The 57,671-nt window shown below is 32.6% G+C and carries 50 protein-coding genes and 1 pseudogene (1 of these 51 running past the window's edge); 13 read left to right on the top strand and 38 right to left on the bottom strand.

From position 1 onward, the window contains the following. The 5 genes from ESZ54_RS10695 to ESZ54_RS10675 form a co-directional block, all read right to left on the bottom strand. Positions 1 to 1,726: the 5' portion of a glycoside hydrolase family 13 protein gene (locus tag ESZ54_RS10695; RefSeq protein ID WP_136137649.1), read on the bottom strand. 29 nt of this gene lie to the left of the window's left edge; the window shows 1,726 of its 1,755 coding nt (coding positions 1-1,726); it begins with the start codon at positions 1,724 to 1,726; the stop codon falls past the left edge of the window. A 29-nt stretch (positions 1,727 to 1,755) separates the two neighbouring features. Further along, on the bottom strand, positions 1,756 to 3,420 hold the full coding sequence (locus tag ESZ54_RS10690; RefSeq protein ID WP_136137648.1) for a glycoside hydrolase family 13 protein: 1,665 nt from the start codon (positions 3,418 to 3,420) through the stop codon (positions 1,756 to 1,758). Between the two features lie 173 nt (positions 3,421 to 3,593). Further along, on the bottom strand, positions 3,594 to 4,550 hold the full coding sequence (locus ESZ54_RS10685; RefSeq protein ID WP_136137647.1) for a LacI family DNA-binding transcriptional regulator: 957 nt from the start codon (positions 4,548 to 4,550) through the stop codon (positions 3,594 to 3,596). Between the two features lie 92 nt (positions 4,551 to 4,642). Further along, positions 4,643 to 5,719 (bottom strand): site-2 protease family protein, encoded by a 1,077-nt coding sequence (locus tag ESZ54_RS10680; protein ID WP_136137646.1) that lies wholly within the window; start codon positions 5,717 to 5,719, stop codon positions 4,643 to 4,645. 74 nt (positions 5,720 to 5,793) lie between these two features. Continuing rightward, on the bottom strand, positions 5,794 to 6,447 hold the full coding sequence (locus tag ESZ54_RS10675; RefSeq protein WP_136137645.1) for a YfbR-like 5'-deoxynucleotidase: 654 nt from the start codon (positions 6,445 to 6,447) through the stop codon (positions 5,794 to 5,796). Positions 6,448 to 6,722: 275 nt separating this feature from the next. Between ESZ54_RS10675 and ESZ54_RS10670 the strand changes: the two genes are divergently transcribed. Further along, entirely contained in the window at positions 6,723 to 7,544 is an 822-nt protein-coding gene (locus ESZ54_RS10670; RefSeq protein WP_136137644.1) for a DUF6681 family protein, read from the top strand. Between the two features lie 55 nt (positions 7,545 to 7,599). On the opposite strand, the gene ESZ54_RS10665 is transcribed toward ESZ54_RS10670, so the two are convergent. The 3 genes from ESZ54_RS10665 to ESZ54_RS10655 form a co-directional block, all read right to left on the bottom strand. Then, the gene (locus tag ESZ54_RS10665; protein ID WP_204249547.1) at positions 7,600 to 8,148 is read right to left on the bottom strand and encodes a DNA-3-methyladenine glycosylase I; all 549 of its coding nucleotides are present in this window, start codon (positions 8,146 to 8,148) and stop codon (positions 7,600 to 7,602) included. Positions 8,149 to 8,338: 190 nt separating this feature from the next. Then, positions 8,339 to 9,124: a DUF3800 domain-containing protein gene (locus tag ESZ54_RS10660; protein ID WP_136137642.1), complete on the bottom strand. Its 786-nt coding sequence runs from the start codon at positions 9,122 to 9,124 to the stop codon at positions 8,339 to 8,341. 75 nt (positions 9,125 to 9,199) lie between these two features. Further along, positions 9,200 to 9,604 (bottom strand): YbaN family protein, encoded by a 405-nt coding sequence (locus ESZ54_RS10655; protein WP_136137641.1) that lies wholly within the window; start codon positions 9,602 to 9,604, stop codon positions 9,200 to 9,202. Positions 9,605 to 9,960: 356 nt separating this feature from the next. Between ESZ54_RS10655 and abc-f (ESZ54_RS10650) the strand changes: the two genes are divergently transcribed. After that, positions 9,961 to 11,433, top strand: coding sequence for a ribosomal protection-like ABC-F family protein (gene abc-f / locus ESZ54_RS10650; RefSeq protein WP_136137640.1), 1,473 nt, complete (start codon positions 9,961 to 9,963; stop codon positions 11,431 to 11,433). Positions 11,434 to 11,672: 239 nt separating this feature from the next. Here the strand turns inward: abc-f (ESZ54_RS10650) and ESZ54_RS10645 are convergent, their stop codons facing one another. Continuing rightward, positions 11,673 to 12,389 (bottom strand): YebC/PmpR family DNA-binding transcriptional regulator, encoded by a 717-nt coding sequence (locus ESZ54_RS10645; RefSeq protein ID WP_136137639.1) that lies wholly within the window; start codon positions 12,387 to 12,389, stop codon positions 11,673 to 11,675. 142 nt (positions 12,390 to 12,531) lie between these two features. Further along, positions 12,532 to 13,428, bottom strand: a complete 897-nt coding sequence (locus ESZ54_RS10640; RefSeq protein ID WP_162615171.1) for a LysR family transcriptional regulator — start codon at positions 13,426 to 13,428, stop codon at positions 12,532 to 12,534. A gap of 126 nt (positions 13,429 to 13,554) precedes the next feature. Between ESZ54_RS10640 and ESZ54_RS10635 the strand changes: the two genes are divergently transcribed. Then, entirely contained in the window at positions 13,555 to 14,943 is a 1,389-nt protein-coding gene (locus ESZ54_RS10635) for a pyridoxal phosphate-dependent decarboxylase family protein (RefSeq protein ID WP_136137637.1), read from the top strand. 65 nt (positions 14,944 to 15,008) lie between these two features. After that, entirely contained in the window at positions 15,009 to 15,452 is a 444-nt protein-coding gene (locus tag ESZ54_RS10630; RefSeq protein WP_136137636.1) for an NUDIX hydrolase, read from the top strand. Positions 15,453 to 15,543: 91 nt separating this feature from the next. On the opposite strand, the gene ESZ54_RS10625 is transcribed toward ESZ54_RS10630, so the two are convergent. Together ESZ54_RS10625 and ESZ54_RS10620 are read right to left on the bottom strand one after the other, a co-directional pair. Further along, positions 15,544 to 16,185: a TetR/AcrR family transcriptional regulator gene (locus tag ESZ54_RS10625; protein ID WP_136137635.1), complete on the bottom strand. Its 642-nt coding sequence runs from the start codon at positions 16,183 to 16,185 to the stop codon at positions 15,544 to 15,546. 476 nt (positions 16,186 to 16,661) lie between these two features. After that, positions 16,662 to 17,090, bottom strand: a complete 429-nt coding sequence (locus tag ESZ54_RS10620) for a MarR family winged helix-turn-helix transcriptional regulator (protein WP_136137634.1) — start codon at positions 17,088 to 17,090, stop codon at positions 16,662 to 16,664. Between the two features lie 94 nt (positions 17,091 to 17,184). Between ESZ54_RS10620 and ESZ54_RS10615 the strand changes: the two genes are divergently transcribed. The 4 genes from ESZ54_RS10615 (at position 17,185) to ESZ54_RS10600 (ending at position 22,094) form a co-directional block, all read left to right on the top strand. After that, complete coding sequence (locus ESZ54_RS10615; protein WP_136137633.1) at positions 17,185 to 17,667, top strand: GNAT family N-acetyltransferase; 483 nt, start codon at positions 17,185 to 17,187, stop codon at positions 17,665 to 17,667. Positions 17,668 to 18,035: 368 nt separating this feature from the next. After that, on the top strand, positions 18,036 to 19,670 hold the full coding sequence (locus ESZ54_RS10610; protein ID WP_136137632.1) for an ABC transporter substrate-binding protein/permease: 1,635 nt from the start codon (positions 18,036 to 18,038) through the stop codon (positions 19,668 to 19,670). A 12-nt stretch (positions 19,671 to 19,682) separates the two neighbouring features. Further along, entirely contained in the window at positions 19,683 to 20,414 is a 732-nt protein-coding gene (locus tag ESZ54_RS10605) for an amino acid ABC transporter ATP-binding protein (RefSeq protein WP_136137631.1), read from the top strand. 138 nt (positions 20,415 to 20,552) lie between these two features. After that, on the top strand, positions 20,553 to 22,094 hold the full coding sequence (locus tag ESZ54_RS10600) for a GIY-YIG nuclease family protein (RefSeq protein WP_136137630.1): 1,542 nt from the start codon (positions 20,553 to 20,555) through the stop codon (positions 22,092 to 22,094). 151 nt (positions 22,095 to 22,245) lie between these two features. On the opposite strand, the gene abc-f (ESZ54_RS10595) is transcribed toward ESZ54_RS10600, so the two are convergent. The 9 genes from abc-f (ESZ54_RS10595) to ESZ54_RS10555 all read right to left on the bottom strand — a co-directional run bounded on the left by abc-f (ESZ54_RS10595) (position 22,246) and on the right by ESZ54_RS10555 (position 31,845). Further along, positions 22,246 to 23,775 (bottom strand): ribosomal protection-like ABC-F family protein, encoded by a 1,530-nt coding sequence (gene abc-f / locus ESZ54_RS10595; RefSeq protein WP_162615170.1) that lies wholly within the window; start codon positions 23,773 to 23,775, stop codon positions 22,246 to 22,248. Positions 23,776 to 24,000: 225 nt separating this feature from the next. Further along, the gene (locus ESZ54_RS10590; protein WP_136137628.1) at positions 24,001 to 24,936 is read right to left on the bottom strand and encodes a nucleoside hydrolase; all 936 of its coding nucleotides are present in this window, start codon (positions 24,934 to 24,936) and stop codon (positions 24,001 to 24,003) included. Positions 24,937 to 24,941: 5 nt separating this feature from the next. Beyond that, positions 24,942 to 26,018, bottom strand: coding sequence for a BMP family lipoprotein (locus ESZ54_RS10585; RefSeq protein WP_239433798.1), 1,077 nt, complete (start codon positions 26,016 to 26,018; stop codon positions 24,942 to 24,944). 211 nt (positions 26,019 to 26,229) lie between these two features. Beyond that, positions 26,230 to 27,261: an NAD(P)/FAD-dependent oxidoreductase gene (locus ESZ54_RS10580; protein ID WP_204249546.1), complete on the bottom strand. Its 1,032-nt coding sequence runs from the start codon at positions 27,259 to 27,261 to the stop codon at positions 26,230 to 26,232. A 28-nt stretch (positions 27,262 to 27,289) separates the two neighbouring features. After that, a complete protein-coding gene (locus tag ESZ54_RS10575) occupies positions 27,290 to 28,075 on the bottom strand; it encodes an ABC transporter ATP-binding protein (protein ID WP_136137625.1) in 786 nt (261 codons plus the stop codon). Further along, a complete protein-coding gene (locus ESZ54_RS10570; RefSeq protein WP_136137624.1) occupies positions 28,075 to 28,836 on the bottom strand; it encodes an alpha/beta hydrolase in 762 nt (253 codons plus the stop codon). The genes ESZ54_RS10575 and ESZ54_RS10570 overlap by 1 nt, the downstream gene beginning before the upstream one ends. A 5-nt stretch (positions 28,837 to 28,841) precedes the next feature. Further along, positions 28,842 to 29,876: a FecCD family ABC transporter permease gene (locus ESZ54_RS10565; protein ID WP_204249545.1), complete on the bottom strand. Its 1,035-nt coding sequence runs from the start codon at positions 29,874 to 29,876 to the stop codon at positions 28,842 to 28,844. After that, positions 29,869 to 30,870 (bottom strand): FecCD family ABC transporter permease, encoded by a 1,002-nt coding sequence (locus ESZ54_RS10560; protein ID WP_136137622.1) that lies wholly within the window; start codon positions 30,868 to 30,870, stop codon positions 29,869 to 29,871. The genes ESZ54_RS10565 and ESZ54_RS10560 overlap by 8 nt, the downstream gene beginning before the upstream one ends. Positions 30,871 to 30,882: 12 nt before the next feature. Then, complete coding sequence (locus ESZ54_RS10555) at positions 30,883 to 31,845, bottom strand: ABC transporter substrate-binding protein (RefSeq protein ID WP_136137621.1); 963 nt, start codon at positions 31,843 to 31,845, stop codon at positions 30,883 to 30,885. Positions 31,846 to 32,598: 753 nt separating this feature from the next. On the opposite strand from ESZ54_RS10555, the gene ESZ54_RS10550 reads away from it, so the two are divergent. Further along, complete coding sequence (locus ESZ54_RS10550; protein WP_136137620.1) at positions 32,599 to 34,314, top strand: ABC transporter ATP-binding protein; 1,716 nt, start codon at positions 32,599 to 32,601, stop codon at positions 34,312 to 34,314. 286 nt (positions 34,315 to 34,600) lie between these two features. Here the strand turns inward: ESZ54_RS10550 and ESZ54_RS10545 are convergent, their stop codons facing one another. After that, entirely contained in the window at positions 34,601 to 35,560 is a 960-nt protein-coding gene (locus ESZ54_RS10545) for a VOC family protein (RefSeq protein ID WP_136137619.1), read from the bottom strand. A 41-nt stretch (positions 35,561 to 35,601) separates the two neighbouring features. Here ESZ54_RS10545 and ESZ54_RS10540 point away from each other — a divergent pair, with 41 nt between their 5' ends. After that, complete coding sequence (locus ESZ54_RS10540; protein ID WP_136137618.1) at positions 35,602 to 36,183, top strand: alpha/beta hydrolase; 582 nt, start codon at positions 35,602 to 35,604, stop codon at positions 36,181 to 36,183. Between the two features lie 120 nt (positions 36,184 to 36,303). On the opposite strand, the gene ESZ54_RS10535 is transcribed toward ESZ54_RS10540, so the two are convergent. Next, positions 36,304 to 37,524, bottom strand: a complete 1,221-nt coding sequence (locus ESZ54_RS10535) for a bacterial Ig-like domain-containing protein (protein ID WP_162615169.1) — start codon at positions 37,522 to 37,524, stop codon at positions 36,304 to 36,306. Between the two features lie 305 nt (positions 37,525 to 37,829). On the opposite strand from ESZ54_RS10535, the gene ESZ54_RS10530 reads away from it, so the two are divergent. Beyond that, a complete protein-coding gene (locus ESZ54_RS10530) occupies positions 37,830 to 38,510 on the top strand; it encodes a 3'-5' exonuclease (protein ID WP_162615168.1) in 681 nt (226 codons plus the stop codon). A 61-nt stretch (positions 38,511 to 38,571) separates the two neighbouring features. Here the strand turns inward: ESZ54_RS10530 and ESZ54_RS10525 are convergent, their stop codons facing one another. The 13 genes and pseudogenes from ESZ54_RS10525 to ESZ54_RS10465 all read right to left on the bottom strand — a co-directional run bounded on the left by ESZ54_RS10525 (position 38,572) and on the right by ESZ54_RS10465 (position 53,111). Then, entirely contained in the window at positions 38,572 to 42,069 is a 3,498-nt protein-coding gene (locus ESZ54_RS10525; protein WP_136137615.1) for a SpaA isopeptide-forming pilin-related protein, read from the bottom strand. 295 nt (positions 42,070 to 42,364) lie between these two features. Then, complete coding sequence (locus ESZ54_RS10520; protein WP_239433797.1) at positions 42,365 to 43,327, bottom strand: LacI family DNA-binding transcriptional regulator; 963 nt, start codon at positions 43,325 to 43,327, stop codon at positions 42,365 to 42,367. A 71-nt stretch (positions 43,328 to 43,398) separates the two neighbouring features. Next, a complete protein-coding gene (locus ESZ54_RS10515) occupies positions 43,399 to 44,214 on the bottom strand; it encodes an ABC transporter permease subunit (RefSeq protein WP_136137614.1) in 816 nt (271 codons plus the stop codon). 1 nt (position 44,215) lies between these two features. Continuing rightward, complete coding sequence (locus tag ESZ54_RS10510) at positions 44,216 to 45,103, bottom strand: ABC transporter ATP-binding protein (protein WP_136137613.1); 888 nt, start codon at positions 45,101 to 45,103, stop codon at positions 44,216 to 44,218. Between the two features lie 158 nt (positions 45,104 to 45,261). Further along, complete coding sequence (locus ESZ54_RS10505) at positions 45,262 to 45,558, bottom strand: PQ-loop domain-containing transporter (protein WP_136137612.1); 297 nt, start codon at positions 45,556 to 45,558, stop codon at positions 45,262 to 45,264. Positions 45,559 to 45,751: 193 nt separating this feature from the next. Continuing rightward, positions 45,752 to 47,017 (bottom strand): hypothetical protein, encoded by a 1,266-nt coding sequence (locus ESZ54_RS10500; RefSeq protein WP_136137611.1) that lies wholly within the window; start codon positions 47,015 to 47,017, stop codon positions 45,752 to 45,754. Next, complete coding sequence (locus ESZ54_RS10495) at positions 47,014 to 47,547, bottom strand: hypothetical protein (RefSeq protein ID WP_136137610.1); 534 nt, start codon at positions 47,545 to 47,547, stop codon at positions 47,014 to 47,016. The genes ESZ54_RS10500 and ESZ54_RS10495 overlap by 4 nt, the downstream gene beginning before the upstream one ends. Before the next feature lie 407 nt (positions 47,548 to 47,954). Beyond that, entirely contained in the window at positions 47,955 to 48,653 is a 699-nt protein-coding gene (locus ESZ54_RS10490; protein ID WP_239433796.1) for an AAA family ATPase, read from the bottom strand. A 152-nt stretch (positions 48,654 to 48,805) separates the two neighbouring features. Continuing rightward, complete coding sequence (locus tag ESZ54_RS10485; RefSeq protein WP_136137608.1) at positions 48,806 to 49,453, bottom strand: trimeric intracellular cation channel family protein; 648 nt, start codon at positions 49,451 to 49,453, stop codon at positions 48,806 to 48,808. A 195-nt stretch (positions 49,454 to 49,648) separates the two neighbouring features. Continuing rightward, positions 49,649 to 50,116 carry a glutathione peroxidase gene (locus ESZ54_RS10480; protein WP_136137607.1) on the bottom strand — a complete coding sequence of 156 codons (468 nt, stop codon included), beginning with the start codon at positions 50,114 to 50,116 and terminating at the stop codon, positions 49,649 to 49,651. Between the two features lie 130 nt (positions 50,117 to 50,246). Beyond that, a complete protein-coding gene (locus tag ESZ54_RS10475; RefSeq protein ID WP_162615167.1) occupies positions 50,247 to 51,161 on the bottom strand; it encodes a helix-turn-helix domain-containing protein in 915 nt (304 codons plus the stop codon). Positions 51,162 to 51,275: 114 nt separating this feature from the next. Then, a complete protein-coding gene (locus ESZ54_RS10470; protein ID WP_136137605.1) occupies positions 51,276 to 51,623 on the bottom strand; it encodes a hypothetical protein in 348 nt (115 codons plus the stop codon). 322 nt (positions 51,624 to 51,945) lie between these two features. Next, positions 51,946 to 53,111: pseudogene (locus ESZ54_RS10465) on the bottom strand (IS3 family transposase). A gap of 313 nt (positions 53,112 to 53,424) precedes the next feature. On the opposite strand from ESZ54_RS10465, the gene ESZ54_RS12715 reads away from it, so the two are divergent. After that, positions 53,425 to 53,634 (top strand): tyrosine-type recombinase/integrase, encoded by a 210-nt coding sequence (locus ESZ54_RS12715; protein ID WP_275426555.1) that lies wholly within the window; start codon positions 53,425 to 53,427, stop codon positions 53,632 to 53,634. A gap of 14 nt (positions 53,635 to 53,648) precedes the next feature. Then, the gene (locus tag ESZ54_RS10455; protein ID WP_136137604.1) at positions 53,649 to 54,326 is read left to right on the top strand and encodes a Fic family protein; all 678 of its coding nucleotides are present in this window, start codon (positions 53,649 to 53,651) and stop codon (positions 54,324 to 54,326) included. Positions 54,327 to 54,876: 550 nt separating this feature from the next. Here ESZ54_RS10455 and ESZ54_RS10450 read toward each other — a convergent pair. Then, a complete protein-coding gene (locus tag ESZ54_RS10450) occupies positions 54,877 to 55,815 on the bottom strand; it encodes a hypothetical protein (RefSeq protein WP_136137603.1) in 939 nt (312 codons plus the stop codon). A gap of 408 nt (positions 55,816 to 56,223) precedes the next feature. Then, positions 56,224 to 57,474, bottom strand: a complete 1,251-nt coding sequence (locus ESZ54_RS10445) for a hypothetical protein (RefSeq protein WP_136137602.1) — start codon at positions 57,472 to 57,474, stop codon at positions 56,224 to 56,226. Between the last annotated feature and the right edge of the window lie 197 nt (positions 57,475 to 57,671).

Below are 57,671 nucleotides of genomic sequence, written 5' to 3'. Positions count from 1 at the left end.
TTTTGATGACCGCTTTCTTTCCTACTATGTCAACATTTTGACTAAGTGCTACTTCACCAAAAAATTCACGTTCAACTTCATTATTCCCTGCGTTAAACAAACCAGCAATGGTCTGACCTTCAAATGAACGAGAACATTGAATAAATTGATTTTCGTTGTCTAATTCTTCAAAAGTCAAAGTGCCATATGACAGTACCTTTTGTTGTTCCTTACGAAACGCAATTAAATCTTTCATAAAATCTAAGAAGACCAAATCTTGTTTTTCTTCATCCCAAATCATACATTTACGGCAATCTGGATCCATTGCACCATCCATGCCGATTTCAGTTCCATAATAGATACATGGTGAACCTTGTTGAATGAAGGTAAAGGCAAGTGTTTGTTTCGCTAGCTCTTTATCACCACCACATGTTGTTAATAATCGTGGCGTGTCATGAGAGTCGAGACAATTGAACATGACTTGATTCGTTTGTTCGCGATAAAGCATCAACTGTTCATGTAAACCACTAGCTAACTTAGTTGCTTTAATCTCTTTTTTAACAAAGAAGTTTTCAATTGTTTCTGTAAAAGCATAATTCATGACCGCGTGGAATTCATGCCCATCTAACCAACTTTGAGATGAATGCCAAATTTCACCTAAAATATATAAATCTTCTTTAACACCTGTCGTTGCATCATAGAATTTTCTCCAAAAACGATGATCTACTTCGTTAGCAACATCTAAACGCCATGCATCAATATCAAATTCTTCAATCCAATAAGTTGCAATTGCTAATAAGTAATCAATAACTTCTGGATTAGCTGTGTTTAATTTTGGCATACGAGGTGTAAATGCAAATGTATCAAAATTTAAATCTAAACGACTATCCTCATCACTTGCTTGAACAGGAAACTCTTTAATTTGGAACCAATCTTTAAAACGTGATTTTTCTTCATTTTCAAGAACATCTTGCCATTGTGGTGATTTATTACCAAAGTGGTTAAAGACCGCATCAAGCATAATCTTAATACCACGTTCATGTGCTTTTTCTACTAATTCTTTAAATTTGGCTTTATCGCCAAATGCTGGATCAATTTCAAAATAGTCGATTGTATCATATTTATGATTAGATGTTGCTTTAAAAATTGGGCAGAAATATAATCCATTAATTCCTAATTCTTGGATATAGTCTAAATGGTCAATCACACCTTGTAAATCGCCACCGAAGAAATCAGTTGTTGATGGGTCTTTACTTGCCCATGGTAATGTTCCCTCTGGATCATTGCTTTGATCACCATTATCAAATCGTTCTGGAAAAATCTGATACCAAACAGTTTCCTTGACCCATTCAGGTTCTTTGAAGCGATCTGCTTCATGGAAGTAAGGCATACGGAAATAGTTTTCCGCTTTAGCTCTTGCTTGATCACTCAGCTCAAAAATGCCACGATCACCATAAAATAAATCCTCACCGTCGTAGCCATGAATTGCAAAGGCGTATTGAACACGACGGTATTTCGCTCCTCTTTCAATCAACCAATAATCATAATCTTCGGTTTGCGCAACACGCTTCATTGGGCGAGATTCTTTGTGCCATTTTTCTTCATTAATTAAATATGGATCGCCACTAATTAATTCAACGCGTTCCGCATCGTTTCTTTTTGTTCTTAAACGGATATGCATTAAATCCTTTGTATATAAATATGCATATTCGCTATCTGGTCTATGTAAAAATGCTGCTCTTTCCATCTGTTTTCGTTCCCCTTATTCTTAAAATTTTATTTTACAAAACAGTAATAATCATATGGAGCCAATTCTTTACCATTCCAATTTTCTTGGCTGCCTAGAATCTGATTCCAATTTGAGTCATCAAAAAATGTTTGATCTAACTCAATTCGATTGTCTGTTAAGTTACAAATAATAAATGCTTCTTGATCTTTGTATTCTCTGTAATAACTGATTGTATCATCATGACTCTCTACAAAGGTGACAGTTCCTTTAGTAAAAAGTGGTGTTTTTTTCAAACTTAATAACTCTTGATAAAATGCTAACACTGATGAATCGTCAGCACTTTCTGTCTCAACTGAAAATTCAGTTTCAACATTAACACCCATCCATGGTGTCGTCGTAGAAAATCCTCCGTTTTCTTGACCATTCCACTGCATTGAACCACGACTTGCTTCTTTATTAATGTTCGTCAGTCTTTCTAACGCCTCTTCCCGAGAGATGCCATTTTCTAACAACTGAACATAATACCCCATTGCTTTTGGTTCACTGAATGTTTCAATATTATCAATTCTTAAATTCTTCATGCCAATCTCTTCTCCATAAAGAATGACTGGTATTCCACGTAACAAATACATTGCACAAGCAAGTGATTTACTACTTTCTTTTCGATAAGTTGTATCGTTTCCAAAACGAGAAACAACACGTGGCATATCGTGGTTGTTCCAATATAATGAAGGCAATTCATCTTCATCTAAGGTTGTTTGCCAATCAATCATCTTATGTTTAAACACCCTAAAATCTAACTGACGATGAAGCAATTCTTCTGGTACGAGTTCATTTACCTCAACTCTTCTTTCAGGAAAATGATCAAATGAGATAACTGTCTGACAAAGGTCATCACCAATATAAGTTTTTGCTAATTCTGGTGTAGCTGACGCTGCCTCACCAATGACTAATAAATCCGGTTTCACTTTTTTCAGTTCTGAAATAAACTCAGATAAATATGTCACAACTTCTGGTAAGTTTGCGTAATATGGTTCAGCTAAGGAAATCTCACCTTCTGGAATATTCGCAACATTTAATGAAAAATCAGCTTTGGCCATATGAATAAAGGCATCCAATCTAAAACCGTCAATTCCCTTGTCTAACCAAAATAATGCGATATCTAACATTGCTCTTCGCACTTCACGATTTTTCCAATTCAAGTCAGGCATTTCCTTATCAAATAAATGGAAATAATACTCTTCGTATTTTGGATCTTTTTCCCAAACAGATCCTCCAAAAAATGATCCCCAGTTATTCGGTGCACTCCCATCCTCTTTAGCTGGTTCAAAAAGATAATAATCACGGTAAAGATTATCAGGTCCTTTAATTGCCTCTTTAAACCATGGATGTTGGCTTGATGTATGATTTAGCACGAGATCAAATAAAATTTTAATATTGCGTTTATGTGCTTCTTCAATCAATTCTTCTACATCATCCAATGAACCAAAGATTGGATCAATTGCATAGTAATTCGAAACATCGTAACCGTTATCAATTTGTGGTGATATAAAAATCGGGTTTAACCAAAGCGTATTAACACCAATTGATTGAATATAATCTAGTGAATCAATAATGCCACGAATGTCACCAATACCATCATGATTAGTATCTTTAAAGCTTTTTGGATAGATTTGATAGACAACCGAATTATCCCACCATAAATCCTGCATATATTTTCCTCCTTTTCATTCCTACTTCACTCATAGTTTAGGTAATGTATGCGCATATAACAACTGAAATATCTTTGTTAGCGATAACATAATCAAATTGTCTGTCTAACTAAAAAAAAACAACCAAGATCTAGTGTCTAACACTCTATCTTGGTTGTATTTGGATATCTTTGCTATTCTTTACTTTTAGTACTTTCTCTAATCACTAACTCAGGTTCAAAAAGTTGATTACCTTGCGGTGCACCTTGCTGTTTAATTTTGTTTAACAGCATTCTTGCACACGCGCGTCCCATCTCAATGACATGCTGTTTTACAGTTGTTAATCTTGGATAAGCAATTTGGTCTAAAAAGACACCGTCAAATCCAACGACACCGTATTCAGTTGGGATTTTCCCTTCCAATTCATGGATGCCTCGTTGAACGCCGATTGCAAGACGATCACTGCTACAAATAAACGCCGTTCTTTTCTTAAAATTATGTAATTCACGTACAATATATTCATAAGAATATCGCGAACGATTCTTGAAACGATAGATTTCAGGAACACGTTGTTCCTTTTGCATTGTATTAATGTAACCTGCTTCTCTCGAATACTCAAAAGGTTCTTTAACATCGATGCCAATAAAAACAATTTGTTCGTAACCCATCGCTAAAGCGTGCTCAGTTGCTAACTCTGTGCCAAGAGAATTATCAGTATCAACAAAATCATAACCATAACGATTCTCACCAAATAAGACAAAAGGTTTTTCCAATCGATCTATCCATTCATAATCTTCTTCACGCATGCCAGTAATAATATAACCATCACTCTGGCCAACATCAAAACTATTTTCCGTCACTAATTGTAACGAATATTGGTGCTGATCCAATTCTTTCGAAATTCCCATCAAAAGATTCATATAATAGGGCTCAGTTGTATCAATTTCTTCTAAAATGAAGAATTTAATGACTTGAGTTCGATTATTTGCCAACGCTTTTGCTGCGACATTTGGTTTGTAGTTTAAATCCTTCATTGCCTTAAAAACTAGTTCTTTTAGCTCATCCGTTACTTTTTCTGGATGATTGATGACTCGTGAAACTGTCATTTTTGATACATTTGCTTTTTTAGCAACATCTGATAAAGTTGGCATTCATTACCCTCCAAAAAAATATTCACTTATGCTTCATATTATACTTAATTTTTTTTCTTTTGCTAGTCTTTGCCTATCAAACATGAATTTTGTTACATTGTAACATCGATAAATATTTTATTTCTAATTGAATCAATCATTTGTTGCATAAAAATACGCTCTCCCTTATATGGGATAATCACAATTAAGTTCTCGGCTTCATCAAGTTTTTCAAGTGCAGAAACAGGATTAAGTTCTTTAATCCAAATTTTAGTTGCCTCAATCATCTTGTTTTCAGCAGATTTTTCTCGCATATAATTTTCTAACTGTTTATCTTGATTCAACATATCCAAACGCTCTGACTGCTCTCTTAGAAGTGTAGCCAAAAACAAATAATATTTTTTATAATTCAAATAATACGGAAGAATTAGGAGTTGCTTTCGGTCCCATTCTTGATTCATTAGTCCCAGAGCTTGTTCGTATTTTTCTTCTTGAAATAAACGCGATATTAACAGAAAAAATTGGAATTGAGTAAGATAATTTTCATTCAATGCTTCGATTTCAACATCAAAAAAAGTAGCTGGGAAATCAGTGAATGTTTTCCCTTCCGCAAGTAAACTCACGCTATTTAATTGATTTGTTAAGTAATCTTTATTTCTTTGATTTTGACCGAGTAACTTCAAAGTCATCCCATCGTTAAACCCATGAGGAATTCCTTGCGTCAAGATCATTAAAATACCTACCATGAAAAATGCAAAGATAAAAACAGGAAACTGATTAATCAGTAGTAATGATAGAATACTAAGAATAAAATTCATTAGTATTCCACCTAAAAGGTAAAATGTAAATGACACATGACTACTTTCCGGAATTGTCATAATACATTGACCTAATGTACCAGAAACACGATGCTCTTTAACCTTAATTTTGCTATCTTCTTTAATTAACGTCCATTTGAAAATTCGAAAGCTATAAAAATCAAGACCTGATATTTTCCCAAAAACTAAATGACCTAGTTCATGAATAAAAAGGTGCAGGATAAAAGCAATCGGAAAACTAAGTAAGAATAACAGTAAATCAGACATACCTAAGCTCGTTAAAACTTCCGATTTACCGAAAATATAACCCATTAGTAGACTTGCTATGATTAATAAAATAAATGTTAATATTGATTTTAATTTAATACGCACAATTGTTTCCCCCTAAAAAAAAGACCTATTTTCATAATAACAAAATTGTTATCTTAAAAATAGGTCTATCGTCCTTAAATAACTAAAGACGTTTCATTTTTTATAATTGTGTTTACATCTTCAATAAAAGTATCACTTCCATAAAAATCACGGTCGACAAGCTCAGGATAAATTGTTTTAAAGAAATATTGAACGCTTACTAAATGTTCAAAAGAACCTATTGTTCGAATTGATTCAATAAACATCTCTTTATACACAGGTTCAGGATTGTTCTTAACAATTTCCTCAAATGATTCGTACAGCAAATCAACTTTATCTGCTACTGCTAGGATTTGGCCTTCAATAGATTCATCCTTACCTTCTTGTAAACGACGTTCATAAATTGTTTGAAATTCTGACGGAATCTCTTGTGAGATAAATTCTGCCGTCATTTTTTCTTCAACTGTTTGTAACATACCTCTTAATTCTTTATTTGCATACTTAACAGGTGTTTTAATGTCACCAATGAAACGTTCAGTATAATCGTGATTCAACGCTTTTTCATAAAGACTTTTCCAATTAATGTCCTGAGAACCATGCATGACTTCAATATCAGCCAACACTTGTGCAATTGACGCAACACGATACGAATGAGCAGCTACTGTATGTTCAGTATACTTAAAGAATCCTGGTGCTCTAGTAATTTTTTCTAAGTTGCTTAATCCAAGAATAAATTCATTTAATCCCATAAAAATCCCTCCTAAGTTTTTCTAAACATCATACCACACTATCAAAATCTGTCAAAGAAAAGAATAATCAATCATCCACATTCGACACCATAAAAACATTTTAAAATACTCTATATTTGAACGACGTTTCTGTTACAATAGAATAAATTGGACATTCCCCAATTGAATAACTGTATATTTTTATTATTTTTGTAAAATATTACATATAAAAGATTACCTATCCAACATTTTTTGCTATAATAGATACATTAGCATAACAGAAAAGAGGAAACATAATGAAATATGCGTTGTTTGGAGTGTTGTTTTTCCCACTTGGCCTTTCAATTTTTTTAATTATTTTTTCAATTTCAAAAAGTAATTACGAGATCTTGGCGTTTAGTTCTAGCTTATTCTTAATTGTTATTGCTTTAGAGGTATTATTATTTGAAAGTTTATATACGCCAAAAACAAAGCCAATTAAAAAAGAAGTAAAAGAAATTGAAAAAAATAGACCTAGTCGTCCAAAAGCAAGAAAAAAAACAGTTGTAGAAAATTCAAGTGTTCGTTCTTTAGAGTCTACTCGTTTTTTCCCATCTGAAACACTACCTGAATTATTGCACGACGAGTTCCCAGAACCACCACTACCTTTATTTGATATTTTTAATACTTACGTTATCGGTAGTAAAGAAGAGCGACGAAATCAGTATCTAGAACAGTACATCGATCATTTAAAACAAGACGACTATTTCCTTTTTGCATTCGACGGTATGAACGATGAGGAAATTTGTCATCAATTGAATTATGTTGAAAAGATTTGGAAACTATCAGATGAACTACTTCCTTGGGCAACAGTGAAAAAAGAAAATGTTAACAATCCAGAATCAAATATCTTATCTGTGTATATTGGTGATAATGAGAAAGATAATTTTAAAGTTGGATATGTCCCAAGAGAACATTGTGAAGAGTTGAATCAAATGTTAGAAACATTTGATATTTCAGATGTTGAAGCTACCGTTTCTGGCGGAACATATCGAACATTAAATGATGACGGCAAGATGATTCAAAGAAGAAGCCCTTATCATTTAGAACTTACTATTCGACTTAAGAGAAAAAATTAAAAAGCAGCACAATTATTGATCATCACTATTGATCGTTATAATTGTGGTGCTTTTATTATACTTTAAAACAATACTCCAAATGATCATTCACAACTCCTGTTGCTTGTAAAAAAGCATACACTGTCGTCGTTCCTAAAAATTTAAAACCGTGTTTTTTTAAATCTTTGCTTATTTTATCAGATAACTCTGTCGACGCTGGCACCTCTTGAATTGTTGCCCAGTGGTTAACTTGTGGTTGCCCCTCGACGTATTGCCATAGATACTGATTGAAACTGCCGAATTCATCTTGTATTTTAAGATATGCTTTTGCATTATTAATTGTTGCTTTAATTTTTAAAGAATGTCTTATTACTCCAGGGTCTGCGAGTAAATTTTCAATTTTTTGCTCGTCATAATTAGCAATAAGTTGGTAATCAAAATTATCATACGCTATTCTAAGTGTTTCTCTCTTTTTTAGAATTGTTGTCCAACTTAATCCCGCCTGCATGCTTTCTAAGACTAACATTTCAAACAGTTGTTGTTCATCATGAACAGGAATCCCCCACTCTTCATCATGATAAATCTTTTCAAGTTCATTCGTCTCTGCCCAATCACATCTCTTAATCATTTGATTCTCTCCTTAAAAAATGATAAAAAAAGAGACGACCTAGTGATCGCCTCAAAACACAACAAAAGCGCAAGTGACCATATCAAAATGGAAAAATAACACTCCGCAACCAAAATAACACAACCGTAGATTGACTTAATTAACAATCCCGAAATCAATTCTATAATACCTTTAATTCATTCATTTGTCAATGATTTGGTATTGAAACCATTCCAAAAGACTTCGCATCATTTAACTGTCCATCATATAATTGCTGTTCTAAAATATCCGAAATATTAATAGCATGATTTTTTAAACCGACTCTTTTCCGAGCAAAACCATTTGGAACAAAATCAGCTAGCTGCAAGCCATAATTATTTTCTTTTTTAGTGATAAATTCGATACCCGTTAGACGACTCTGAATATCTGTAGCCGGAATCATTGATGTTCCCATAGCCATAACAAAATAATACTTTGTTTGAACAAGTACATCACTTGAAGTATCACTAAAAGAATCCGAACTACGTGCCTCTAAAATAATCTTACCTTTAGCATTATTAACAAGCAAAAACTGAGTAAAATTCTCCATCAATAATTCAATTGCAGAACGATAACCATCAATTTTTTGCGAGGTTTTATACTTTGTTTTTATTTCTTCAGTATCGATACAAACCCCCATCACCTTTAAATCATTTTCTTCAAAAATATTTCCTAAACGTTTATACAACTCACGACAGTTCCCATTACTACGATAATACATAAACTCTTTAACTTTTGGGTCTTTCGTTCGTCTATTATTTACTTCTCGAATTTCTTGTTCATGAAATGGAATATCGACATTTTTTAAGTGATCTTTTTTGATTTGATTGATCTCTGTTTTAATTTTAAACGTTAAATTATCTGGGATAATGACACCAGCTACACAAAGCACATTATCTTTCGTCTTTGCATTATAAGCATTACTTTCATCAAGATATAATGTATATTTTTTCATTTTATTCTCCTATCACTGTCTCCACTATATTTTAATGAATTTTTACCAATTTAGCAATTTAATCGAAAGGTTGATTCATCTAAAAAATATCTTATTTTCACTACTTATTTTTTGACGAGTCCTTTTTTTATCAAAAAAGAAAATAAAAAAGATACAATGGCCAATAAAAACACACCCCAAAACTAATCTCATCCAAGTATTAGGAACTGCTATAAATGGAATTGCTAACAAGACAAATAAAATTAGTAATATCTGAATCCGTTGCCTTACCGTCATTTTTCTTTTTACCAGCCATTCAGTTACATATTGTTGATACCACTTATTTGAAAGTAAAAATTGATAGGCTTGATCACTACTTCTTACCCAAAAGAAACCACTAGCTAAGTAAAAAGGAACCGTTGGCAAGATTGGTAAAAAAATACCAATTGTTCCTAAGATAAATGTAACCCCACCGAAAATAAAATAAATAAATTTTTTCATGCTCAACCCCCTCTGTTTCAGTTCATATACTAGTTTAAATGAAAAAAATTCTCATTGCAAATCACGTTAAATTATTAAATAATAGATTTTTCGCTTGCAATATTAAAAAAATGACCTTATACTAACACTATCAAATTTTCGAGGAGGAACAATCTATTGAACAACTAAGTCGTTTATATACCTTGCACTTTTTAATAATTCATTTATCAAAAAAGATGCAACCTTTATAAAATGGCTTATGACAGTAGGTAATGTGACTCAATCAATTTTATGTTTATTTAATTTTGACACAATACTGCAATTTTAGGCCATTACTGTAAAGGTAGTGGTCTTTTTAATTACTGGAGGAATCACTCATGTCAAAAATTGAAATTAAAAACTTATGCTTTGGATTTAGCCAATTGCAAGAAAATCTATTTGAAAATGTATCATTACATATTGATGATCAATGGAAACTTGGATTAGTTGGTCGTAACGGACGTGGAAAAACCACCTTTTTCAACTTATTATTAAATGAATTTGACTATACTGGATCAATCATACACCAAAAACAATTCGCATACTTTCCTGCAAAAATTTCGAATCCTGATAATTTAGCAATCTACTGTATTGACGAAATAGAAGAATTTGAACAATGGGAAATTGAAAAAGAATGTCAATTACTTTCACTGGATCCTGAAGTTTTATGGCGCCCATTCTCGTCCCTTTCTGGTGGAGAACAAACAAAACTATTATTAGCGCTAGTTTTCCTTAAAACCGATGCCTTTCCTTTAATTGATGAACCAACTAATCATTTAGATATCACTAGTCGACAACATATTGCAAATTATTTAAAACAAAAAAAAGAAGGATTCATCGTCATTAGTCACGATCGACAATTCTTAAATGAAGTCACTGACCATACGTTAGCAATTGAACGCGAGCAGGTTAATTTATATCAAGGAAAATACGAAATCTATGAAGAACAAAAAGAGCTTCAGGATCGTTTGGAACAAAAACAAGACCAAAAATTAAAAAAGGAAATTACAAGACTAAGTCAAACCGCCAAAGAAAAACAAGATTGGGGAAACTTACGAGAAGAAAATGCTCACGGCCGTAATATTTCAGCTCGTTTAATGAAACGCTCAAAAGCAATTTCACAACGACAAGAAAAACACGCTGAAGAAAAAAAGGCACTTTTAAATAATCAAGAAAGTACGACACCAATAGGGATGAACCCCATCTTTAATCATAAAAACCCAATTTTAAAAGTTGAAGATTTCAGTTTAGGTTTCACAGAAGGAAACTATCTATTTGAGCCAATAAGTTTTGAACTGCAACAAGGTGAACGGGTTTGTTTAACCAGTGCAAACGGCATTGGAAAATCTACATTTTTTGACTATCTCTTAAATCCAGAAAAATATTTTACAACTGGAACTATGACATTAGCAAATAATACGATACTTGATTTATTAACACAAAATTTCCAAATTCATACTGGTTTTTTAAAAGATTTTGCTGTTGAGAAAAAAATCGACTATACAAATTTATTAACTGCTCTAAAAAAGCTAGGCATTGAAAGGCAAAGTTTTGAAACACCCATTGAACAATTGAGTTTGGGGCAACAAAAAAAAGTCGAACTCTCTCGTTCAATGCTAACAGCTGCAGAATTATACCTTTGGGATGAACCACTCAATTATCTAGATATCTTCAATCAAGAACAAATCATGCAAAGTATCGAAACCTATAATCCAACCTTGCTTTTTATCGAACACGACCAATACTTCTCAGAAAAAATCGCCACCAAAACAGTAGCACTAAAAAAGGTGGTGCTAGGCGGCTTGAGATGAACAATAAGATAAGCGGGCGAAACTGACGGGTTTTGTCAGATTCGAGCGATTAGCTTATTGCTGAATCTCAGTCTACGGAACCCGTCTATCAAGGTGGTGCTTTGAGCGGTTTGGGCTGAGCATTATCAAAAATATCAACTTATACAAAATACAAGCCCGATTTATCGATAATAATTCGATAAATTGGGCTTGTTTTAATAATAATAGGATTGAAATATTAGTTTAAGTTTCCTAATGTCTTAGTCTAATTCAACGTTATGGAAAATATGTTGAACGTCATCCAATTCATCTAAAACATCAATTAATTTTTCAAATTGAGCTAGATCATCACCAGTCAATGTGATTTCGCTTTGCGGTAACATTTGAATTTCAGCTACAGAGAATTCTGTAATTCCTTTAGACTTCAATGCTTCTTGAATATTGTGAAATTCAGTTGATTCACCATAGACAATGATTTGACCTTCTTCTTCAACAACATCTCGCACATCAATATCTTCTTCCATTAAATATTCAAGATATGCGTCTGCGTCTTCACCAGCAAAGCCAAAGATTGCAGTGTTATCAAATAAATAAGATACTGCGCCAGAAACACCCATGTTTCCGCCGTTTTTTCCATATGCAGCCCGAACATCTGATGCTGTACGGTTCACGTTGTTTGTTAAAGTATCAACGATAATCATTGACCCATTTGGTCCAAAACCTTCATATCTATTTTCAGTATAAGTTTCATCGCCAGAACCTTTTGCTTTATCAATTGCACGGTCGATAATATGTTTCGGCACGTTATATGTTTTAGCACGTTCAATTACGAAACGAAGTTTTTGATTTGAGTGCGGGTCAGGCTCACCTGATTTTGCTGCTGCATAAATTTCAATTCCGAATTTCGCATAAATACGGCTGTTGTTTGCGTCTTTCGCTGTTTTTTTAGCGACAATATTTGCCCATTTACGTCCCATAGTCTCACTTCACTTTCAATTTTCTTTTTATCATTAAAATATCCTGCTTAATTATACTCGTCAAACACAAGAATGTGAAGAATTATTTTTAACTTTGCTCAATAATAAGCAATTAACTAAAAAAACATAGTAAATAATCTTTTTACTCGATTTCCTTCTCATAACTTGCGATAAATAAATCATAAAATGTTTGCATTGCAACTGTCATTTGCTTATTTTGATGCTTAATCAATTGTACTTTGATCGTAGAAGCAGGTACTTCATAATCTATCCAATCAATTCCTTCCATATTTTGACTAATCGTTACCAAAAATTTGGGTAGAAATGAAAAACCAAAGCCCCGGTCTAATAAGTTTAGAATTGTTTCAGGATTAGAAATTTCTAATTGAGGAATGATTGTTAAGTTTTGCGATGCTAAAAGAAGTTCTAATTCTTTCCGATAACTCGCACCACCTTGAGTTAAAATAAATGGCTTAGAAATAATTTCGGATAACGTTGGCTCCTCGGAGAGTTGACTAATCCAAGATTTTGACCCAATAAAAATACTTTCCTCTTCTTTTTCAAAAAGTTTTATCCATTCTTGACCATAAATTGGATAATCAAGTGTCAATAATAAATCAATTTCATGATTTTTTAATTGTTTCTCTAATTGAGGGGTTGTTCCATTTGAAATGATAGTCTTAATCTTTGGATACCGCTGATGTAGTTCCAATAAAATTGGTGGCAAAATGACAGTTGACAATGACTCCACAGTCCCAATTCTTAAAGTACCAGATGGGCTTTCAGGTTCCTTAATTTTTAACTTTGCTTGTTCAACCGAATTGACAATCATTAACGCATCATTCAAAAAAACATGTCCTGATTCTGATAGATGTACCTTTCTTCCAATTCGATCAAATAAACTCACACCTAATTCTTTTTCCAATAATTGGATATGAATAGTAACTGCTGATTGCGAATAACCCAATTCTTCAGCGGCATTAGAAAAACTTAAAAGTTGTGCGACTTTAATAAATGTTTTTATCTGATTTAATTCCATTTGATACCACTTTACTCCTTTATTAAAAATATTAATACATTCAATGAAAATGTTGAATTTTTTTAATCTCAAATCCATGCTACAATATGTGATAGAAAATTTCAATTATATATTAGGGGGAACATCATGGAAATTAAGGATTATATGACACAGTTTATTGAAGATTATTATCGTGAGGATCACAATTATGAAGAAATGCCTGCCATCCAATTGGTAGAGCAAAATACATTTGTGGAACTTTCAAATCTTGATTTTCCGGAAGAAGGAAAACCAGTTGAAGAGATGATTGATGTGTTAAGACACAAAGTATATCCAAACAGAAGTGTCGGGGAACACCCTCGCAATTTCGCATTTATTCCAGCACCAATTGAAGAAGTCTCAAAATTAGGTGATTTAGTCAATTTATTTTACAATCCAAATGCATGTGGTTGGTATCCAAGTTCTGGAACTGCAAGTATTGAACATGCTCTAATTAATTGGCTTTGTGAACAAGCAGGATATTCTGAAGAATCTAGTGGAATCTTTGTTTCTGGCGGTTCAAGTGCCAACTTAACTGCTGCCATCGCCGCACGCGATAGTAAATTAAAAGCAGATGATATTAATAAAGGAATTGCCTATATATCAAATCAAGCACATCACAGTGTGAATAAGGCACTCCATGTTATCGGTATTCCAGAAGAACGCATCCGTCGCTTAAAAACAGATGAAAACTTAAAAATAATTCCCGAAGACTTAACTACACAAGTCAACAAAGATCTTGCTAACGGTTTAAAACCATTCCTAATTATCGGAACTGCTGGTACTACAAATGCTGGTGTAATTGATCCACTAAAAGAACTTGCAGAGTTAGCTGAAGAATATAATCTTTGGCTACATATTGATGGTGCGTTCGGAGCGTCACTCCTACTTTCTAATGAAAATCGCCATTTAGTTGATGGCTTAGAATTGGCAGATAGTATTACTTGGGATGCTCATAAATGGTTATTCCAAACTTATTCTTGTGCCATGCTACTTGTAAAAAATCGTTCATCCTTGTTACATAGTTTTAGCGACCAACCAGAATATTTAGATGACGCACATCAAGCTGATCGTACTGATTTTTGGGATTTAGGAATCGAACTTTCGCGCCCAGCCCGTGGTGTAAAACTTTGGTTAACGATACAAACATTAGGAACTAAAAAAATTGGCGAACAAATTGATTATGGAATTGAACTTGCTGAATATACTGAGGTACAAGTGAAAAAAGCAAACCATTGGCAAATTGTTACCCCAGCTCAAACAGCAATAATTAACTTTAGATATTTTGATGACAAACATACTGAAGAAGAATTAAATGCGATCAATACCATGCTTTCTGAAAAAATGACTAGCACTGGCTATGCACAAGTACTCACAACAAAATTAAATGGTGTTACTGTTTTAAGAATGTGTACGCTCTCACCATTAACTAAACACCAAGACATTGAAAAAACAATTAATGATTTAAATCAAATTGTTTTAGATCAAGTTAAATAGTATACGGATTGGATAAGTTGCCTTATGATAATAAGAGCAACTTATTTTTTTAGGAGGATTTGATTATGCCTGATTTTAGAACAACAATTGGAGATACTTCTGTCGATATTCGTGCCTGTGGGATTTTAAAATATCATAACAAGTATTATGTTTCTATTGAAGAGGATGGTACTCAAACCTTAACCGGAGGAGCAATAAAAACCAATGAAACTTCGGCTGATGCAGTGATTCGTGAATTCCGTGAAGAAACTAATTTGAGGGTTAAAATTAATAAATTTATTGGGACTGTTGAAAATATTTTTATGTTTAAAGAAAAACCCTACCATCAAATCATCTTCATTTATTCGGTAGATTTTGATGGTGATTCTCTTATTAACTTTGAAACTGAAGAACAATTGGATTATAAATGGTTAGCGGCTTCTGAACTTAAAGATCTAAAACCTAAAGTTTTAAATGACATTATTTTAAACGAACAAGATTCAATTAGTCATAGTATCTGTAAAGAATAAATTCACATGAAAATAACTGAGGACATCTAAAAACCCTTTAAGCTAGTATTAAAAACTAGGTTAAAGGGTTGAAATATCTTGTCTGTTTTATTTAATATACTTCCTCAGTTTTTAACACCCTAAAAAAGTAATTCATCTGGTTTTCAATTTCGTCTGAAATTAACGGTACACCAATCGTATCAAGTGTTAATCTAATAAAGGATACACGTCGACAAAGTTCAAGTTCTGTTCGATCATTTACTTCACTGCTTAACCAAATCTTTATTAATAATACTGATAATTCCGCTACTTCATTTGGATAATCCGTGTTGATAGAGCCATCTTGAACGCCCTCAATAACTAAATTATTAATAATTGGTTCAAAATAATTAAAATGATAATGAAAGCGGTTGCCTAAAACTTCTGCGCTACCTGAAGTAATTCTCGCCATAAAACAAAAATCCTGACATTCATTATTGCCAAACGAGTTTTTCAAGAGATTCTGAATTTTATCAAACCCGTTCTGCCCTTCAATTTCATACTTCTTCACGTTATCACTATTTTCATTCAAAATTGTTGCTAAAATGTCAGCTTTTGAATCAAAATAATGATAGATGACACCTTTTGTTAATCCACCAAGCTCATCAATAATATCTTGAATTGATGTTTCATCAAAACCCTTTTCTAAAAATAGAGTTCTTGATACATCTAAGATTAATTGCTTTGACTTTTCAGGATTTCTTTTTCGTCCCATTTCGATCCCCTCTCTAACAAATGTTATTTTGTTAGTTAATAAAAATCTAAAATTCTCAATAAAAAGAATTTTATATCTTTACTTATATCAGAAAAAGTGTTTGTTTACAATAGAACAAACCGTATAAATGGTCTATTTATATAAAAACGTCCAATAAATAAATAGTGTTACGAAACACTAGCAAAATTATGCTAATAGTTTATTTAATAACGATTTTAAATAAAGATATCCTTTTATAAACAAAAGTTATTATTCAGACTAAATAAAAAAATGGACAAGACCAATTTTTTAATGATAAAAACTTAGCGTTTTATAATCACTAAATTTATCATTTATAATTAGACTTAATCCAAGACTCATCGTTCTATTAAAATATCATCTCTTTTGAACATCCTAATAGAAATATACACCCACACTCAAATAAAATCAAGAAAACTTTCACAAACTTACCTAATGTTAAATTATATCTATCATACTCATTTTGATCCCGTTTTCTTTTGTATTAACGACATCGTTTCAGTAATCATTTCTAATTCATCAATCGAAAAATCACAAAACATCTCGTAAATATTTTTATCACTCTCTTTGTTAATTTTTGCTAATTCTTCGGCTCCTTTTTTGGTTAGTGCCAGTAACCCTCTTCTTTGGTCTTGTGGATCATTTTTTCTTACAACCAATTCGAGTTCGATTAATTTTTTTATGATACGACTTAAATATCCCCTATCAATTCTCAATCTTGTCGCAATCTCACTAGCAACACAGTTTTCTTTTGCATCAATTTCAAATAAAATTCGAGCTTCAAGTAAACTATATGAAGAATTTTTAAGTGATGTATTTAAGAGTCCAAGTATTAGAACATACTGACGATTAAATTCACGTATTGCTTGAATAATTTGTTGGTTCATTTTCCTACTCCTAGTTAGTTGACAAAATCAATTATTTAGATTAAATTAAACTTATACTAATTAGTTGCTTATGTCAACTATTAAGGAGGATACCATGCGAATAAGAAAAATCGAACCTCATGATAACCCTGAGGTTGCAAAAATTATTAGAACTAGTCTTGAAGAGTTAGGCTTTAATCAACCTGGCACAGCATATTTTGATCCTCAATTGGATTATTTATTTGAATATTACCAAAACAGAAAACATAGTCAATATTGGGTAATGCTAAAAGGCAAAGAAATCATCGGCGGGATTGGAATTGATACACTAAACGATGTTCCGGAAACATGCGAACTTCAAAAATTATATCTCAAAAAAGAGTTTCAAGGACAAGGTTTGTCAAAAAAATTGATGACCTACGCCCTCTCCTACGCAAAAGAATATTATTTAAGCTGTTATCTTGAAACACACACTGAACTTGAAGCCGCCCATAAATTATATGAACAGTTTGGATTCAAGCAGTTGGAGCAACCATTAGTTGATACTTCGCATGGCTCAATGAATCTTTGGATGGTTAAACGACTTGACCGATTTTAAGCAAAAAAATTGAATTTCAAATTTTGTCAGTTGACAAATCAAATTTATCTGTGTACTATAATTTCAACATCTAAAAGAGGAGGAAAAACAATGAATATCCAAAATCAAGTAAAAAATATTGCCTTTAATAACTATTATTATGCTTTTTATAGATAGTGTTTGCATTTTAAAATAGATGCAAACCGGGAACGTGTTTGTATCTATGGAGAGCAATTTTTACAATGCCTACATAGATGACTAAATCTAATGTAGGTAATGATTATGGATAGATATATTGTTTTTCTTTCTTTCACATTGATACGACGACATTAGGTTTAGTAAATCTATTGTCGTCGTTTTTTTATATAATTTTTTATGAGGTGAATAAAATGGAAAAGTTAAAGCAGTCAAAATTTAAATCAATACTCATCAGTTTAAGTATCATTTTTTGTACGTTAGCCATCTTGTTAAGCCAACAAACAATTCAAGTTGAAGCTAAAGAGACTATTGTTGTTGGAACATCTGGTCAAACTAAACCTTTGAATTACTTCGATGGTCAGAATAAATTAACCGGTTTTGAAATTGAACTATTAAATAAAATTGAACAAGATCTTGGTGATATAGAATTCAAATATGAAATCACCGAGTTTGCATCCCTCTTTGCTGGTCTCGATTCAAATAAATTTGACCTTGTTGCAAATAATCTTGGCGAGGCAAAAGAACGCCGAGAAAAATATCTCTTTTCAAAATATCCATATGTGATGACTCATAATGTGTTAATCACAAAACAAGGTCATAAAAAAGATTTGACGCTTGCAGATTTAAAAGAAAAAACGTTTGGTGTAGTGCCCTCTTCTCCACAATCACAATTTTTAGAAGCATGGAACAAAGATCATCCTAATGAAAAAGTTGTCATTAAATACGTCGATTCAGATCCATCACAAATTATTAGAGATGTCCATTCAGGCAAATTTGACGCGACGATTTATGCTACTACATACTTAAACGATGTGCAAAAAACTTTTGGAATTGAATTACAATCACACCCAATTCAAGATGAGGAAGCGATTCGACCTCCTGGTTCATATTTCATTTTCGCTAAAGATAATTTAGCTTTGCGAGATCGGTTAGATCGACAAATTGAAAAATATCGCCAAGATGGCTCCTTAAAAACGTTGAGTATTGAATTTTTAGGTGAAGATAATACAAAATTAACACCAGAAATAATTAAACAAAATGATTTCGTTGATCAAAAATTACGTGGGACAGAAAAAGAAACAAAAACAAAGTCACAAAATAGTAAAGATGGTAAACTTTTTGCTCCTGAAATTATTCCTGGAATTATTAAGGACTTATTAAAAAAATTACCCATTACAATTATTATCACTGTTATTTCAGCTATTATTGGTCTTATATTAGGCTTCTTAATTTCACTAGCCAAAATCAAAAAAATTCCGGTGCTATCTCAAATATTAACACTCTTTGTTTCATTCATGCGCGGCACACCGCAATTGATCCAATTATTTCTAGCTTTCTACGGTTTACCACTAGTCATGGAAAGCATTAGTCAACATTTTACCCTAGCAATTAATGTAAATAATATTCCGGCAATCTTGTATGTTTTTATTGCTCTTGGTTTAAACGAAGCTGCTTATACTTCAGAAACATTCCGAGCTGCTATATTATCTGTCGATAAGAAAGAAATTGAAGCTGCTCGCTCAATTGGTATGACGGGTGGACAAATCATGCGTAGAATTATTCTTCCATCGGCACTTCTTGTCGCTACACCAAGTTTAGGAAATAGTATTATTAGTTTGCTAAAAGGGACATCACTGGCCTTCACGGTTACTGTCATCGAAATTATGGGACAAGCCCGAATTATTGGTGGGGCAAATTTACGTTTCTTTGAAGCTTATATAGCTGTTGCCTTAATTTACTGGGTTATTTGTATCGCTATTGAACATCTAGTAAATCGGTTAGAAAAAAAATTAAGTAAAGGTTTAACTTTAGACCACCACAAATAAAGGAGCAAAACGATGTTAAAAATTACAAACTGGTCAAAATCATATAAAGATAATCAAGTACTACAAAATATCAATTTTGAAATAAAAACTGGTGATGTCCTTTCAATCATTGGCTCAAGTGGTTCGGGAAAGTCGACTTTACTTAGATCGATTAATTTTCTTGAACCTGCTGATAAAGGAATTATTCAATTTGATAATGAAGAATTCGATGTTGAAACAATCACAAAAAAAGATATTCTATCCATTCGAAAAAAAACAGCCATGGTCTTTCAAAATTATGCTCTTTTCTCACGGAAAACAGCATTAGAAAATGTCACTGAAGCCTTAACTCAAGTCCAAAAAATGAGTAATTCTGAGGCAAAACGACAGGCTGAAAAATTCTTAAAGCTTGTGGGCATGGAAGAAAGAATGGACTACTACCCTTCTCAATTATCTGGTGGACAACAACAACGTGTCGGTATTGCTCGCGCGCTTGCAATTGAACCTGATGTAATTCTCTTTGATGAACCTACTTCAGCGCTCGATCCGGAAATGGTTTCTGGAATTTTAGATTTAATTCAACAAATTGCTCACCAAAAAACAACACTTATTCTCGTCACTCATGAGATGAAATTTGCCAAACAAGTCTCAGATCAAGTTCTCTTTATTGATCAAGGTACTATTTTGGAATCCGGCTCAGCTGACGAAATTTTTAATCATCCCAAACACGAAAGAACAAAACAATTTATAAACGTATTTAACTAGAACATCTGTTTTCAATCTTATCACAGGGCGTTTTTAACGTTCTGTGTTTTTTTGTTTAGGCAAATAATCAAAATCAATAACAGAAAATCTAAATTTATAGTATACTAGGAATGATGATAAAAAGGAGGTATCTCTCAAATGGGGTTATTTGATAAAGTTAAGGAGCTTTCTCAACTTAATGAAACGATTGAAAATGAATCTAGGGATTTTAAACAAAAGAAATACCGCCATCAAGATGAACTTAGAAAGCTTAAGTTGGAATTACTCAATAAAAAACAAGCACTGCATGCTTTAAATAAATTAATCGAGGATCGCGAAGAAACGATTCAGAATATCCGTGAAAATTTAGATCAAGAAACTAAAGCTGCTAAAGATTTTTACCTAAATGAAGCTGAGCAAGCAGCACTAAATTTAAAAAATAAAAGTACACTTGAATTAAGTGAACTACTTGAATCAATTTCTGAGTCTAAAAACGAGCTTGAACGTTTAGATAAAGAAAAAATTTTTCTTAAAGAAGAAGTGGATGAATATTTAACCCAAGCAAGGCGTTTTAAAGGTGACATTGTCGGCCTGACCCGTTTTAAAGAAAAATTCGAAACAACAGATTTTCACTCGTTAGAAGAACAAATCGAACACGCTGCTTTCTTTATGCGTTTAGATGGTGCTTTAGATACGATTATCAAGTTGCCTTTACATGCTTATCAATCAAAAGAACTAAAAAATCTTGCGAATTTAACGAGACAAGAAATTAATCATACTGTGGAACACTACAAGGTTAACTACACCAACTTAAATCAACTTACCCTCTACCGTTTAATGATTATCGGCCTACAAGCTGAATTACAACTGATACTTTATAATTTAACCGAGTTAACTTTAAATGAAACAAAAGGAAAAATTAAAGAAGTCTTTCGAAAATACCAAATCATTACTGGAGAGAATAACCAAAGATTAGTTCCGATATTAACTCGGTTTACTGCTGAGCTTGAACCTTTATATTTAGAACTTGTCGAAATAGAATACAAGTATTATCTAAAATTAAAACAAGAAAAAGCTGAAAATAAATTCTTGAAAAAACAAATCCAAGAAGAAGCTGCAGAACAAGAAGCGATTGATTTAGAACGAAAAGCTTTAGACCGAGATGAGGCACGTTATCTCTTAGAAATGGATCGCATTAAAGAAAGACGCGAACATGAACACGATTCAGAAAAATTGGCAAAACTTGAAGAAAATCTTCGATTAAACGGGCGTCAATTAAATCTTATTCTCCAAAAAAGAGAAGAATTACGTATCCTATCTCGCGGACAAGCCGGCTATGTTTATGTCATCTCAAATGTTGGTTCATTTGGCGAGAATATCTTTAAAATTGGCGTTACCCGCTCGCTCGATCCTAGACAATACATTGAACAATTAGAAAATGATTCGTTGCCATTTGGATTTGATATACATGCTATTATTTTTAGTGAAAATGCTGTAAAGTTAGAACGCGCATTGCATGAACGTCTTAAAAACCAACGGGTCAATCAAATCAATTCACAAAAAAATTTCTTCCACGCAACGATTGAAGAAATGGAAGATTTAGTCAATGCAATTGATCCAACGGCGTTTTTTACAAGAACCATGTTTGCCGAGGACTTCAAACAATCGATCTCAATCCTTGAAAATCAAAACTTAAAATAATGAGAGACTGACTCATAAGTAGTTTTGTTAGTCGAAAATAACAGTTTAATAAAAAAGAAAACGCATCAAATCGGCATTTTTGAAAATGGATTTGATACGTTTTTCTTTATTTTTAGGCTTAAGGGTCAGCGTATCTTTTATTATAAAAAAACTAAATCATTCTTATAGCCGTAAGAACTTCTTGGAACTCTTTTTCTAATCGTTCTTTAGTTTCGACAGATTGAGGTAACGACAATTGTGAAATAAGTTCTGTTTTTCGTAACTCCAGTATGAGCAATTGTTCGTTAAGTTGGCTATCGTTCTCTCTCTTCTCAACAAGTTGACCATCAATAAATTCAAAGACACGATTTGCAACTTGTTTTACAAAATAATCGTCATGACTGACGAATATGATGCTACCTTGATACGCTTTTAATGCCGATTCAAGAACTTCTAAAGTTTCAATATCTAAATGGTTAGTAGGTTCATCTAAAACTAAACAATTATTTTCACTAAGAATCATCATCGCAATCACAAGTTTGGTCCGCTCGCCACCACTTAAAACACTAATTTTTTTATAAACAGCACTTCCCTTAAATAGCAAATGAGCTAATAAATCACGACTCGTTTGCTCATCATAGATGGACGCTTCTATCACCGTATCCATGATTGTATCTTGTTCATTTAATTCAGAAAACGATTGGCTTAAAAAAGTAAATCGAGCCGTTTGCCTAACTTCAATATTTTCATTTCCATTCATAATTTCTTCTAGTAACGTGGTTTTACCACAACCATTTTTCCCTATAATCGCAGTTCTTTCACCTGTTTTAAATTCAAAATTCGCCTGAGTTAGCAATGACTTATTACCGCGTGATAAGGTTAAATCGTTGCCTTTTACCAAAATCGGATGATGAACTACATTCCCTTCTGCAAAGGGGATGTGTAACGGTTTTTCCTCATAAATTTTCTCAACTTTTTCTAATTGTGAAATTCTTTTTTCTATTGTTTTTGCTTGACGCGCTAGAGTTGCTTTAGCAATCGTCCCTTTTCCGCGCTTGTGGAGCCTTGCTTCAGAATTACCCATCCGTGAAGGAGCTTTCTTTGTTTGAGCGCTTTTATCCATCGTGACAGCAACAGATTCTTCTAAACGACTTTTCTCATTTTGATATTGAGCGTATAAGTCTTTTTGCCTTTGTTTTCTTAGTTCTTTTTCTTGTAAATATTGGTCATAATTACCTGTATATAAAACTAGTTCACTTGATTCAATTGCCAAAATCTCTTGACAAACATCATTTAAAAATGAACGATTATGGGACACAATTAAGATTGTTCCACTGTAACGTTTCATCTTATTTTTCAGAAATTTTATACCGTCTTCATCCAAATGGTTCGTTGGCTCATCCGCAAGTAAAATAGTTGTCTGTTCCGAGAAGGCGGTTCTTATTTTTTCTTTTGTTTGTTCACCGCCACTTCTACTTGTTTCGGTATCAATAAATTGTGAGATTTCACTAACAGCTCCCTGAACTTCTAGACTCCCATTATCTAGCTCAATTCTTCCTGCAATCAAATTTAAAAGTGTTGTTTTACCACTTCCGTTCGGGCCAACGATACCAATTACTTTTCCAGGCTCCAATTTCACCTCTTTACTTGAAAGAAGTAACCGATCGCTCACATAATATTTTATATTTTTAAATTGAATCAAAAAAATCATCCTTCCTGTTTAGGAGAGGATGAATATATTTTATATCAAAACAAATAAACCTTATATAAGGACAGACTATTATTCTGATAAATGACACACTCATCCACTACTATTTATTTTTATTATTAAAAAATTAGTTAGTAGTTGATTTCCACATGTACACTTACCTGTCCCTTTCTTAATTTCAAAAACAGTGTATCAGATAAAGATAAATGACGCAACTATTTATTGGGCTAACAATTTGATATATTCAAAAAATGGATCATGTTGGACATCATATACAAGATTCACATCACGTCCATTTGAATCTAAAACAGTTTTACCTTGACTTACACCTTGAGCAATCACTGAAGATTTTACTATTTTTGTAGATACAAGGTCATTGTTACCAAACGTTAAAGTCGTTAATACATCCCATAAAAAGTAAGTTGAATTTGTCTGAAAGTGGACTAACGGTGGAACAATTGCATAGCATTGGCCTAAAAAGTCTAACCCTTCAACAGACCGTTCGCGCGCCCATTCTTGTCTAATATCCGTCGTGAGTGGCACTTTGTTTGTGCTTTCTAAAGCTACTAATTCAATTGAAATATTACTTTCCCAAACAGTTTTCACAGCTTCTGGGTCCCAAAACGCATTCCATTCAGCAGTCCCATCGTGCTCGGGTTCCTCGACATTCCCTTTTTCTAGAAACGTGCCCCCCATCCAATAGAGTTTACCAATTTTCGATTCAATTGATGCATCTTTTTCAAGTGCTCTTGCTAAATCTGTCAGCGGTCCAACAAAAATTAAATCGATTTTTTCTTCCGAATCATTCAGAATATTAATCAAATCTAAATGCGCTGGTACATCAGATATTTCAGTGTTGATTGTTCCGGATTCGTTTAAAATTGGTAAAGCATCAATGGTAAATGCATGCATGCGCCAATCTTTTGGAAATGGATTGACTGGTCTTGAGTCCGATGCTGCAACTGAAATTGGATTATCTTGGATGGCAAATTTATCAATTATTTTTCTAGAAGCTGAAACTGCGGGTTCCAAATAACAATCCGCTGGAATTACCCCAACCCCTACTACTTCGACATCTTTCATTTTTAATAATAAGAACAATGACACTAAATCATCCACGCCACCATCATGATTAAGATAAACTTTTCTACTCATTATTATTACTCCTTCTCGCTCGGTATTTTAAGTTCACCGTTAACGATTTTTTTATGTGCATCTTTGACAGCTAAAATTACTTCTTGCTCCATATTACCATCAATCAAAGCTAAACCATCATTTTCTAGTCCGTAAACCAGATGTTCACCTCCAGGAAATTTACCTTGATTTGCTTTGTCTGCTATGTCTTTCACTGCCGCTCCAACTCGCTTAACCGCGGAAGTCAACGTCAGATTTTGCTCTTTTCCCGAACTATCACGATAATTTCCGTCTTCAGTTTGATCCTTGTCGGCTCCAATCACCCAAACTTTATGTTTTGGTTTAGCTTCGTTTAATGCTTTAGCTTCCTGAAAAACACCAGCTCCTGTCCCACCAGACGCATGATAAATAATATCTGAACCATCATGGTAAATTCTTGCAGCTAGCATTTTACCTTTAGCAGGATCACTAAATGACGCAGCATATTTAATATCAACTTTGATATCCTTACCCAATTTAGCAGCAGTATCTTTCACGCCTTTTTCATAACCGACTTCAAAGCGATCAATAATCGCGCCTTCCTCACCACCAATAAAGCCAACTTTATCAGTTTTTGTCGTCATCGCAGCAGCGACTCCAGCTAGATAAGCAACTTCATTTTCACGAAAAGAAGCAGATACTACATTTGGTTGATTTTCAATTACCGAATCAATAATTGCAAATTGTTGCTCAGGATTTTGTTTGGCAGATTGTTCAATTGCATCTCGGATTAAAAATCCGACACCAACGATTGTATTAAAGTTCGAAGAAAGAGCTTGATCGATATTTGTCGTAAATTCTGAGGGATCATTTGATTGAATATAATCATAGCCTTGTTGACCCTTATTAACTCCTTCAGCTTTTCCCCACTCAACCAATCCTTCCCAAGCTGATTGATTAAATGATTTATCATCGACACCATTTGCATCTGTCACCATCACTACTGATTTGACATCCTGGCTTTTTTTATCCAAATTTTTCGCAGACGTTTGATTGCATCCTGTTAAAACGATAATCGGACTAGCTAGTAATAATAAAAAAGATAATTTTGTTGAATTTTTCACGTTAACTCTCCTTTGGTAAAACACGAACATTTTATCCTGTTTAAGTGTTTTTCGTTTGATTTACACTTTGATTATAGCTCAGTAAAAAATAATAGCAACATTTTCAACTCAATTTATTAATAATATCCATATTTGTAATACTAATCGTTCGTATAAATAAAAAAGAGCAATTCATGTTTTTCCATGAATTGCTCATTGCTTCTATACTGTATTACAGTGTTTCTGAAAAAATGACTTGATTACGCTCTTTTAAACTTTGATGATGAGATGACACCATTTCCGAACTATCCGCTTTTGGATCTATGTATTGTTTAATTTGATTTACAGCGTGAACTGCATCTTGATAACAACCTGCAATTAAATGTAGCTTTCCTTCATAGTTTAATGCATCACCAGCTGCAAAAACACCTGGTTCTGAAGTCACACCAAACACATTACCTAAAATACCGTGTTGTTCGTGCATCTCTAAAGAAATCGAACTATTTTCAATAACCTTAAGATTTTTTTCATAACCGTGATTAATAATAACTGCATCTGCATCTAACAATTGTTCTTTACCAGTTTGCTCTTCAACAACACGAATTTGTTCAATATTCGACGTCCCAATTAATTCTTGGATAGTTGATCCTAATAAAACCGTTGCTTTACTTGCTTGTAGTTGCTTAATATCAGATTCATGACCTGTCATTTCATCTCGTCGATAAACAATCGTTACAGAATCTGTAACGTGTAGCAAAGTATTTGCCCAATCAACTGCAGAATGACCGCCACCTGATAACACAACTTTTTTCCCTTTGAATTGTTTAATTGTTGGTACGGTATAAAAAAGATTAGCTTTATTAAATTTATCTTCGACTGCCAAACCAATTTTTTTAGGTTTAACAATGCCCGATCCAGCTGTAATTAAAACTGTTTTACTGATATGTTTAACTCCTTCAGTCGTTGTCAATACAAATTGGTCTGCACTATTTTTATCAATTGATGCTACTTCTTCACTACAACAAACTGTTGGATCAAAACTTAATCCTTGTTTAATTGTATTTTCAATAAAATCTGCACCAAGAATAGGTGGTTGTCCCCCAATATCCCAAATTAGTTTTTCTGGATAGACATGAACTTTTCCTCCTAAAACTGGTTTGGCTTCAATAATTTTAACTTTCATATCTCTTAAACCAGCATAAAAAGCAGCAAATAATCCCGCTGGACCGCCGCCGATAATTGTAACATCATATAATTCTTCCATCCATAATTTCCTTTCGTAATGCCTATTTTTAACGATCATATGATAAACAGATTGGATTGCCACTAAATGGACAATCTGCAATAATAGCTTGAATATCAAAAATGGAAGCTAAATTAGGGGCTGTCATGACCTCTTTTGGTGAGCCTTGAACTAGCATTTTCCCTTCTTTAATTCCAATTAAGTAATTTGAAAATCTTGAGGCATGATTCAAGTCATGCAAAACCATAATAATTGTCTTTTTTTGTTCGTGATTTAATTTTTCCAAAAGTTTTAAAATATCTAACTGATGCGCTAAGTCTAGATATGTCGTCGGTTCATCTAAAATAACAATTTCAGTATCTTGTGCTAAGGCCATCGCAATCCAAACGCGCTGTCTTTGACCACCTGAAAGAGTTTCTAGTTGACGATGTTCTATCTCCTTTAATTGTGTCACTTCAAGCGCCCAATTGATTGCATCATGATCAACAGAAGATAAACCTTTAAATTTGTTTTGATGCGGATAGCGACCATATGTCACTAATTCTCGAATCGTTAACCCCTCTGGTCCTGTGGCAGTCTGTGGTAAAATTGCTAATTTTTTTGCAACTGCCTTCGATTTCATTTCATGGATTATTTCTTCGTTGAGATAAATCGCACCTTTCTCAGGTTTTAAGACTCGGGCGATTGTTTGAAGCACGGTAGATTTCCCACAACCATTCGGACCAATAATTGTTGTGATTTCACCACGTGGAATTTTAACATTCAACTCAGACACAACCAAATGAGAAGAGTAACCAATGTTGACATCTTTAATATCGATAATTGTTTCTGACATTAGTGCTCCACGTCCTTCCATAAAAATCTTAACGCACGACTCATTGTTGTTGGCACTATCGACATGTGATTTTCGTCTTGCGGATTATCAAAAACCGTTTCTACATAATGTGCAAGTAATTTTTGATAGTATTTATATGCCAGATCATGCATATCGTGCTTATCTTGCTGTTCTACTGCTATGTAGATTTTCTGACTTGATTTCGTCAAATTAAACTTCTGTTTTAATAACCATTGCTGATTCCACCACAATGATGGACTTGCAATATAATAATGACTAAATAAATCAGCATCATTTAATAAGACATAACTCGTAAACAGGCCTCCCAATGAGTGACCAAACAGGATACTTTCGTTAAAGTTAATCTTATATCTCGCATTTATTTCTTTTTTTACATCTTTTAATAATTTAATTGTATAGTCAGCGCCACCATGTTCTGGCCAATCTGTACCATCAGGTCTCTTTGGCCAAATACACGGATTAATATTTGGTGTAAAATCATATATTCTTCGTTTCGGAAAAGGTGCTTCGCCTTCTGCACAAATCCCAACGACAATTGCTGCAGGAATACCAGTTTTTTCCGTTCGGCGTGATTGTAATGAAATCAGATCACAAAACATTGAAAAATATGCTGAGCCATCTAAGATAAAGATAACCGGAAAGCCTTCTTTTGGAACTTTTGTTTCAGGGCAAAATACTTTAATCGTTGCAGATTGCTCCTCACCTAATTCTTGTTGATATGTAAATATTTCAGTTGCCATTAGAATTACCTTCCTAGCTTTTTATTTTTTCGTAATAATTGATAAATAAAACATGGTACGCCGATAATTGAAATCACTATTCCAACCGGTAATTCGGCAGGAGCAAAAATAGTTCGACCAATTAGATCACCCAAGACAACCAGATTCATACCCACAATGCCACTTATCGGTAAAACGTAAGCGTAATTAGAACCCACTAGCTTTCTAGCAATATGTGGCGCTAGAAGCCCAACAAAAACAATTGCTCCAGATACCATTACAGATGCACTAATTAATCCAACTGCTCCCAGTAAGAAAAGAAAACGTGTTAAATTGGCATTAACCCCAAAACTCTTGATCGTCGTTTCATGGAATTGCAATACATTCAAAATTGGTGCAAACACAAAGAAAAATGGCACAATAATCACAACCCAAACTAAGACAGAAATCACTTGTTCCCATGAGGCACTATAGATACTCCCAGATAACCAAACCGTCGCCATCTCAAAATCACTTGGATTCATTTTTAATGATGTAAACAATGTTAATGCCGAAAAACCTGAATTTAGAGCTATGCCGACTAAAATCAATCGTTTGGGGTCAAGTGTACCTTGTTGCGTTGCTAAACTAAACAGTAGTAAACAAGCTACGATACCACCAATCCATCCCCAAGTACTCATTGAAAACAGACCGCCTGTTGATTGTTCAACCGCTGATTGTTGGACAAATAGAAGATAACAAACAACAACAAATCCAACTGCTGATTGAATACCCAAAATTCCAGGATCAGCAAGTTCGTTTTTAGTAATTGCTTGTAAAACACCACCAACCACTCCTAATGCTAAACCTACTAAGAGGCCTAAAATTATTCTTGGTAAACGAAAAGTAAAAATGACCAGTTGTTGTTGTGGGTCTTGATCTATAAAAAATAGTGTTCTTAACGTTTCGTTGAAAGTTAGGGCGTATGTACCACTTGTTAAACTATAATAAAACAAAACGATAGCCAAAATAATGCCGATAAGTAAAGTATAGATAAAACGCTTTTGCTGAGTTTTATGCACGCTGTTGTCCTCCATTTCGACGAATTAAATATAAGAAGTATGGAACACCAACAAGTGCGGTTACGACACCGACAGGCATTTCAAATGGTGGATTAACCACACGGCTGATGACATCAGCCAATGCTAAAAAGATTGCACCAGCTAAAGCAGACATAGGCACAATTTTTTTATAATCTTCACCAATCAAATATCGAACAACGTGTGGAATGACAAGCCCAATGAATGTTACTTTACCAACAAGTGCGACTGAGATTCCTGTTAAAAGTGCCACCGAAATAATTGTCACAATCTTCATTCTAATCACGGGAACACCTAATCCTAATGCAACATCATCACCTAATGAGATAGCAGTAATCGAACGCGTTACATAGAAAACACCAATCAAACCAATCAATACGACCGGAAAAGCAATTTTTAACATGACTGGATCAATTTGATGTAAACGTGTGTTATACCAAAAACTAATCGATTGAGATACTTGAAAATATGTTGACAGTGCTTGTGAAACGCCACTTAGAAACATCCCTAAAACAGTTCCCAAAATAGCCAAGGAAATAGGCGACATGCCGCCAGGTATTAAAGTTGCGAGAACATATACCAAGGTCATGCCAAATAACGAGCCTAGAAATGATAAAAAAATAAGCGTAATCGAACTCGCTTGGGGTAAAAAAATCATGCTTAAAGTTATCGCAAAAATAGAACCATCAGAAACACCCATAATGCTAGGTGACGCGAGATAATTCCGCGTCATACCTTGCATTAAAGAACCAGACATTGAAATAGCAGCACCAACAAGTAGTGCTCCCAATGCGCGAGGTACTCTTGAATTCAAAAGAATCTGATGTTCCATATTTTCAGGATCAAAATGAAACGCTGCATCGACAATCGTCTGAAACGAATAATTTGTTGATCCAATCATCAGTGATAAAAAAATCGTCACTGATATTAATCCACTCAGTATTAAAGCGATTAGCCATTTTTTTTGACGCTTCATTCTAGTTAACTCCTATTTCTTATCTAAATTTTGTACTGCTTCTAAAAATTGTTCTTTACTAAATAAAGTACCACCTTCAAGTAATGAATCGACTGCATTCACATAAACATGATCATTTTTGAAAGCTGTAATTTGTTGCATAATTGGATTTTTCTTTAATTCTTCGTATGCTTTTTCATTTTCTTGTTTGTCGCCAGTTGATTGCACTTGAATAAAGAGATGTTCTGGATTAACTTTAGCTAATTGTTCAACTGTAATTTCTTCTTGTGCTTTTGCTTGTTTTACTACTTCTGGAACCGCTAAACCAATTTCATTGTATAATGATGGGTTAAAGAAAACATTTTCAGGATAAATAAACATTTGTCCACCACGAATTCGTAACATTAAAACATTATCAGTCCCAAATTTTTTCTTCAAAGTATCTTGATTTTTTTCAACATCTGCTTCATAAGCTGCTAGCTTTTTATCAGCTGCTGCACGTTTACCAGATAAATCACCCATCAATTGTAAATTATCCTTCCAATCTGACGAAATATGAGAAACTAAAATTGTTGGAGCAATTTCTTCAAGTTTTTTTACTACTTCTTCCGGGAATTTTGTTGTTCCTAAGATAACATCAGGTTTTAAAGAAAGAATTGTTTCAAAGTTAGGTTGTTGTTTTTCACCAATTGATTCTGATTTAGCAATTGATTTCCCGTAAATTTCTGGAAATTTTCCTGCTACTGTAATTGCCCCTACTGGTGTTACGTCAAGTGCTGCTGCATCTTCCATGGCTTCCATAGCCCCAGTTACAACGATACGCTCTGTACCATTTTTAAATTCATATTCTTTATCTAAGTACTTAATTTTTTTAACTTCTTGTTGCTCTTCCTTAGCAACTTCCTTTTTTGTTTCCTTTTTACTTTCTTGACCACACGCTGTTAATGTTACAACTGAAACTAAAATCAAGGCTATGCCCATCCATTTTTTTCTCACTAATTTTTCCTACTTTCTTTTATTATTTTCTATTGATGAATTCCACGTTGCGAACGCTCAAACTTTCACAACAGGAAATAAAAAATTCTGTTACTGTCTTGATTCACTCCATTTCAACTAAAAATTATATTAAAAAATTCAACTTTAACGATAATGATAATCATTATCAGTTAAATAGTCAATGAGATTCGCTATTTTTGTGAAAATAACCCCATATATATAGATTGAAAATAAAAAAAGGACTGTGACATAAGTACGTCACAGTCACTTTTTACAAACTAAACGGTTTCACAGAAGTAGCTTCTTCGGAAATAAGCCGAACACTTCTGTCACAACCTCGCAGAAAAATACTGTAAAATTGACAATAGCCACCTAAAAAATAGGTGGCTATCTAATTAATTCTATTTATAATTTAGTTGTACCGTACTTCTACTCAATTGTTACTTATTTCTCGCTTAAACAATGCAATCCCTACCTCTAAAGCATCTATTGTAGCTCTTTAGCTACGCCTATAATGGATAAACTTCCTAAAAATAAATCTTAAATCTTTTGTATATAAATAAATCTTAACATGTTGATTAGCGTATCACATATTTCAAAAAACACAAGTTTAATGGATAAACAATGACATAAATAGTCGCTTTCTTTAAGAAATCTTAAGAGATATCGTTTTCATAAAATTTGCCATATGAAAAAGTTAAATCATTTATGGTATAGTATTAGTTTAAATGAATACTGTTAGGGGGAATTCTTTTGCTTAAACGATTTATCAATTACTATAAACCATATCGTTCACTTTTTATTCTTGATTTTGGCTGTGCGACAATTGCTGCGATTCTGGAATTATCATTTCCAGTTATTGTAAACCAAGTGATTGACAAAATTATGCCTTCAAAAAACTTGAAGTTGATTTTACTAGTCTGTGCTGGACTTTTTGGTTTCTATATAATCAATACCGCTTTACAATATATCGTAGTTTATTTTGGTCATAAATTAGGTGTTAACATTGAGACCGATATGCGTGATGATCTCTTTCAACATCTGCAAAAACAACCTTTTGAGTACTATGACAATCAAAAGACTGGAAAATTAATGACTAGATTAACAACTGATTTGTTTGAAATATCAGAGCTTGCTCATCATGGTCCAGAGGACGTATTCATCACGTTGATGACGCTGATAGGCTCATTTTTATTAATGTATAACATTCACCCGCAACTTGCTTTAATTACTGCTATTATGGTGCCATTTATAACTGTCGCGATGGTTTTCTTCAATAGCCGTATGACGAAAGTTAATACCACCATTTACGAAAATCTTGGCGAGTTTAATGCTGGAATTGAAGCCAGTGTAAGTGGCATTCGTGTCACACAAGCCTTTGCTAATGAAGAGTTTGAAAATAATAAATTTAGCCGTTTAAATCAACTTTATCGTCAATCTAAGTTAGCTTTCTACAAAACAATGGCTGTTAGTTCATCATATAACTACCTACTAATTCGATTAATTAGTCTTTTCGCGTTACTATTTGGAGCGTACTTTACCATTAAAGGTGAAATTACCGAAGGAAACTTTGTTGGTTTTATTCTTTTATCAAATGTATTCGCACGCCCAATTGAAAAAATTAATGTAATGATTGAAAGCTATCCAAAAGGATTTGCCGGTTTTAAACGTTTTATTGAAGAAATTGATAAAAAAATTACGATTCAAGATAAACCTGATGCAATTGATGTTGATCATTTAGAAGGCAATATCAATTACGAAAACATCGATTTCAGTTACAGCGATGGGACTAGCGTTATCAATGACCTGTCTTTAAAAATTGATGCTGGCGAAATTGTTGCTTTTGTTGGACCTAGCGGAGCCGGAAAAACCACTCTTTGCCACTTACTGCCACGATTTTATGAAGTAGATGCTGGTAATATTACCGTGGATGGTGTAAATATCAAAGATATGACCATGTCTTCATTACGTAAGCAAATTGGGATTGTTCAACAAGATGTTTTCCTCTTTCCTGGTACGATTCGTGAGAACATTGCCTACGGAAAACTTGGTGCAACAGAATCTGAAATTGAAAAGGCTGTTCAATTAGCTCATCTTGAAAAAGTGATTCACGATATGCCAGAAGGCCTAGATACAGTGATTGGTGAACGTGGCGTTAAACTTTCAGGTGGTCAAAAACAACGCGTAGCGATTGCAAGAATGTTCTTAAAAAATCCGCCCATCTTAATTTTAGACGAAGCCACTTCTGCTCTTGATACTGAAACAGAAACAATTATTCAAGAATCATTAATGTCTCTTTCAGAAGGCAGAACAACTCTGATGATTGCCCACCGTTTAGCTACGATAAAACATGCCACACGAATCGTTGTTGTTAACGAAAACGGAATCGCAGAAGAAGGTACACACGAAGAATTAATGGCCAAAAACGGCGCGTACAAAGCATTATACAACGCACAATTCAGAGATTAAACAAAGTGATGTTCTGTGCGTTATGGTGCTCGTCTTATTGCCGAAGCTCAGTCAAAAAAATTCCGACTATCATAGGTGGTGATATGAGCGTTTTGGAGTGAGCAGTAAGGTAAGCGTATGATACTGACGATTTTTGTCAGAATCAGACGATTAACTTAATGCCGAACTCCAGCTCACAGAACCCCGTTAAACAAGGTTATATGAGCATTTTTGAATTCGACTCCTGGATTAAATCCTCATCCAAAAAAATGAGATTGACTAAAAAAGTCAGTCTCATTTTTTATATCTAACGATAGCTCTCTAATTTTGATAGTTGTTGTTCAATTTGACTTCTTTTTTCTTCTAAAAAACCAGGTAGATACAAAGGTACATCATCAATCGATTCAGCCTTACTAAAATTTGGTAGTCCAAAAGTTTTTGTAGCCACTTCAAATAGTAAGCCGTTAGGTTCTCTAAAATACGTCGCGTTGATAAACTCACGTGGAACAATTCCCGAATTTTCAAAATTTTTATCTTCAATCGCTGCCTGGATTTCTTTTAATTGTTCGTCTGTTTCAGCATATAACGCTAAATGATGGATTCCGCCGATTCCTTGTTCTTCCAATTGATTAATTTTATCGTCAATCAAATAAATTTTATGTTTAAAAAGCCCATTGTCATTCTGTATCACTGTAATTGGAAATCGTTCATCTTCATACTGTGCAGTTTCTTTAAATTCAAACCAATCTTCTAAAATATTTTGGGTTGCTTTAGGATAACGCACACGCAAATGAACCGAATGAATGCCTAAAATTGCATGTTCTACTGGAACTGATCCGGATTGATTTGGAAAAAATTTGCCTTCTGGATTATTTACAACAGCAAAAGCTAACCTGAGTCCATCAGGATCTTCAAAACGAAGCATTTTATCTTGACCATAGATTTCAATCCCATAGTGTTCAATTTGATAGTCATCTAAACGTTGTAGCCAGTAACGCATAGCATCCTCATCTGGTAATGCAAAAACTATTCGATCAATCGAATTTGTTCCAAATGAATTTTGTTTAAAAGTATTGATTTGAAATAGTGTAAACTCAGTCCCTCCTTGTCCAGTTTCATCGCTGAAAAACAAGTGATACATTGAAGTATCATCTTGATTAATCGTTTTTATTAAGAGTTTTAAGCCTAATATGTTATGATAAAAATCATACGAGGTATGGATATCAGAAACAAGTGAGGATACATGGTGAATACCTAAATTTGTCATTTTTTCTCAATCCTATCTACTATATTATTGGAGGGATTCAATTGAAACATTTTATTTCAAAAACGTCGTCAGATGAAGCATTTGTTCTTTTTCACGGAACAGGTGGAAATGAATTTAGTTTACTATTCTTAACTGGAGAATTAAACCCTCATGCTAATATTATAAGTTTTATAGGTTCAGTTGCAACTGGAACGCATCGACGATACTTTGCACCTCTTATCGATGGTAAAATACAAATTGAGGATTTCAACGCTCGCGTGGATGAATTTTTGAACGATTGGCATTCACTTGATCTAAACTATAATAAAATTACTTTTATCGGCTATTCAAATGGTGCCAACTTTATTCAAGGAATCATTGAAAAAGACCCAGATATTGCAAATGAAATCATACTCCTTCATCCACAAAACTCTGGATTTAATATCAAGAATCCTGGTAGAATCAATAGAATTTTAATAACTACTGGAGCCAATGACCCATTAGTTGTTCCAGGAAATATTTTATCGTTAAAAAATAATTTGTCGCAAACATTTCATAATGTAAAGCTAATCATTACTGATGGTCAACACGGTGTTGATGACGAAGAAGTACTAGCAATTAAGAATTGGTATGATAATAAATAAAATAGATAGCACTCGACATTATTTGTCGAGTGCTATCTATTCATATTTTCCCCAAAATTATTTTTTAATCTTATGTAACGAAAAACACGTATTCCAAATTATTAATGTAAGTTTTATATATTAAATTTTTTTCTTAATTATTAGAAGTACCACGCTAGTCGTAATCATTGTAATACCAAGAATAAATAGACTCAAATCGAATTTTTCGCCTGTCTTTGGTAATGATTTAATCTTTTCTTCTTTTAAAATCACCTTAATTGTCGCATCCTCACTTTTATCATTATAAGTATACGTCACTTTATATTCTCCAGGCTTATTTACATTTACATCATTGTTTCCAGACACAATGATTTTTTTAGAAACTTCATTCCAATTGAGTTTCTTTCCGTCTTCCAGACCTACATAATTGAAGCTATCTTGAGGACTCCATTTCGAGCCAACCACGATGGTTAAATTTTTGGTAGAAATCTCTTTAACAACTTCTTTTGGCATACTTTTCACATTAATTGTGGCTGTCTTCTCTTTATCTTGATAAGAATAGAGTACTTGATACGTTCCTGAAACTTTAGTATCTACATGTCCTTTGATTTTTATTTCATTTTTTATGTTTTCCCAAGATAATTTTGTACCATCTTGTAATAATACATAGTCAAAATTATCCTTCACGTTCCATAATCCGCCAAGTGACACACAAGAATCTTTAAGGATAATATCTTGCACTTTCACTGGTTCCATATCTTTAACTGTAATTTTTGCCACAACCACTTTATCTTGATAAAGATAGGTAACTTCATAGACACCAATAACGCCATCATTTACAGTACCTTTAATTTTTATATGTTTTTCAACGTCAATCCAATTTAATTTGACACCATTAGACATTAAAATGTAGTTAAAATTATCAGATGCCTTCCACTTTGAACCAACTGGAATAGTTGAATTCTTAACAGAAATTTCTTGAACTGTAGCTACATCCAACTCTTTAATCGTCACAGTCGCTGTAGATTCCATTCCTTGATATTTATAAGTTAGTAAATACGTTCCCGCTTTGTTTGGATCAACTGATCCACTAACAATAATTTCAGAATCTATATCATTCCACTCGAGTTTCGTTCCATCAGTTAATTCAATAAAACTAAAATTATCGGATGCTTTCCATTCCGTTCCAAGCGGTAGATTTGTGTTCGTGAGTTCAATATTTTTTACAAGTATTTCAGGTGAGAGACTATCTTTTGTTAGCTGATTACTGATTTGTTTTTTATCATGTGCTGCCATCGCGACTATCGGATTTGCTGCAAATAGCAATAAAAACACCGTTAAAATTTTGATTATTTTTTTCATCACCCTCACCCTTTCTTGCATAATATTCTATCTTCCTAACTTAATTATAAAACTAATTGTTACATTTGTATATCAATAATGTATTTTTTGTCATTAAATAGTAATATTATAAAAATAAAGAACGAAAATTACTTTGAATTTATCCATAAAATGTATTATATTCAATATTAAAGTGATAAAACACTTTCAATAAAAAACATTAAGATTAAATTAAGACCTTCAAATTTCAAATGAGATATGAATATTTCACTTGAAAGTATAATTAAGGTATAATGACCACAAGATAAAAAATGGAGGGCAAAATAATGAATCAATTCGATTCCTTAACTCGTGCATTATTAAATGATCAAGAATTAATGGCACAATTAAATGATTATCATTTAACGGAAGAAGAGCGCAATAACTTAATTCTACAAATTTTAAGAAAAGCTGATCAGAAAAAAAAGGAACCAAAGTATCTTAATCTAATCCAAACTCTGCCTAATGATTACATCTCTTTTGATATCGAAACGACTGGCTTTTCTTATACTGATAAAATGACACAAATTGCCGCTGTCAAATATATCAATCGCCAACCCATAGAAGAATTTACAACTTATGTAAATACAGAAGGCCTATTTATACCTGCTAATATTACGCGTCTAACTGGAATTACGAATCAAGAGACGGACACCGCTCCCACACTTCGAATCGCTACTTCATTATTTATGGATTTTATTGAAGATTTTCAACTGATTGGACACAATATTAACTCTTTCGAAATTCCAAGATTTAGGAAATGGGCCGATATAGATTTAAAACCACGAGTTGCAATTGATACTTACAACCTTGCTAAAATAGTACCTTTAAATATTGAAAACTATAAACTAGAAACACTAAAAGAATTCTATAATATTGATTTAGAAAGTCACAATGCATTATCCGATAGTAAAACGACAGCTATTGTATTTGAAAATATTAGGAATTTAAAATTCGATCATTTTTAATTAATAGCTTTCTCAATTTATAAAAATACTGTGAGACTAATATCAGCCTCACAGTATTTTTTTATTTTCTTCTTAATAAAATTCCATAACCTATAGTAATTAAACTTAAACCTAACAATGTCGAAATAATTTGTTTTTTCTCATTTGTTTTCGGCAACTCTTTCGTCTTTTTAGGATAAGTTGGTTTCTTAGGTTTCTTAGGTTTCTTAGGTTCTTTAGGTTCTTTAGGTTCTTCTGGTTTGTTAGGTGTATTTTCAAAAGTCAATGTCAATGGTACTAATGTGTTTTGATTTTTAAAAATTGAAAATTTTAAAAGTTTATGATCGATTTGGTAACCGATTGGTGCTTTAATTTCTTTAAAATAATAATCACCAGGTTCTAAATGATCAACTGAAAGATAACCTTCTGAATTTGTAGTTAAACCTTCTCTAAAAATTTTTCCTTGATAATATAAATCAAAAACAGCACCACTTAGTCGTTTTTTAGAGTCTTGACTATCGACTTTTTTCAAACGAACACTAGCTAAAAATTCCGGTGTTTTTTGATTAACAAAAACCAATTCTTTCGTAATCTCAGTATTTTCATCATTTGAAATTGTAAAATGCAGAGGTTTTTCATCTAATTGATAACCGGTTGGCGCTTTTGTTTCGATAAAATAATAATCACCGGGGACTAAATCTGAAACTTTAAGGTACCCTTGTGCATTCGTGGTTAGACCAGTTTTTATTAATTGATTATTTAAATATAACGAAAATTCTGCTCCAGCCAACCCCATATTTTTATTATCTGACCCAACTTTTTTCAGTTGAACACTCTTTAATTGTTTTGTTTTCTTTTCATTTTCAAATGTTAATTTTAATATTTGATGCGTATTAATACCAATTGTAAATTTCAATTCTTTATTTGATAATTGGTAACCATTCGGAGCTTCAACTTCTTTAAATGAATAATTACCTAATTTTAAATCGACAACTTTTAAATAACCATCTTTATCTGTTTCCAAGTTTTCTTTGATCAATTGACCTTCATGATACAAATCAAATTTCGCACCAGCTAAGCCTTTACTTTTCTCAATACTATCAATTTTTCTTAATTCGACACTACCTAATGTTTCGGGTGTTTTTGTATTCTTCGCTAATAAAGAAATATTTTCATTTGAGTCGGAAGTAATTGTAAATTTAAGTTCTTGAACACTTAATTCATACCCTGTTGGTGCCGATATTTCCTTAAAGTAATAATTACCAGCTGTTAAATCCGTAACTTTTATTAAGCCGTCTCTGTCTGTTGTGTATGTTCCAACTTTGGTTCCTGACTCAGTATATAGTTCAAATTTAGCTCCTGATAGTACTTTTGTTGAATCTGTACTATCTACTTTTTTCAGTTGAACTTTCCCTTTTTCGACTGGAGTTTTAGTATTTTTTGCTGTTAACTCAATTAACTGTGTATCATTTTCTTTGATTGTGAACGGGAGCTTTTCGGAACTTAGTTGATACCCATCTGGTGCAGTAAGTTCTTTAAAATAATACTTACCAACCTCTAAATCTGATACCTTAATTAAGCCTTCGCTATTTGTTGAATATGTTCCAACTTTAATTCCTGACTCAGTGTAGAGCTCAAATTTAGCTCCTGATAGTACTTTTGTTACATCCGTACTATCCACTTTTTTCAGTTGAACTTTCCCTTTTTCGACTGGAGTTATAGTATTTTTTGCTGTTAACTCAATTAGCTGTGTATCATTTTCTTTGATTGTAAATGGGATTTTTTCAGAGCTTAATTGATATCCATTTGGTGCAGTAAGTTCTTTAAAATAATACTTACCAACCTCTAAATCTGATAACTTAATTAAGCCGTCTCTGTCTGTTGTGTAGGTTCCAACTTTGGTTCCTGACTCAGTGTAGAGCTCAAATTTGGCTCCTGATAATACTTTTGTTGCATCTGTACTATCCACTTTTTTCAGTTGAACTTTTCCTTTTTCGACTGGCGTTTTAGTATTTTTTGCGGTTAACTCAATTAACTGTGTATCGTTTGCTTTGATTGTAAACAGGATTTTTTCAGAGCTTAATTGATACCCATCTGGTGCAGTAAGTTCTTTAAAATAATAATCACCTACAGCCAAATCCGTTACCTCAATTACGCCGTCACTGTTGGTTGTATAAGTGTCTATTTTCGTCCCATCTTTTTTATATAGTCCAAATTCTGTACCTGGTAATACTTTAGTTGCATCTGAACTATCTACTTTTTTTAGCTTAACCCTGCCAACATTTTCAGGTAACTTCTCATTGATTGCTTCCACTTCTAGAGTTTGCTTGCTATGCTCTGAGATAGTAAATGAAATTTTTTCTGGGCTAATTTTGTATCCATCTGGAGCTTTATCTTCTTTAAAATAATAGCTACCCGGTTTTAAATCAGACACCTCAATTACACCATTTTCATCTGAAATTAAATTTGAAGCTACCAATACATCTGCTGTAGTGTACAGACTAAAGACTGCTCCCTCAAGAAATGTTTTCTTATCCTGATCGCCATATTTAATTAAGCGAACGCCACCTTTATTTTTATGCCAGTCCCAACGATGTGTTTCTCCTTGCCCTTCATAAGTGTTCACTATAATCGAACCATCGATGTTCTTACTTCCAGTTAAGTTTACCTTAGGTGCTAGAATAGTCCCTTGCCAAGTTGAATCTAAATAGATATCTCCCTCGAATGGATTAACTCCATTAATAAAAGTCCAAAGTAACGTTCCATCACTAAAATCAGTTGCTTCATGATTATCACGTTCACTTCCATCAACATAACGTAATTTTATTTGTGATTTTGCGGTAAAAGCAGTGTAATGTTTAAAATCGACTATTAGATAAACATTTTTAACATTTGACCCATATCCTGATTCTAATCCAGAAATATAAAGAGGTGTTTCTAATGTTAATATTTCAGCATCAATCCGGATAAAGACATCTTTTTTATCAATTTGACTTACATCAATATTTCGATTGTTTCGATCTGGAAAATCTGATTCTGAGTAAGATTTATCAGGGGTAATCGCAGCAAGTTCTTGACTACGTTGGTTAAGCTTTACAAATTCTTGCTCAAAGTTTATATACTCATCGTCATTATCTTGAAAAACTTCATTTTTGGTCAGACGATCTAGTGGTGTATTCTTAACAAAAACTCGATTTGGATTTGATACGTCTACATCAACATTCTTTCCAAACACAACCTTAGTTTGTGGACCTGTTGGAAATGAACCAGAAACGATCGTCTTAAAATCTTGAATATAGTGGTACTCTTTTTCTGTAAAATTCTTAGTACCTAAATCAGCATTACCATCTAGGTATTTAGTTGCTATATTTCCATTCGTATGACTACCAGGATACACTCGATTAGCAAAAATATGAAAATATTGTGCGGCTCCTAAATAACTATCCTGTGCTTCTGGTACATCTTGATAAAAATTTCCCCCATCTTGAACATTAGGAGAAGATGCCTCTACAACTGGCATAGGTAAGAACATAAAAACTAAACCTAAAACCAGCAAATATAAAACGTTTTTGCGTTTCATTTATGCCACATCCTTTCAACTATTGTTATTTTAAAATCCCCTGTATCTAAAACACTACACCTGTAACTGTACAAAATCAACATTTGTGCAACAAAAAATGAATATGTGCAAATAACTATACATTAATTGAATAAACCGTCGTTATTTAATTATAAACTATGCGTTCACAGACTAAAATCACTAAACAGTTCAGAAAACTTTCAGCTCAGAAGAAAAAGAATCATTTGTAAATTTACATTTTGTTTAATAAAAATAAAAAAGCACTCTTTTTAGAGTACTTTATGTTATTAGATTTTTATTCATTTAAGCGCCAAATTATTTTGGGTTCATACTTTTTATTCGATTCCGCCATTTTTCCGCATACAAAATTTACAACTTCCTCACCAATTTTTTGCGGCGTGAAATCAATTGTTGAAAAATCGAGCACTTCACTAAAAGTAGTGTTACCTTCACCGATCAGAAGAAAATCATGATTATGCTGATAACCCAAATGTTCTAATCCCTTTAGTACACCAGCAGCAGTATCGTCTCCGTTAATATAAAACACTTCCGGAATCTTTTTATTTGAAAATGTTTTTAAAACCCATTCTTTACCAATTTCGTAACCTGAAATATTCGTATAGTAGTCTCTACCTTCAATCGCTTTTCCAAAATACATCTCAAAAGCCTTCACTTTATCAAAAGTACTTTGACTTCGGGCAACTCCTCTTTGAACAGTAAATACAATATCTGTATCATGTGCATTTTTTAATTCTGCAAATAATAGTTCATAGCATCTTTGTCGGTCAGAATATATCATTGGAATTTTGTCACTGATTAGCTTTTCCGTGGAAATGATTTTGCCTTTCATATTTAAAGCTTCCCAAGCTTCAATGTTACTAGTTCTGGTAGTTAAAATTAAACTATCGATTGTTTTTTGTTCCAATAATGAGAAATAATCAAATTCAATCTTTTCTTCGTGATAAGTCGGTAGTAATAACACCTTTTGTCCATTTAAATTGGCTTGATCAAGAATACTATTTATCAATGATTGATAACAAAGATTATTATACGGTAGTGTCACTCCAATTGTATTACTTTTACCTTTGCTCAAATTTATTGCATTACCATTTGGCACATAACCTGTTTCCTCAATCACCCTTAATACTTTTTCACGAATTTCACTAGAAACGTATTTTTCTTGGTTAATTACCCTTGAAACTGTCGTTTTAGAGACACCTGTCATATCAGCAATTTTTTGGATATTCATTTTAGTCATAACCAGTTCCTCCATATCCTTTGTTGAGTCCAGTCTCCGCTCATCAAAAATCTGTTAAATCATTTTCTCTGTTATAGTCGATAATCTTTTCTTTTATAAATTTGCCAACCTAATAAAAGAAAGAGAACGGAAAGGCCCAACATGACACCAAACTCTGTTACATTTAAATTCTCATTTAACATTTTTGATGGTGTTGCCAATTGAATTGGTGAAAGATTCTCAGCCCAAGAAAATTTATCGCTTAGACCAGCTAAAATTCCCAACATAAAAGTACCAAATACCAGTGCCATCGCAAAAGAAGTAACTTGTTTTGCGGATTTAATAAACGTTGAAATCAGTATACCCAAATTGTAAAACAATATTAATACAACTACTTCATTTAAAAATATTAGACTGCTTTTCTCTATAAATGTTTGAATATGATAATCATCAGGTTTAACTGCATAGCCAAAAGTGATGGTTACAAGCCAAAGTAACAGCCATAACATGATTAATAAAACTAAACGCGCGAAATACTTTCCAAAAAAGAGTGAGCTACGATTTAAGGGTTGCGAATACAAAAACTCAATCGTACCATCTGTTTCCTCTTCGATTAATGCATTACCGCCACTCATACTTGCGTAAATACAAACAGCAATAAAAATATACTGAAAAACATAAGCAAAATATCCCGGCAGTTCCAACAAACTCTTACCGTCTTCCAAATGGAACATCTTAAGCATATTTGAAGGTAAAGCATTCATTTTATCAACCACAATACTTTCCATTGCGCTATCTTGCATCATGGGGAAAAAATACATAAACATACCTAAAATTATCCCAACAATCAAAAACCACATCAGCATTTTTTTCCATTCCTTGTGCCATTCAAATTGCATTAATATCATGTTAGTTCTCCCCCTTTACATATAGTGATAAAAATTTATCTTCCAATTCTTGGGGGCGAATAGTAAAGTCGATAATTCTTTCATCATAAAAAAGTGGGAAAAGCTGTCTCACATCATGTTGGACATGAAACGTTAGTGAATTCATATCACTTTGTAATAATCGACAACCTTGATTTTCAAAAGATTCTTTTGGTAAATCATTGCCATATAAGACCAATACTTTTTCTTTTAGATGAGACTCTTTTAATTTTTCTTCCGCAATAATCTTACCTTCTTTTATAAATGCAGCTTTTTCACAATGAGTTTGTACCTCTTTTAGATCATGACTTGAGAGGATGATTGTCATTCCTTGTTTATTTTTTTCTTCCAATATTTCAAATAAGCGAAATTGAATGAGTGGATCCAACCCGTTAGTGGGTTCGTCTAAAATCAACAGTTTTGGTTGGGGCAAAAGTCCGCAAATAATCGCAACTTTTCTTTTATTCCCTAAAGATAATTCTCGAAATTTTTTGTTTAATTGTAAATCAAATAGTTCTGTATAATATGCCATTTGTTGATTAAAATCAACAACATGATGAAATTTTGCCACTAATCGGAAAATATCTTTCACTTTCATACTATCGTAGTAAGAAACATCACTAGAAACATAACTTGTCATTTTCTTGATCTCGGCACTCTCTTTTGCACAATCCAAATTAAAGATAGCTGCTTCGCCACTTGTCGCAAAAATCATATTTAATAAAATTCTTATTAGAGTTGATTTTCCAGCACCATTGGGACCAATCAAGCCAAAGAATTCACCTTCATTAATTGATAGATTTAGGTCTTTTAATGCAAAATGAGAACCATATTTCTTGGATAAATCAAACACATCAATTGCTTTATTCATACGAACCACCTCCAGAGTTTTGATACCTACATTATATCATTATCTAACGAATACAAAATAATTGAAATAAATAAAACATTTGTTTAATTCGCTTTTTTAATTTATGAAATAAAAAAATGCATCTCGACATAATTCGAAATGCATTACTTTTCCATCTATTATTTTCGATATTTTTTAACTAAAATTAATGTTGTGATTGCAAGTGAAGCATTTAAGATTTGAGTAATTTCATTGATTAAACCTAATGTTGAAAACGCAATACCATTAATAATATTCATCCCAATCATCGCAATCGCTGCGAATGTAATCCCAAAAGAAATAATCGTCCAAAATGTAATACTGTGGCCTGCTGAATCTTTTGTTTCAATCAATAGTTTAATTTGAGGTATAAAAGAATAAACTATGAAAACTCCTCCAACCATACCTAATGCTGTTAATATTGTTTTAATTACCATAACTGTTAATCTCCTTCTCCCTATCTGAATAACAAAAATTATACCCTAATACTTATACCAATAACATAAACAATTGTTTATTTCAAATATATCACTATTCATGAACTAATTATACATCACTATCTGTGTGAACGTCTACACAAAGTTGCTAAAAAAAAGAAGAGTAGTCTCTGCTACTCTTCGTATTAAAATGTTAACGTTGTTTTGCTGAACCATTTCCATGGCCTGGTTCAAATTTTTGACCATCTACTTCACTAATAATCAAATAATGAGTGGGATTTTTGACTTGTCGATAAGTCAAACCACTATCTACTTTTAAGAACACATAGCCATCAGGAGGACGGTTCCAACCACCACCCGTAGGAATCACTCCACCTGCTTGTTCATTATCAGATATTACCTCTGAGTCATCTTTTATCGTTTCTACTTCTGTCACTTCGCGTTTTTTCTCATCTTCTTTAGCTTTATGCTCAGTTTCTTTTTTACGATCCTCACTTTTCTTAGATAAGTCATCATATGTTTCTTGGTGCTCACCATAATACTTTGTTAAATCGCCTGTTTCATATTTCGTTAAAGCTAGGGCATCCTTTGTTTTTTTAGATTGATTTTCAAGTTTTTTCTTTTCGTCAGCTTCCAAATTCCCCTCTAAAAGAAGCTTGTCTGAAGAAGTAACAAGCTTTTTAGCTTTTTCTTCTGATGCAGAAAATTCTTTTTCAATTTCACTTTTCTTCGTTTCAACTTCTTTATTAAATGCTTGCGATGCTTCTTTACATTCCTTGACTGTTTCAATATTATTAGCGTTGTCAAAGAATTTTATATTTTCCGTTTGTTTTGTTGCTAGCGTCTTTTTATCTTGCTCAGAAACAAAACGATTTTTTTCTAACTTTTCAGATACACTATTTTCTTTCTTTAAATCATTAACCAATCCAGTTAGAACTGTTTGATTACCTTTCATCTGTTCAGATAAATTTTCAATCTTAGTTGCCAAACTTCTAACTGGTTTAACTTTTTTCGGTGTTTGAAGCTCTTTCAATTCATTATCTAAATCTTTAACTTTTAAAAGATCAGTTTCAACAATATACTTTTCCTGACTTACTTCCTCTAACTTCTTGAATTGGCTAGCCAATTTTGTTTGTTCATTTTGAGCAACTTCTGTTTCTTTTTTTTCGATTCTTTCGTCAACTTCAACCAAAAATGAATCTTCTTTAGACATCATTTCATCTAATTGACGTCTAGTTTTTTTATTTTTACTATCTTTTATTTCAGTTAAATCTTGTTCTAAACGTTGTTGGTCATCTTTAGAAACAAACTCCGAAGCTATTTTCTTTTGTATTCGAATTTCTTGCTTTGATTGGCGTTCCATCACTCCTTTATATGAAGCAGCGTCAACACCAGTTGCAACAGCTCCTACCAAAGAGAATGATAAAATAATCCCCACAATATCTTTTCTTAGTTTCATTGTTCTTTCCCTCCCATTGAATCTCGATAACGACGTTGGTTCAATAAAATACGATAATCCTGAAACGAAATTTCTTTACGATTCTTATGACTAGCATATCTTTGAAGGAATTGATAATAGCCATCTAACTCTCGAATGCATTTTTCTAGTGCTCTCGCGGCACGATTTTTTTTCAATTCAGAACTATCGTTCAATTCTTGAAACCATACCTCTGATTTTCGATTAAGATGACTCGAAAGTTGATAGTCCAAGAAGAACAAAAATTCTTTATCGTCTAAAATATCAGGTTGATAATCTTTTAAAAACTTCTTCAATTGATCATAATTTGAACTCTCAACTCGATTAAACAATGCATAAAAGGTTACAATTCCCATACCAACAGCATAAAAGATTAATGGGTTTATGCGGACTACGTCAACCGCTACAAAAATACTAATCGAAACAATTAAAATTCCTGATATAAGGAAAATATTGCGATGATAATGCGTATGTTTTTTATAGAGGGATTTAATCTGTTTAAACTCATTCATCAAAAACACTCCTTTTTTAATTTTACCCATACGTATATGATAGCCTTTTCTTTCTTCGGTGACAACAGCTTTAATGAACTATTTCACATAATCAGATTGATTTCCATTCAAAATAGAACGTTAGTTACCTAACTATCATTATTATGCAGATTTTCTTCCCATTGAATTTTTTTCACTTTAAATAACCGTGTTATTATATAAATATAAGTAAGTATACTAGATGCAAGGAGAATATATTATGAAAGGTATTAGATATATTGATACACATGCTCACCTTTAGTTTAAGGACTACTTAGTGGATTTGAACGTTGCTGGTTCTCCTAATGCTACCCGTTTTTACAATTTATAAATAAAATGCAAAAAGAGCTGTGAATCAAAGCAAAATTCACAGCTCTTTTTTTGAAGTCTTATTCTGTTAGAAAATGAATCATCTGTTCCGGATTATTTATAAAGAGTGACATATCAAGATAAGCTTCAGTTTCTTCATATTCAATTTCCTGCAAAATATCATGAGAAATATTATATATTGTTGCATTCGGTGCTGCTAGTAGGACTGGTGAATGTGTAGCAATTATAAATTGACAGCCCTCACGACTTAAATCCATAATTTTTTTTAGCAATGTTAATTGTCTTGATACTGACAAGCCTGATTCCGGTTCGTCCAAGATATAGAGCCCGTTTGCTATAAAACGATTTGTGATAATCGATAGCATTCCCTCACCATGTGACATCTCATGTAATCCACGTGAGCCATAATAATCAGATACGAGTAAATTTTCAATTTCTGAGGCAATATTATAGTAATTCTCTGCTCTTAAAAAAAATGAAAAATCTGGGATTTGTCCTTTTCTTACTAAAGTCACCGAATCTGCTAAGTTAGAATGACTATCAAAAGTTGAAAAATTAAAATTCTTCGAACCACCTTCTGGATTAATGCCAAATTGAATTGCGATAGCTTCTAATAATGTAGATTTTCCGGAGCCATTTTCACCTGCAAAAAAGGTGATACTAGAATTGAATTCCAGACCGTCTTCTAAGTGTATAATTGACTCAACAATCGGCAAATTAAAAGGATACGTATTTGTATCTGGCTTACAAATTTTCATTCCATTAATAAACATTGACTTCTCCTTCATAGAGTTATTACATGTTTTAAACATACTTCAATGCTGAATTGCTTATTTTAATCATCATATCACGATACTAACAAAAAAACAGTACGACTCATAAGCAAGCAATACTGTCACCGAAACAAAATTTAATCTTTATCAATTACCTGACTAACAGGTGAAAATTCTTTTTTATTAAGTAAGCAAGTCTTTTTTGGTAATGCCCAATTATTATTAACTCCAACAACCCTTAAGACTACAGTTAATGCGATAATGATCAAATAAAATACTGGCTGCATTGGTACAGTGTAATAAATTACGACTGCAATCAAGATGGACCAACTTCCGTAAACTTCTGCACATAAAACACTTGGCTTCTTGCCTGCAAGAAGATCTCGAATGACACCACCACCAGTACCAGTTAAGATGGCTGCTGCAATCACTGGTCCAATTTGACCATTAATATCTAAACCATACAGCGCACCAGAAATACTGAAAGCAGCTAAACCAATTGCATCAGAAACAATCTCAAATTTTTTCCATGCCTTGAATTTTTTAGGAAAAAGGTAAACAAAAAATATCGTGGCAAATGACACATAAAATAGATTTGTCTGACTCCAAAAAATCGACATGGGTAAGTCCAAGACAATATTTCTAAGTACACCACCACCAAAGGCCGTCACAAAGCCCAAAACAGTAATACCTAAAATATCATAGTCCTCTTCCATTGCGACCATTGCGCCTGATAATGAAAAAGCGATTGTACCTATGACACTAGTCACATACAAGATATCCATTGATTTTACCTTCCTAACCATCGCAACACACATACAGTTGCACATTATAATATTAATCCGCTTACATTTTAAACAATAGGCATCTAATTTTCGTCAGATTCCATCAACACGATAGCTAAAATTTTAGTTTTTGTCTAATATTTTGCTTTTATTTAAAAATAAAAGAAGTTGGTAATTCACCAACTTCAAAATTTATTATGACAGTAATTTTTTGATGTCTTCTTCTAGTGCTTCTGGTGTCGTTTTTGGTGCAAATCGAGAAACTACTTTTCCTTCTTGATTAATTAAGAATTTTGTAAAGTTCCACTCAATCTTTGTACCTCCAGTTTCCTGAATCAAATAATCATAAAGTGGTGCTTTATTCTTACCGTTTACCTTTATTTTGGCAAACATTGGAAACGTGACACCATAATTCAATTGACAAAATGATAAGATATCATCATTTGATTTTGGATCTTGATTTAAAAATTGATTACAAGGAAAACCTAAAATCACAAGTCCTTCATCTTTATATTTAGTATAAAGCTTTTCTAATCCCTCAAACTGTTTGGTAAAACCACACTTACTTGCAGTATTCACAATCAAGACAACTTTTCCTGCATAATTTTGTAATGACTCTGTTGTACTATCCATTTTTTCCATTTCAAATTGATAAATTGACATACTAGTCACCATCCTTATTGTGTATATTTAGTTTATCATGGAAGTGGAAAATATTTAAATGAGAGGACTTACAATCTTTTTAACACACGTATGTTGATTAAACATAATTGCTAACTAAAAATTCAAGGTATCATTCTCTAAATTTCAATTTATACTGATTTTCAATTCTTAATCGTTCTTTGTAGATAAATTCTTCATTTATCATCTTTACATAATACGTATAGCGAAAACTTTCCTGATACGTAGCTTCTTTGGTATTTTTTATTCGCGCCTGTTCCTTTTGAATTGGAGAGGGTTTATATAACGAAGAATAATTGTTAATTACTTTATCCCTATTCTTTTGAATATCCATAATACATTTATCTGATTCTAAAAATTGATAGCCTTTTTTGATTGATATTGATTTTTTTATTGTTTCATTATCTTTTATTGAATAATCGTTTCTATTAATAAAGATACTTAATTCATCCCGTTCTAAGTCCACCGGAAAAAGAAATACTTCATTCTTTATGTCTAAATAATTTAATATTGAAATTAAAATATTAGAAAATCCTATTTCTTTAGCGTAAGTTTCAAAAGAATCTAAAATGTTAAAATATAAGGCATAAAATTCATTAAGATCATCTTTTTCTGATGATGGATTCCAATCAAAATCAAAATCGATGCATTCTGTATTTATCCTGATATTTCCATTTAAAAACATTTTCTTAAATTTTATACTACTTCGAAAATTAAGGCTTTGATTGCTATTGTAAGAACTAAATTTTAATTTGACCTTGGTACCACATTTTAAGTTTATTATTTGTTTTAACTTCTTGATATTTTCTTCATTAAACGATAATTCACTCAGTTTTTCTTGAAGATAATCAAAATGTGAATAAACAGATCCAAAATCATAATAATTTATTTCTAGTAAAGTTAACAATTGAGTTAAAATATTTGAAGATATATCATAGAATTTATTATCTCTTATCTTGCAAAGAGTTTGTCGACTTATCCCAGTATCCTCAGATAATTTATTGATACTCATATTATTCGTTGCCAATATTTCCTTAAAATTATTTTTATATATTTTCCTAACATCAATTAAATTATATCAATCGGAGAGTGTAAAATAGTGTAACTTGAATACTAAAAATCTTTAATACTATTGATTTAATCATATTTGTTTATTATTTTGCCAATAAACAAATAGTTTCGGCTCTTCTCTTTTTTGTACTTTTTGCGTCCCTTGATCGATAAAATAGTAACGTTTATAGGTAAGCATCTCTATTAATACATCTTTCACATTCTTTTTAGTAGCAAGATATTCATCACCGTTATAGACTGATTCTTTTTTTTCAACAAAATCGGTTAATTCATAGTAAGCAACAATTGGACGATACGTATTAATCACTGGGCTCTCTTCTCTGATAATCCAGCACATATCATCTAAACTTAGATAATCTAACCTCACACTTGTCGCTAGACAAATAAATACTTCTTCAAACTCTTGTTCATAACTCATAATAAAACTCCTCTTTTTTATTATTTAGAAATTGATATTTTGATATCGATTTTAAATACGCAAAAGAAAAGGAGAATTTTTATTTTTCCATTTAAATTTTAGTGTTAATGATATATCATTTGAAATATAAAAGAGGTGAGGCTGACCCAAAAGTCTCTTAAAATAAAACAAGCATTCAAAAATGACTAATGTAGTGCATGTAATGGCAACCCTTTTTTTGACAAAAATTATAAGGTGTCAAAATTTTATAGCTGTTATCCGATTACCCTTGACCATGAGCCTCTCCAACTGTAAGTAATTTGCGAGGAATTGACTTTAAAAATCAACTCGCTATCTCACGATTATCACAGTTGGACTCATCCTCAAGGGAAGCTATCGCTAATCTCTGCGCTCTGACTCCAAGAGGCGTTGAATATGCCAGTGCACCGTGTAATCGAAAATGATTCCACCAATGCACATAATCATATAATGCAACTGATAATTCTTTCATTGTCGAAAATTGATTTTGGTAAACAAATTCTGCTTTAAACGATTTATACGTAGACTCTGCAACTGCATTTTCCCATAGATTTCCCTTTCTACTTAAAGAGCGTTCAATCCCAAAGGTTTGTAGTAATGAGTCAATTGTGTAGTTATCAAATTCTTTCCCTCTATCTGTATGGAATAATTGAATATTAGATAAAGCATATGGAATTGAGTAAAAAGCTTGTTTGATGAGTTCAACATCCTTGTTTAGTCCACAACTAAATCCAATAATTTCTCGATTAAATAGATCAAGAATGAGACAGACATAATGCCAATGATTGCCGACCCTAACATAAGTTTAATCAGTCACAATTTTTTCCAGTGGTATATGAGAAACAAAGTTTCGATTTAGTTGATTTTTTATCTGTGCCTCATTTGTTTTAGGTGCCAAAACTTTAAATTTAGCCTTCGTATAGACTGAAACCAAATGTCGCTGTCTCATGATTCTTCTGATTTTTCTTCTACTTAAAATGATGCCATCTAGACTTAATACTTTTTTTATTTTTCTAGCACCGTAAGCTTTTTTATTTTGTTGAAAAATTTTTTCGACTCTTTCTTCAACTTCACTTTCAAGTAACGGCTTTTTTTCTTTATAGTAATAGGTCTGTCTAGAAATATTAAGGACTCGACACATTGCTGATATAGAATACTTATGTTTATTGGCAGAGATTACTTGCCTTTTCGTCCGAATATCAGCGCCGTTTGCTTTAAAATATCATTTTCCATTTCAAGATTTTTTAGTTCTTTTCGAAGTTTAATCAACTCTTTTTGTTCAGGCGTTAAATTGTCTTTTTCAGAAAATGACCCTGACGTTTTACTTTGTTTTACCCATTTGTCAAAGGTTGAAGGGGTTAACTCATATTCATGAATAATATCTACTCGTGACTTTCCTGATTGATAAAGATCCACCACTTGTTGTTTGAATTCTTTTGAAAATGTTCTTCTAGGCTTACGTTCTGACATGACTATTCCTCCAGTGTGTTTTCTTATGTTTATCACACCTTATTTTTTCTGTCTAGTCAAGTGTAGCCTATCCACTATAGGCAAAACACTAGCAATAGATGAAAACATTCAGACACCAAAAACAAGCTCTAGCGTGCGTGAAATAAGCCTAGATGATGAAACAATCAAGATATTGTCTAGGTGGCGTAGTATTCAACGTGAGGAATATTTTCAAATGGGATTTAACACAACAAGCGATAAACAATTTGTATTTACTAACGTACGCAATGAATTGTACTATCCTCAAATTGTTAATGACTAGTTAAAATACTTAATAAAAAAGTATAAGCTCCCTAAAATTACACCTCACAACTTTAGACACACGCATGCTAGTTTGTTATTACAAGCTGGTATACCAGTAAAAGAAGTAAGTGAGCGACTAGGACACAAGGATATTAAGATTACTTTAGAAATCTATAGCCATGTCATGCCTGAAGAAGCAGAAAAAACAGCCAATAAGTTTGCTAACTTTGTTGGATTTTAGAAAGGAATGAGAAGATGAACCTACCACAAGATTATTTAGATGATGTTTTAGTCCGTATGGCGTACCATTCAAGTGCGATTGAAGGAAATACCATTTCGTTAGCTGAAACAGTTTCAATCATCTTAGAAGATACGATCATATCACCTGAAAAGGGTATGAAAACGAGAGAGTTTTATGAAGTAGCCAACCATAAACAAGCATTTGATTATATTATCAGTGCTTTAAACAATGATGAGCCATTCTCTGAACTAGTTATCAAGAAAATACATGAGCTATTACTTGATCGTATTCAATTCGACAAAGGACAGTATAAAGCAACACAGAGCGCCATCATTGGTGCAACGTTCAATACTGCTAAACCTCATGAAGTACCTAACCTTATTTTACAATGGGTTGATAATACTTTGTATCGTTTAGAGATAGCGGAAAATATTGATGATGTAGCAGAAGTATTGGCAGATAGTCACATTCAATTTGAGCGTATTCATCCATTTAGTGACGGTAACGGACGTACTGGACGTATGATTAATATTTACCTGGCACTTATGACTGGTTATGCTCCTGTAGTTGTTAAAGTAGATGATAGAGCTTTATATATTAATCTATTATCAAAAGAAGATTCTCATGGATTAGCTAAACTTTTTAAAGAATCAATGGAGTTTGAAGCTGAACGAATGACACAATTTTCTTAATGCACAGACCTTTTCACAGACCCCACCTATTTAAGACAAAATAAAAAGGCAAGGAATGCTGATACAACAACGTTCCTAGCACATCTTATTAACTTATCCAACAGACCCTTCCATATAGGAAACGGCTTCTCAACCAGTGTCATTAACTATCAAACCAAGTTTTTAAGAGTTCTTATAGTAGTTTAGAGACTCAATATTTATCATTGATTGTCAAATTAAGATGGTCAAAATCTGGTCAATTTTGTATATGTTATTGGGAGCAATTTAAAAAGCTGTTTTGTTAAAAAATTCAGCTTTTTTATTCGCAATTTTCTTCAATAAAATCAGTTACATTTTTCTTGGTATTTTCAATGTTTATTTATAATAGTAACCATTACCTGAACAAAAATGTAACATGCTCTTCTCAAGCTTTCAGAAGTCTCATATCATTGTCAGGCAGAAATGTTTTCCCAATTTATACATAAGTATTTATATATTTGCCAATTTAAGGCATATTATTGAAACAAAGAAGAGAAACATTAAAGCCTCTCTCCTCACAATTAAATTTCGTTTAAATTGCATTTGTAGATATCATAGAAGCCAACACACTTAAACTTCTAAATTCTCTATTAGTATTAGAAGCAAGTATAAAACTTGGAAAGTCTGGGTCATACACATACAGAGCTAAATTTTCTATATCTATCTTATGAGTCTGACACATAGTGTTTATATATAGACTATCAGGATTTGTCCTTATATATTTTCCCAACATTTCAACATATTCAAAAAGTTGTTCTTTAGATAGTCCACGTATAGAATTACTAAAAAAAGCTTGTGGTAGATAAATAGTCGCTTTAACATTTTCAAACACAACTTGTATAGAAGCAGATGATTGTTCTTTGTTAAGAACTACATTTTTAATTAAGCCAACAGTCGACAGATTCTTATTGGAATCTCTCTCTGATATTTGGTGAAGAAGAACCGATATAAACGCTGGTTCTCTTGTTTTTGTACCATTTTGATCTAATTCTTCTTTACTTACTATACTATTGGGATCATACTTTATTCTAACCCCTGTCTTGACATCTTTGGAGTTAGGATCATCTGAATCCTTTTTAGACCTAGTAGTCTTTTTCTTATCTGACTTGGCTACTTTTTTTTCCTCTGGAGGATTTAAAAAATCTCTTAGCTTTTTACCCATGTTTTTATTTCTACGAGAAATACCATCATCTGATATATTTCCATTAATCTCAATATATACAGTTTCAGGTACAACCCTAATTGAGTCATCAGCATAATTACACTCTTCATTATGTTCAAAACCTTGTGGTTTTTTCAAGTAACCGCCTTCACGAGTTCTAACATAAATTAATTTCGCATCACAATTTTCATCTGGACAAAACAAGTGGTTCACGAAATCATCATAATTATTTTGATGCGGAATCCTTTTGACTTCGATAAATCTAGATTCACCATCCTTTGAATACAAAGCTTGACTAAATTTTACCATTACATCATTCCCTATCTATAATATTTTATAGAAAAGGTCGAAATTAATTCTAGTTTTGGATACTCTAAGCAAAAAAGCTTTACATTTTCAAAAACATTTGATAAACTTATAAGAGTTAACATTTTAGTTAGGTAATTGATTTTTGTGTTGTGTCTGCAACTAGTTCAACTAATATCAACCACGGGGATAGACTGCAATCTATGCCCTTTTTTTCTATTACTTGATAATATCACAATGTATTTATACAGTCAAATCTATAACACTATATATTGTGTCTCATTCTTTTATATAGATTGTAAACAAACTATATATTGAATACGAAAAACTAATTGTAGAACGCTACCAAATCCTCTGAACATAAAAATTAAAGATCATCCAACCCCTACATATAGTATGTAAAAAAATGTACTAAGATTTCAATTGATCTATTATCCCTTCTATATTCACTATTTTCCATTCTCCTCCCTCTATCAGCCTGTTTTCAACTTCTCCTTGTTTTTCATATATCATCCTAAAATCTAATTCTTTATTTTTGCATACACTATCAAGTCTATAAACCATAGAAATATATACATGAGTCACTGACGCACCTTTATCATCTATTTTAGTTATAGAATAACTATCCAATCTGATATCCTCATATTCTTTTCTAAATAGTCCAGCTTTTTCTTTCACTGAAACTTTTCCAAATATATTTTCAAAGTACAAACTAACTGGTGTACCAAAGTTTCCTTTTCTAATGCATTCTAAAAATTTAATAGCATTTGCTTCTGGTGTCCCATCTTTAATAGTAAAGTGCTCATAACCATTTTCAAATTTTCTTGGTTGCCATTCTTCAAGTAGCTTATCCATTTTTCGTAACTTCTTTTTGTGATCAGTGTATTTCCTAGCTATATCAAAAAAACTTGTTTCTTTACTTTTCTTTTTCTCTTCTAGATACTCTTCTCTTCTTTTTTCTTCACTTTCTAAAGACTGAATCCAGTCATTCACATAAAATAAAATGGCAAATGTCTTAATAGCAACTATCTTATTATTATATTTCAATTCCCTACCATGTAGTATACCGTTTCTATAAGGTAAATAAATCGGTTCGATATTAGTTTTTGTTCTATTTTTCTTTAAAATATCTACAAGAGAATTTAGTCCTGTAGAATGACCTGCAATACTATCCCATACGTCTAAGTCTGTCGCATCAGCAAATAACCCTGTTGGTTTAATGTCATTAACTATACCATCAACCAACATTAACACAATTGGGATACAGCTATGATATCTTTCTTCAAAATAGTCTTTTTTAGCCAAATTTAGTAACTCAGCTCTTTCTTTGAATATAGGTCTATAAGATAATATGTTAATTAGCCATTCTAGTTTTCCTTCATAATAATTCATAAGAAGACTTTCCCCATCTATTCCCTGTTCCACACATTCTTTCATTACTTTAACATCTAAAGAATCATGCGCAATCCATCCTCTAGAAGAAAATATTTCATTAAACTTATCTGGTAATTCTTTAATTTCTAATATCCTTTTTTCTAGCAAATCAAAATCTTCATCAATTTTAATACCAAACAATGAGGAAATACTGCTTAGAAGTTTAGCTCCTTGTATACTTTCTTCTAAATCACGTATAGTTTCATTTTTAGCTATCTTATCTCCCATTCAATCACCTCGTTTCTTATTATATCATCCTTCTTTAGCCAATGATAACCAATAGAAGCTATATGAAACATTTGTAGGTCTGTTTCATCTGCAATAACTCCCACAAGTATGTAGTACTTTTTAAGGATTTTCAGCTAAAAACTATTTTTCGTTTCATTTGCATATGAAACATAGAAATGATGTTAGTATGAAATCTT

Source organism: Vagococcus silagei, assembly GCF_004795745.1.
GTDB classification, from domain to species: domain Bacteria; phylum Bacillota; class Bacilli; order Lactobacillales; family Vagococcaceae; genus Vagococcus; species Vagococcus silagei.
The sequence above is the reverse complement of the archived record's forward strand: the minus strand, read 5'-3'. Positions and strand labels throughout refer to the sequence as shown.

Excerpts from the sequence above, each read along its gene's own strand:
- ESZ54_RS10690 (WP_136137648.1), bottom strand. The coding sequence starts at position 3,420 with ATGCAGGATTTATGGTGGGATAATTCGGTTGTCTATCAAATCTATCCA.
- ESZ54_RS10685 (WP_136137647.1), bottom strand. The coding sequence starts at position 4,550 with ATGCCAACTTTATCAGATGTTGCTAAAAAAGCAAATGTATCAAAAATG.
- ESZ54_RS10675 (WP_136137645.1), bottom strand. The coding sequence starts at position 6,447 with ATGGGATTAAATGAATTTATTCTTGGATTAAGCAACTTAGAAAAAATT.
- ESZ54_RS10670 (WP_136137644.1), top strand. The coding sequence starts at position 6,723 with ATGAAATATGCGTTGTTTGGAGTGTTGTTTTTCCCACTTGGCCTTTCA.
- ESZ54_RS10660 (WP_136137642.1), bottom strand. The coding sequence starts at position 9,124 with ATGAAAAAATATACATTATATCTTGATGAAAGTAATGCTTATAATGCA.
- ESZ54_RS10655 (WP_136137641.1), bottom strand. The coding sequence starts at position 9,604 with ATGAAAAAATTTATTTATTTTATTTTCGGTGGGGTTACATTTATCTTA.
- abc-f (WP_136137640.1), top strand. The coding sequence starts at position 9,961 with ATGTCAAAAATTGAAATTAAAAACTTATGCTTTGGATTTAGCCAATTG.
- ESZ54_RS10645 (WP_136137639.1), bottom strand. The coding sequence starts at position 12,389 with ATGGGACGTAAATGGGCAAATATTGTCGCTAAAAAAACAGCGAAAGAC.
- ESZ54_RS10640 (WP_162615171.1), bottom strand. The coding sequence starts at position 13,428 with ATGGAATTAAATCAGATAAAAACATTTATTAAAGTCGCACAACTTTTA.
- ESZ54_RS10635 (WP_136137637.1), top strand. The coding sequence starts at position 13,555 with ATGGAAATTAAGGATTATATGACACAGTTTATTGAAGATTATTATCGT.
- ESZ54_RS10630 (WP_136137636.1), top strand. The coding sequence starts at position 15,009 with ATGCCTGATTTTAGAACAACAATTGGAGATACTTCTGTCGATATTCGT.
- ESZ54_RS10625 (WP_136137635.1), bottom strand. The coding sequence starts at position 16,185 with ATGGGACGAAAAAGAAATCCTGAAAAGTCAAAGCAATTAATCTTAGAT.
- ESZ54_RS10620 (WP_136137634.1), bottom strand. The coding sequence starts at position 17,090 with ATGAACCAACAAATTATTCAAGCAATACGTGAATTTAATCGTCAGTAT.
- ESZ54_RS10615 (WP_136137633.1), top strand. The coding sequence starts at position 17,185 with ATGCGAATAAGAAAAATCGAACCTCATGATAACCCTGAGGTTGCAAAA.
- ESZ54_RS10610 (WP_136137632.1), top strand. The coding sequence starts at position 18,036 with ATGGAAAAGTTAAAGCAGTCAAAATTTAAATCAATACTCATCAGTTTA.
- ESZ54_RS10605 (WP_136137631.1), top strand. The coding sequence starts at position 19,683 with ATGTTAAAAATTACAAACTGGTCAAAATCATATAAAGATAATCAAGTA.
- ESZ54_RS10600 (WP_136137630.1), top strand. The coding sequence starts at position 20,553 with ATGGGGTTATTTGATAAAGTTAAGGAGCTTTCTCAACTTAATGAAACG.
- ESZ54_RS10590 (WP_136137628.1), bottom strand. The coding sequence starts at position 24,936 with ATGAGTAGAAAAGTTTATCTTAATCATGATGGTGGCGTGGATGATTTA.
- ESZ54_RS10580 (WP_204249546.1), bottom strand. The coding sequence starts at position 27,261 with ATGGAAGAATTATATGATGTTACAATTATCGGCGGCGGTCCAGCGGGA.
- ESZ54_RS10575 (WP_136137625.1), bottom strand. The coding sequence starts at position 28,075 with ATGTCAGAAACAATTATCGATATTAAAGATGTCAACATTGGTTACTCT.
- ESZ54_RS10570 (WP_136137624.1), bottom strand. The coding sequence starts at position 28,836 with ATGGCAACTGAAATATTTACATATCAACAAGAATTAGGTGAGGAGCAA.
- ESZ54_RS10560 (WP_136137622.1), bottom strand. The coding sequence starts at position 30,870 with ATGAAGCGTCAAAAAAAATGGCTAATCGCTTTAATACTGAGTGGATTA.
- ESZ54_RS10545 (WP_136137619.1), bottom strand. The coding sequence starts at position 35,560 with ATGACAAATTTAGGTATTCACCATGTATCCTCACTTGTTTCTGATATC.
- ESZ54_RS10535 (WP_162615169.1), bottom strand. The coding sequence starts at position 37,524 with ATGAAAAAAATAATCAAAATTTTAACGGTGTTTTTATTGCTATTTGCA.
- ESZ54_RS10530 (WP_162615168.1), top strand. The coding sequence starts at position 37,830 with ATGAATCAATTCGATTCCTTAACTCGTGCATTATTAAATGATCAAGAA.
- ESZ54_RS10525 (WP_136137615.1), bottom strand. The coding sequence starts at position 42,069 with ATGAAACGCAAAAACGTTTTATATTTGCTGGTTTTAGGTTTAGTTTTT.
- ESZ54_RS10520 (WP_239433797.1), bottom strand. The coding sequence starts at position 43,327 with ATGACTAAAATGAATATCCAAAAAATTGCTGATATGACAGGTGTCTCT.
- ESZ54_RS10515 (WP_136137614.1), bottom strand. The coding sequence starts at position 44,214 with ATGATATTAATGCAATTTGAATGGCACAAGGAATGGAAAAAAATGCTG.
- ESZ54_RS10510 (WP_136137613.1), bottom strand. The coding sequence starts at position 45,103 with ATGAATAAAGCAATTGATGTGTTTGATTTATCCAAGAAATATGGTTCT.
- ESZ54_RS10505 (WP_136137612.1), bottom strand. The coding sequence starts at position 45,558 with ATGGTAATTAAAACAATATTAACAGCATTAGGTATGGTTGGAGGAGTT.
- ESZ54_RS10500 (WP_136137611.1), bottom strand. The coding sequence starts at position 47,017 with ATGAAACTAAGAAAAGATATTGTGGGGATTATTTTATCATTCTCTTTG.
- ESZ54_RS10495 (WP_136137610.1), bottom strand. The coding sequence starts at position 47,547 with ATGAATGAGTTTAAACAGATTAAATCCCTCTATAAAAAACATACGCAT.
- ESZ54_RS10490 (WP_239433796.1), bottom strand. The coding sequence starts at position 48,653 with ATGAAAATTTGTAAGCCAGATACAAATACGTATCCTTTTAATTTGCCG.
- ESZ54_RS10485 (WP_136137608.1), bottom strand. The coding sequence starts at position 49,453 with ATGGATATCTTGTATGTGACTAGTGTCATAGGTACAATCGCTTTTTCA.
- ESZ54_RS10480 (WP_136137607.1), bottom strand. The coding sequence starts at position 50,116 with ATGTCAATTTATCAATTTGAAATGGAAAAAATGGATAGTACAACAGAG.
- ESZ54_RS10470 (WP_136137605.1), bottom strand. The coding sequence starts at position 51,623 with ATGAGTTATGAACAAGAGTTTGAAGAAGTATTTATTTGTCTAGCGACA.
- ESZ54_RS10455 (WP_136137604.1), top strand. The coding sequence starts at position 53,649 with ATGAACCTACCACAAGATTATTTAGATGATGTTTTAGTCCGTATGGCG.
- ESZ54_RS10450 (WP_136137603.1), bottom strand. The coding sequence starts at position 55,815 with ATGGTAAAATTTAGTCAAGCTTTGTATTCAAAGGATGGTGAATCTAGA.
- ESZ54_RS10445 (WP_136137602.1), bottom strand. The coding sequence starts at position 57,474 with ATGGGAGATAAGATAGCTAAAAATGAAACTATACGTGATTTAGAAGAA.